Origin of the sequence: uncultured Cyclobacterium sp. (assembly GCF_963977555.1) — a bacterium.
GTDB lineage: Bacteria > Bacteroidota > Bacteroidia > Cytophagales > Cyclobacteriaceae > Cyclobacterium.
Genome location: NZ_CAXBPD010000022.1, coordinates 1 through 57,671 on the forward strand (window position 1 = coordinate 1; position 57,671 = coordinate 57,671).

Below are 57,671 nucleotides of genomic sequence, written 5' to 3' on the forward strand. Positions count from 1 at the left end.
TTTTTTAACAAAGAAAATCATTTCAGCCCAATCCCCCAACTTTTAGGACTGATCCATGTTTCTTGGATAGTTTACCTGTAGCCAATTTTTTCTTAAGTCTCTCCATTCCTTTTGCTCTGTTGTGGGCATCTTTTGATGCTCTAGATGACGAAAATTGAACAATTAAACGAAGCCCATCTGGTCTTTTTAATTCAGAATATTTCTTGTCTTCAAGCTTTAGACTTAAGATTTTCTTTTTGAGGGTATCCGTTTCATTTTTGATCCTTCCTCCTAATATAAACTCACAGTTCTTTGCTCTTATAAGTTTTATGTTACTGTTCGACATTAGACCTGCATCAGCGATTACAGTTAGCTTTTCGAGCTTATATTTGGCTTTAAATCGTTCGATTACAGGTAACATGGTATGACCTTCAAAACTATTCCCTTGAAAGGCTTCATAATCCAGCGGATAGCCATTTTGGGATACCAAAAGCCCTAATACAATCTGGGGATTACTATGCTTGCCATCCTTGCTAAATCCAGATATCCTGAAGTCATCTTCATCCGCAGCTTCAAAGTACAACGTGGTTACATCATAAAATATCATTCCGAATTGACCGCCAAGTACACCAACTGTATGTGTATAGCTGATCTTCTTTGCATCTTCCATATGTGATTTATGGAACCTGTCCATGAAACGATAAATCTCATTAACAGAGATAGTAATACCCTTGTATTTTTGAAGATAATCTATCGTTTTAAGCTTGCTGACGGGATAAATTAGTCTAGAAATTACCAAATGCCTGAAAAGCTCTTCGGGTATAACATTAAACCCAATTTGGTCAAAAATTCTCCCTAAAACCAGCTCAGGTCCAAGCATCTGAACTTTCTGAATGCTATTGTAAACCGACTGATAAAAAGTATCATCATCTTGATGACCAAAAGCAAGCGTTTGTTGCCCATGAAAACTCATAATAAATTCATCGGCCAATTTTTTGAGTTTTTCGACCTCAAACTCATCAGAAGAACTTCCAATAGTTTTTACAACCTTATAAACTCCTGAACTTTTATCTATAACCTGAACTGACACACTACCAGATCGATTTTTTTTAGCCCTCACAAACATGAAATAAAGCTACAAATAAAAGAACGGGACACCCAAGACACCAAGAAAAAATAGCCTCAGACGTTGGAATCAGATATTATTAATTTAATAGTTAAAAATTGATGAAGTCAGGGGGAGAGTAGGTCGCCGCCTTCATTATTACAGACCCGTAGATCACTCTACGGGTCTTTTTTTTGACCTGTTTTGTAAATGAAACTGCTCAATACCCTTCACTTTTTTAAGAACGCCGCTCTAACCTAAAGGGAATAGATTTGTTGAATAATTTGTGAGCAAAAACAGTTGTTCTTTATAATTTGAGGGCGAATATTTGAGTCATGTTGACTATACAATTCTTGAAAAAGACTTGTAGAAATATTAACCGATTCCGCTGTTCCTGTTGGCTGTGTAAGTTTAAAAAATACAAAAGGAGAAAATACTTTAATAAAAGTCTCCTATCTTCAATTGATCATTAAACGCCCGCTTTATTAATCACCGCCATGGTTTTTCTTAAACCTGTATTGGCAACTTCTTGTAGATCTTGCTTCCAATATTCTGGGTTGTATAGTTCCAAAGACACACATCCTTTATAGCCTGTCGATTTTAAGGTTTTTAATATTTCCGGTAAAGGCAAAATTCCGTCACCGGGATATACGCGGTGCTTATCCCCCAAAGCCCCTATCTCAGGACTAGCTGGGGCATCTGCAAATTGGAAAATGGCAATAAGGTCTCCATTTAAAAATTTAAGCCCTTCAAATCCACCTTCACTGATATGCATGTGAAAAGTATCGGGGATAATCATCGCTTTTGGGTGATTGGCATCTAAGGCTATCCCTGTTGCCTGTCCCAAGGTTTTTAAGGGAAAAAACTTCACGAAAACCAATGCCGGATTAATACCAAACTCATTTAGTCCTATTTCAATAAGTTCTCGGTATTTCTGAGATACGTACTTTTGATCGTAATTTTCTCCCACTGTATTGGGAATGGTTTGGATATGCTGCGATTGGATATCAGCTGCCATCCGCATCCTGTTTCGAGTGTCTTTTAATGATTCTTCAAATGCTACTTGGGTGGGAGGAAATGCATTCCACAAACCTATAACACTTGGTACAAACAAGCCAAGGTCTTTAATTTCCTTGCCCAATTCCTTCAAGTTGCCTCCTTCTTTTTCAAATTCAGCAAGCTCTCTATCCCAAGGCTCTATGGCATCATATCCTGCTGTAGCTGCAATTTGAACCTTCTCTCTTAGAGAAGCAGGCCTAATCGTAACCGTATCCAGGCAAATGGGCCAAGGACTTTGACCCTTTTGGTATCGTGTTTCATTTTGAGGGGTGTGTAAAGGGATTCTTGCAGCTAAAGATGGTGCTGTCCCTGCTGCAACACCGGCCAATGTGCCTAAACCTATAAATTTTCTACGTTTCATTTTCCTGTTTAATAAGATAAACTATGCTCATCAAGGTTTCTAGATGGGCATAGTATTTACAAGAGATAATAATGTGAATACAATTGACTAATTGTTCAAAACCAAAAGACAAGAAGTTTTGGGGCTTACTTGTCTTTTGGTTTATGTCAACTACTTATATAGCAGGTGTCACCTCAAATTTTCTAAACTCTACGGCACCATGGTCTCCTTGGATCATAAATGCACCTGGCTCACCTTCATTGCTGTCAATGGCTCCACCTGTAATGCCTGGAATAATTTGATCGGTAATAATGGCTTTCCCGTTGGCTACAATGCTAACCCTTCTACCAATCAAGGTGATCTCAAATGTTTGCCATTCTCCTGCAGACTTTACAGCCATTTCATTTGGTGTTAGGAAACCATAGACGCCACCAAAAAATATAGAAGAAGGTGCTGTGCCTGGATTGTCTTCGATTTGAACTTCATACCGCCCACGAAGGTAAATGCCACTGTTGCTTCCTTTAGGGTAACGGATTTCGGCAGTTAATTTGAAATCTTCAAATTTTTGGTCTGAAATAAGGTTTGATCCTGCGGCATCAGATGTCAATATTCCATCAATAACTTTCCATTGGTTTTTGGCACCATCAACATGCCAACCATCTACATTTTTACCATTGAATAGTTCAATCGTTTTTCCCCATTTAGGTGCTTTTTCCCTTACCAATGAGGGTGCTCTTACACCAGTAAAGGAGTGTTTTTCACCAGTGCTTTGGGTAATTGTTCCGGATAGTTTTTCGCCCATTAACTTCCCATTAAATACCATGTCTTTATCTGAATTGTCCCATTGAGGAGGGATCGCAAAGCTTACATTTCCATTTTCATAGTTCACCTTTGAAATAGGCCTGGCACTTCCATTGTGTGCTACATAATAACCAACCAAGGTCTTTGTACCAGAAAGTTTCACTTCTAACCAGGATGGTGCTTGTTTGCCGTCCATGTCTACAGTGAGGTCCCAACGCCCGGTCAACTTTTTTTCATCCTGCGCACAGGCCATATTTCCGGTGCTTAGGAAACTGAAAACCAACAATCCGCACAATAATAATTTAGATTTTATCATGTTATTTTTTTTGAAGTTTATTCCACTTAAAATTACTTGATTTTCATCTCCTTTTAAAGCTGTTCATCAATTTATTAGGCAATTCAAACAGTTAACGTGCTCAAAATCTTATGTTATTTTTGAATTGGGAGAAATAGCTTCATAAGGTACCTTAATGTTAAAAGAATTAATGGCCTAAATTTCATTCTAATGTTCATTTGACTATTAAAATTTAATTTAAAATTCATATTATCCTGTGATGGTCCAAAGTAGGGCTCGAAAAGGATATTTTGGATCGAATTCGCTTGTTTGGAAAAGCATAAAAGCACAAAGGATTAATAGACCAAAATTACGCTATCAGCTAGGGATTTCTGCATTATTTGAGAAGTTCACTTCGAGTAGTGAAATTTCTGGTGCTGCTCGTTGCTGTATTCGTACATAAAGGTTCGGTTAGTAATTTATTCTACATATTTATTATGATAGGTAATTTGAGTTTATTTTTTATAACAGGTATTATATAATATAAGTTGGAATTGGACCTTTTATATAATCAGGGATTCACCTAATTATGTTTGCAATTTATTTGTAAAGCACGCTATGTGAAAAATGAGCCTTTAAAATTAAATATTATAGGAAAGTATAGAATTTTATCTATTTGTTTAATTTTGAAATTATAATTTATTCAGTTCAGTATATTTTTATTAATAGGATCTGATTCAAAATAAAAAATAAATTATATTGAATTTCAATTAATCATTTTTATGAAAATGAATTGAATAAAAATTATTTTGATAAGTTAATTTTCATATCTTTGAAAACGTATTTCGAACCCCTAAAAACGGAATACACCAACTGTCAATCGGGTTTCCTTGAAACCATAAAGATTCGTCAAGCCCTATATTAATAGGACGGATTTTATATACGGTTGAGTTACTACCAATTAAGCCTGTGAAAATAGATTATGGCGTAATTTAGCAATAGTATTGCGCTTAATGATCTTATAGGGAATTTCGTGACCAAATTAATTCCTTTTAAACTATTTAATGATACCTGCATGAATAAACTACCAATCTTTATTTTATTGTTATTACTATGTGTTGCATGTTCCCCCAACTACCCAGTACTTGTGCCAGAAGCAAAAGTCTTAAAAAAAATGGGAAATGAAGTAATGTTCGTCTTTAATGAACATGAAGGAAAACGCACAGGCTATCAGTGGTTCAGAGTTGATAATCCGGATGAATATAAATTGGATTCCACCTATTACCTCAGTCCTAAAGTTATAAAAGAAGCTTCGGAATAATTATATATAAGATTTTATTCTTAGATAAACTCACTGAAAATGAATAACTTAAAAGTATAATTGGTTTTGGTTCTCCAGGCTTTAAGATGTTAATAATTGCTCTTGTTAAATGATCAGATTCTTCAGATGGTTTAGAAAAGGCAATAGCACACGGCATGCCATCTTTCAACTTAAATTCCGTAGGTCGCCACATAACGTATTGATACTTAAATAATAGTTTATTTCTGTTGTAGGTGCTTCGCTAATCTTTTTATCAGTGTTGATGGGAAATGCTGTCATTGTTCAGCCCTTATCCTTGGATTAAAATAGAAATGTTGGAGGACGTTAACATTGAGAAAACTGAACAATCCAATGTATTGGCCAGAGGAGGAGTAAAAAGGGACGAATTTGAATAGAGAATTAATCCATCTTAAATACAGGTTTAATCTACATCAAGGAGATCAACTGGAAGCAGCTATCGCTGGTAAATTTGATGCCTACAGTAAAATTTATATCGGTTATAAAAAATATAAAATTTCTAATCCGCAAATACTTCCCAGTAAAAATCCCCAGAACAACTCAACTGGCAAATGTCTTCCAAGGTACCACCTTGACCATCCAATAAGTGGACTGCTGCCCCAGATGATTATTGCAAATGTTTGGTTGATTTCCCAAAGGGCAAAACCAGTGTAAATGGCTATGGCAATGTGAAGAGATACCTTTGTTTTAAAGTTTAATATGAAGGCAAATAGCAACAATTGAATCAATATTAAACATCCTATTAGTACGGATGCAGGTTGATCACTCATCCATAATACCAACAAAACCAAGCCTGACAGAATTAAGATGAATAGGTACATGGAAGAACGTTGGCTTCTAATAGAAACATCAAAATTTGAATATAAACCTTTCCGGGTGCGGTATAGATTCCAGCCTATAAGAGGCAAAATCCCTAAGGATACGATTGTGGTCAGGGTCCAGAAGGCTTTTGCCGGATCTTGAATACTGAAAAAGAAATAGATCAAAAAAGTCAGTAGCAAACAAATAGGATGGCCTATCCTGGAAATAATTCTGGCGAAGTTGTGTTTCAAAGCTTAAAGTGAATCAATTAATCTTCTGGTAATTTAAGGCTAAATTTAAGTGATTTAGCTGAAATGGGGTTTTATTATTGATTAGATACCAATTTAAATATTTTTTTCAGCTTCCTTCCCTTTGGCTCTACTTAACAATTTATAATTAAATTTTTAAAGCTGTACCAACCTTGGACAAGGTCAAAATTTCATAGTAGGAGGCTATTTTGGGACTGGTTTTGGTAGCTATTTGACTAGCTAATGGATATTTCAATGCGAAATCTTCCACCCTACCATGAAAAGCTTTAAATTAGCGGTTGCTTAGAATGAAAATGATTAACGCGGCCAAGGCCGATACCAATGGATGTAGCAGTAATAAAGTACAATGCAGGCAATGTCAAATCTGTATTGTATGCCATGGAGCGTTTAGGTGTCAATGCGACCTTAACGGATGACTGGGAAACGATAAAAAAAGCAGATAAGGTAATATTTCCAGGTCAGGGAGAAGCCAGTACTGCAATGAAGTATTTAAAAGAAAGGAAACTTGATCAGTTGATAAAAGAGTTAACCCAACCTTTTTTTGGAATTTGTCTTGGACTACAGTTGCTATGTAAATACACTGAGGAGTACGAAACAGACTGCCTGGGTATTTTCCCGATCAATGTAAAGAAATTCCCCCCTTTAGAGAAGGTGCCCCACATTGGCTGGAACAATCTTGAGAACTTGAAGACGCCACTTTTGGAGGGTTTGGATGCATCTGCCTATGTCTATTATGTACACAGCTATTATGCTGAATTAGACCCAAAATATACAATAGCTACTACGCATTATATTAATGACTTCTCTGCCGTGTTGCATAAAGATAATTTTTATGCCATGCAGGGACATCCTGAAAAAAGCAGTGTGGTAGGTGAAACAATTCTTAACAATTTTCTGAAATTATAATGGAAATCATTCCAGCAATAGATATCATAGGAGGTAATTGTGTACGCCTTACCCAAGGAGATTACAGCCAAAAAAAGGAATACGCGTCTGATCCTACCGAGGTAGCGAAGAGGTTTGAAGACGCAGGCATTAAAAGGCTACATTTAGTAGACTTGGATGGAGCCAAAGCCAAAAAGATTATTAATACGGAGGTGTTAGAGAGAATTTGCCAAGCCACCAGTCTAAAAGTAGATTTCGGAGGAGGAGTGCAATCGGATGAAGACATAGCCTTGGCTTTTAGTTTAGGCGCGAAGCAGGTGACAGGAGGCAGCATAGCCGTGAAGAACCCTGACATGTTTACCGGATGGCTCAAATCTTTCGGTGGAGAGAAACTGATTTTAGGTGCAGATGCCAAAGATAGAAAAATTGCTATTTCGGGTTGGGAAGAAACGACCGAAATGGACTTGATAGATTTCATTAAAGATTACCATGCCAAAGGCGTACAATACGTAATATGTACCGACGTAGCGAAAGATGGATTGCTACAAGGACCATCATTGGAACTTTACAAGGAAATAATGAAGGAGATTCCTGGAGTTAAGCTGATCGCAAGTGGGGGAGTAGCTTCCGTAAAGGATTTGGAAGAACTAGAAGCATCTGGGGTCTATGGTACTATTGTAGGAAAAGCTTATTATGAAGGCAGAATAAGCCTGGAAGAGTTAAGTAGCTTTACACGTAATTAATATGTTGACAAAAAGAATAATACCTTGTCTGGACATAAAGGATGGGCGAACGGTTAAGGGAGTTAATTTTGTAGAGCTGAGGGATGCTGGTGATCCGGTAGAGTTGGGCAAAATATATGCTGATGAAGGGGCTGACGAATTGGTGTTTTTGGACATCACTGCTACAGTAGAGAAACGGAAGACTTTGGTTGAATTGGTTACCAAGGTGGCAAAAACTGTAAACATACCTTTTACTGTAGGTGGTGGGATTTCTACGATTGACGACGTAAAGGCTCTACTGAATGCTGGAGCAGATAAGATAAGTATTAATTCTGCTGCAGTAAGAAATCCTTCCGCAATAAACGAACTCGCAAGAGAGTTTGGGAGTCAATGTATAGTGGTTGCCATTGATACCAAAAATATTGATGGGATTGATTTTGTACATACCCATGGGGGAAGACGACCCACCTTGTTGAAAACTCAGGAATGGGCAGCAGAGGTTGCGGAAAGAGGAGCGGGAGAGATTTTACTTACTTCAATGGACCACGATGGCGTAAAAAATGGTTTCGCAAATGGGATTACCTCTGAACTGTCATCGATACTTCCTATTCCTGTAATCGCTTCAGGAGGGGCAGGAACCATGCAGCATTTTCAAGACGTATTTACTGCTGGAAAAGCAGATGCCGCTTTGGCCGCTAGTATTTTTCACTTCAAAGAAATTCCAATACCTGAGTTAAAAAAATACCTCGACACACAAGGAGTCAATATAAGAATGAAGTCATAAATCTTCATCAATTTTGATTTTACTATAATTACTTGAGCAATAAATTAGCATGGAAAATATAAAGATAGATTTTGAAAAAGTAAATGGTCTGGTGCCAGCCATTATTCAAGATGAGCTTACAAAAGAAGTATTGATGATGGGCTATATGAACCAAGAGGCCATCGATGAATCTGTGAAAAGTGGGAAGGTTACTTTTTTTAGCAGGACCAAAGGCAGGTTGTGGACGAAAGGAGAAACTTCAGGTAATTTTTTAATGATAAAAAATATTGAGGTTGACTGTGACCAGGATACGCTTTTGATCACAGTAAACCCAATAGGCCCAGTTTGTCACACAGGAAATGACACCTGCTTTGCACACGAAAATAAGGGCAAAACCCATTTCATTGATCAATTAAGAAAGGTGATAAAAGAAAGAAAAAACAATCCTTCCGACAAATCCTACACCACCTCTCTATTCAATGCGGGCATCAATAAAGTGGCACAGAAAGTAGGGGAGGAAGCAGTGGAAATTGTGATTGAAGCCAAGGATGATAACAAGGAATTGTTCATGGGCGAGGCAGCAGACTTATTGTATCATTATTTGGTTTTGCTAGAAGCAAAATCGTATGAATTAGATGAGGTAATGGAAGTGTTGATCAATCGCCATCAAAAGTAAATTTTACTAAGATTGTCGTATTTATTTGTTTACGGTACGTTAAGGAAGGGGTTTGGACATCCAATGGCTGAGTTATTGGAGCGCTCTGGCGAACTTTTTACGAGTGGTTCATGCAAGGGGCTTTTGTATGATTTAGGTCCCTATCCTGTATTTATCTATACGTCAGTATTAGAAGAAGAAGTTTTTGGGGATGTCTATTTGCTACACAATGAACAAGAAGTTCTGACGATCCTGGATGAATACGAAGGCGTAGGCGATAAGCTGGAAACAGGAGTAACTTACGAAAGGATAAAATTAGATATTGAATCCGAGGATGGGGTGATATTACCTGCCTGGGTTTACCTGCATTTGGGTACTTTGGATCACCTGACTCCTATTGAGGGAGGAGATTATTTGAATTATATTATAGAGGGTAAGGGGGATCAGTAATCTTGAACTGATTTCCCTTATTTGATATATACTTTTTTAATGTATACCTTTGTAAGGTTGAAGAAATCATTGTCCATATTGATTGCTGCATTTTTTCTTTTTTCCAGTATAGGCCTGGCAAAAAGCAGTCATATCTGTATGGGAGCCGAAATGATGAAAGGGTTTGGTTTATCTGCCAAGCATTTAGATTGTGGCATGGAAAGTCATGGGGAAATTCCATCCTCGGAAAATGATTCAAATGCAAACACAAATCAGTGCTGTCAAAATCAATTTGAACTGATTCAATTAGAGGTTGATCAAAGCCTTACTCATGTAAATGTTGATGCACCGCAAATGATTTTTATTGCGGCATTCACTCAGTCCTTTCTGCTTGCTCAGGTTTTGATACTGGCGCCCGTTAACACTTTCTCTTTTGACCCTCCTCCAATACATTCACAGGACTATACTGTCTTGTATCAAACTTTCCTTATTTAATCCGACTAGATAATTCGGTCAGCGACTGACCTGTTTTTCTGCTGTTTATATAAATGGCTGTCTATTATCTAGTTTTTTCTACATAGGATTAAATCATGCTTAATTCAATTATCAAGTTTTTCCTTGAAAACAGACTTGTTACTGTTCTTCTTATTCTGGTGATAGTAATTTGGGGGATTGTCACTGCACCATTTGGCTGGAAAGTAGGGGCCTTACCGTCTGATCCAGTTCCAGTGGATGCCATTCCAGATATTGGAGAAAACCAACAAATCGTGTTTACGCAATGGCCGGGAAGATCACCACAGGACATAGAAGATCAGATCTCCTATCCTTTGACCACCTATTTATTGGGTATTCCCGGGGTGAAATCAATTAGGAGCTCCTCCATTTTCGGGTTTTCTAGTATCTACATCATTTTCAATGAAGACACAGAGTTTTATTGGTCACGCTCTCGAATTCTGGAAAAACTCAATTCACTTCCAGCCGATCTGCTTCCAAATGAAGTCCAACCTGGTTTAGGGCCTGATGCTACGGCACTTGGTCAAGTATATTGGTATACCATTGAAGGTCGCGACCAAAAAGGGAATCCCACAGGAGGTTGGGACCTTCATGAAATCAGGACAGTCCAGGATTTCTACGTCAAATATGGATTGAATGCTGTGGAAGGGGTTTCCGAAGTCGCTTCCATAGGTGGATTTGTTCAGGAGTATCAAGTAGACGTAAATCCAGATGCATTAAAAGCTTATAATATACCCCTGACCAAAGTAATGCTGGCGGTGAAGCAATCGAACAGAGATGTAGGTGCCAAAACCATTGAAATTAATCAAGCCGAATACTTGGTTCGAGGACTTGGTTATATAAAATCCATAGCCGATATCGAACTTGCGGTAGTCGCAGTGCAAGACAATGTTCCAATTCGCATTAAAGACATCGCGGTGGTTCAATTGGGGCCGGCGACGAGAAGAGGGCTTCTGGATAAAGGAGGAGCAGAAGTAGTAGGTGGCGTGGTAGTGGCCAGGTATGGGTCAAACCCATTGCAAGTCATCAATCAGGTAAAAGATAAAATTAACGAAATAGCTTCTGGATTACCTCGGAAGACTTTGGCAGATGGAAGGGTCAGTCAACTGACCATTGTTCCTTTTTATGATAGGTCTACCTTGATTCAAGAAACTTTGGGCACCCTTGAAGAGGCACTTTCTTTAGAAATTTTAATTACCATTCTTGTCGTTATAGTAATGGTGTACAACTTGAGGGCATCGGTTTTGATTGCCAGTTTGTTGCCAATTTCCATTTTGATGGTTTTTATAGCCATGCGCTATTTTGGTGTCGATGCCAACATCGTGGCACTCTCAGGGATAGCCATTGCCGTAGGAACGATGGTGGATTTAGGGATTATTCTTTCTGAGAACATCATCAAGCATGCAGACGAAGCGCCACCGGGTCAGAAATTAATAACAACTATTTATAATGGGTCCACAGAAGTGGCCGGCGCCATTCTTACCGCTGTTTCAACGACCATCGTCAGTTTTATTCCTGTATTTACCATGCAGGCTGCTGAAGGAAAGCTTTTTGGGCCTTTGGCTTACACCAAGACTTTTGCTTTGATCGCTGCGTTAATCGTTTCATTGCTGATCCTTCCCAGCATTGCGCATACATTTTTTGGCTTTAAAATAAGTAAGCCAAAATACAGAAGAGTTGGCAATGTATTACTCGTTTTGGCAGGTGTAGTTGCTCTTTTTATGGGTTTTATTTGGGCGGGTAGCCTACTCATTTTGCTTGCAGGAATTGGGCTTCTGAGAGAATATGTAACGCAAAGAAAACTCATTATTTCTGAGAGACTCAAACCTATCTATGCTAATCTGGAAATTATTGTAGTTATCGCTGGGGTGTTATGGCTTCTGGCAGGTTACTGGCTGCCTTTGGGTGCTACTGAATCACGCTTAATCAACTATGTTTTTGTTGCCTTATTGGTCAGTCTAATTCTAGGTGCTTTCATTATCTTGGAGTACAATTACAAGAAAGTACTAACCTGGTGCCTTGACCACAAAGCAGCATTCTTAACTGTTCCAGCCTTAATTATCCTATTTGGAACAATGATTTGGATAGGCTTCAGTAACACCCTCAGCCCTATTCGAAAAGTCAGCAATGGGCTGGGGTGGAATATTCAAGATTCCAATGTTTGGTCAGGACTAGCGCATACTTTTCCTGGAATGCAGAAGGAATTTATGCCTTCACTAAACGAAGGAAGCTTTTTGCTGATGCCAACCGCCATGCCACATTCTGGAATCGCATTTAACCGCAAAGTGCTAGGACAATTAGACATGCGCATTAGCAGTATTCCAGAAGTTGACCTTAGTGTAGGAAAGCTTGGAAGGGTTGAATCGGCACTTGATCCAGCTCCAATCTCTATGTATGAGAATGTGATCAATTATAAACCTGAATACCTATTAAATCAAAAAGGGCATCGACAGCGATTCCAAGTTGACAGTGACAACAAGTTTATTTTATCCTCCGGCGATACGCTATCAAATACAGATGCGCTTGCTCAGGAGATTTCAGCTTCTCAGCTTATTGTGGATGAGAATGGAATGTATTTCAGAAATTGGCGGGAGCACATCAATTCTCCGGATGATATCTGGAATGAAATAGTAGCCGTAACTAAAATTCCTGGGATTACTTCTGCGCCAAAATTGCAACCTATAGAAACCCGGCTAGTGATGTTGCAGACGGGTATGCGGGCCCCAATGGGAATAAAGGTGTATGGTCCCGATTTGCAGACCATTGAGGATTTTGGTGTCCAGGTAGAAAAAATACTCAAGCAGGTACCGTCCGTGAAAACCGAAGCAGTATTTGCTGATCGAATTGTAGGCAAACCCTACCTGCACCTTAACATCAACCGAGAGCAAATAGCAAGACATGGGCTGAGTGTTGAGGATGTTCAAACCATCATTGAAACAGCCATTGGTGGGATGAAAATCACGACCACCGTAGAAGGAAGAGAACGCTTCCCCGTTCGTGTTCGCTACCCCAGAGAGCTTCGTGATGATCCAGAGTCATTGGGTAAGCTGTTAATTCCTACTCCTACGGGAGCTCAAATCCAGCTTAGCCAAATCGTAGATTTTGAATATTTAAGAGGGCCCCAGGCAATTAAAAGTGAAGAAACATTTTTGGTAGGTTATGTGCTTTTTGATAAAAGGGAGGGTTTCTCAGAGGTTACTGTCGTAGAGGATGCCCGCAATTTGATTCAAAATAAAATCGATTCCGGTGAACTCGAAGTGCCCGCGGGGATTTCATTCAAATTTTCCGGAAGTTATGAAAATCAAGTGCGTGCAGAAAAAAGGCTGGCGGTCATCGTTCCATTAGTGCTATTGATCATCTTTCTGATTCTCTATTTCCAATTCAGGTCTATTACTACTTCCCTAATGGTCTTTACAGGAATAGCCATGGCATTTAGCGGAGGTTTTATCGCTTTATGGTTCTATGGCCAGATTTGGTTTGGCGATTTTAGTCTTTTTGGGACAAATTTCCGGGACCTTTTTCAAATACATACCATTAATTTAAGTGTTGCCGTCTGGGTGGGTTTCATCGCTTTGTTTGGCATAGCAACGGATGATGGGGTGCTTATGGCAACTTATTTAGATCAGAGTTTTGCAAGAAATAAAACGGACAATCTCTACGGGATTAGGAAGGCAGTCGTGGAAGCAGGACAACGGCGGATTAAGCCAGCAATCATGACTTCGGCAACCACTATTATCGCTTTGCTGCCGATTCTGACCTCTTCAGGAAGAGGATCAGACATTATGATCCCCATGGCGATCCCTGCCTTTGGAGGCATGATAGTAGCAGCCATTACTTATTTTATTGTACCCGTGTTGTATTCCATTCGAGAGGAACGAAAACTTAAAAAAGCTATAAAATGAAATCCTTAGCATTATCTATTACGCTCGTGTTGGTTCTGGCTTTTTCTGCTATAGGACAGACTTTAGAGGACTATTATTTAATTGCTGCCCAAAATAACCCCAGGCTTAAAGCAAAATACAAAGCATTTGAGGCTGCAATGCAAAAAATCCCGCAAGTCAACTCACTTGCTGACCCTAACCTTTCTTTTGGTTATTTTATTTCGCCAGTAGAAACTAGACTTGGCCCCCAACGTATGCGGTTTTCATTGACCCAGATGTTTCCCTGGTTCGGGACCTTGCGCCTCCAGGGAGATGTGGCTACCGTTCTGGCTGAAGTAAAATACCAGGAATTTCTGGATGCCCGAAATAAGCTTTACAGTGAGGTTTCAGCCGTGTATTATCCATTATTAGAAACGAAAGAGCTGATTGAAATTGAGGAAGAAAACCTTCAAATTCTTACAACTTACAAATCCATAGCTACTTCGAAATTTGAAAATGGTAGCGGATCGCTGACTGATGCACTAAGGGTAGACATTATGAGCAGCAGTGCCAAGACCAATCTTGAGGTGCTCAATAAAGAGATTCAATCGGCTAATGCTTGGCTAAATGCATTGCTTGGAAGAGACAATGGTGCACCAATCGAAATTAAAGAAAGGCTGACTATTCCGAGTTTCCCAGTTGAGGTATTAATTGATTCTTTACAGAACAATCCATTATTGGAAAGAATGGAACTGAAAATTAAAGCGAGTGAGCTAAACCATGAACTGGCTATTAAACAAGGCTTGCCAAAACTAGGAGCGGGAGTAGATTTTGTGATAGTAGACAAAAGAAATGACATGGCGATAACAGACAATGGTAAAAATGTCTTAATGCCCATGGTTACCATGAGCATCCCGATTTTTCGGAAAAAATACGAAGGCGGAAAAAAAGAGGCCTTATTACTAACAGAATCCTATCAAGCAGAAAAGAAAGATGTTTCCAATCAGCTTTATGGCTCCTTTTATAGGTTTAAGATAGCAATGGAAATCCAGCTTGATCTTATTTCATCCTATGACCATCAGGTACAAACCATCGAACAAACACTTGAATTAGTGTACGCTTCCTACGCCAATTCAGGACAAGATTTTGAAGAAGTTTTACGCCTTCAGCAACAATTGCTGGAGTACCGAAAAATGAAGATAAAAGCCTCTGTGGCCTACTATGCTGCCGAGGCGGAACTTAATTATTTAACCGCTAAATCTTACTAACATGAAAAGCAAAAATTATCTAAAGTTCTCCGCAATGATGGCTGTTTCATTTGTCATCATGTATGCCGTAATGTTTTTAAATGCAGATGTCTTTGACCATGTAATGTTAAGTACTACCAGGACCTACATGACAATATTGATGGTAGCGCCAATGGCAGTGTCCATGCTCCTCTTTATGTGGGGAATGTATGAGAACAAGAAGGTCAATTTTATGATTCTCGGTACGGCTGTCATTTTATTTATAGCGACCCTTACCATACTCAGAAACCAAACTTTGATCGCTGATGTACAGTGGATGAAAGCAATGATCCCTCATCACTCTTCTGCCATAATGGTTAGTCAAAAGGCTCATCTGAAAGATCCTGAAGCGCAACAATTGGCTAAGGATATCATTGAAGCCCAAAAGAAAGAAATTGCTCAGATGAAGGCAATGATCAAGCGACTAGAGGAGTCAGAGTAAAACCTTATTGAAATTTAATTTTATGGGGATTGCCTAATACATGTAGGAGCAAAGACATACCTAATTAATTATGAAAAATTCAAATAACAATCAATACTTGCTGATTCTTTTCACGCTAATAGCGGGTGTGTTAATAGGCTGGCTGATTAAGCCATCAGAAAGTTCTATTGAGGAACCATCAACCCATGAGCATGAGGCATCCCTTGCTGGGGTTTCTTCCATTTATACCTGTTCTATGCATCCCCAGATTCGTCAAAATCGAGCAGGGGACTGTCCCATTTGTGGGATGGACTTGATTCCATTGGAAAATGAAGGGGTAGAAGCGAACCCAATGTCCATCAAAATGTCTCCCACTGCACTCCAGCTTGCCGGTGTGCAGACGATGACGGTAAGTACTGGCAAAGCAGATAAAAGCATAAGATTGAATGGGAAAATTCAAGTTGATGAACGTTTATTGTTTACACAAGCAAGCCATATTCCAGGGAGAATTGAGCAATTGATGGTGAATTTTACAGGGGAGTATATCGCCAAGGGCCAAACCATCGCCTTGGTATATTCGCCACAACTTGTCACTAGTCAGGAGGAACTTCTTCAGGCCAGTAAATTGAAACATGAACAGCCGGCTCTTTTTGAGGCCGCTGTGACAAAACTCAGAAACTGGAAGGTTTCAGAAGCGCAGATTGAACATATTTTAAGTTCTCAAGAAGTGATTAAGGATTTCCCTATTAAAGCGAATGTTTCTGGTTTTGTGTCTCAAAAATTTGCGAATCTTGGTGATCACCTCCTTAATGGCCAGGCCATTTATGAGGTTTCAAACCTGACCAATGTTTGGGTATTGTTTGATGTCTATGAATCTGAAATTCCTTGGATAAAAACTGGTGATGAAGTAAGCTATACGGTACAATCTATCCCTGGAAAAACATTTACAGGGAAAATAGATTATTTGGATCCTATCATTGATCCGGCCACCAGAGTTGCTTCTGCCAGGATAAGTGTTGCCAATCCAAATTTAAAATTCAAACCTGAAATGTTTGTTTCAGGAATTGTTAAAAGTTCTTTTGTTGGGGCAGAAGAAGCTATTGTAGTGCCAAAGACTGCTGTCCTGTGGACAGGAACTCGGTCGGTAGTATATGTGAAAATAGCTACTGAACAAAATGTATTCTTTCAATTACGTGAGGTGACGCTTGGCCTAGCTTTGGGAGCTGAATACGTTATCGAAACTGGTCTTGAGCCAGGAGAGGAAATCGCAATATATGGAACCTTTAGCATCGATGCGGCAGCACAATTGGCAGGAAAAGCAAGTATGATGAGCCCTGATGGTGGGGTAGCAGTGCCGCGACCTAACCACGGAGAAATGGAACAGAAGACCATAAGTCAAACAGATGGCGCAACAAATCATGGGGTCAGTCAAAGCATTAAGGACGAGCTGATTCCTGTTTTTGAGCATTATTTGAAATTAAAAAATGCACTAACCCAGGACGATTTAAAGCGTTCAATATCACAGTCTAAAGAAATGCTTACCTATCTGTCTAATGTAAATAGGAAAGTCTTTGAAGGGGTCGCCCATATGGAGTGGATGAAATACCAGAAAAGCCTGACAGCTTCCCTTGAAAATATAGCAGGACAAAAATCATTAGAAGAGGTACGCAAATCTTTCCTTTCAATTTCCGATGAAATGATTGGTATGGCTGAGAAATTTCACCCCTTTCCCAAAGCACTATTTGTGCAACATTGTCCAATGGCAGATACCAACAGGGGGGCAGATTGGTTGAGTTTGGAGGAAAAAGTCGTCAATCCCTATTTTGGGAAATCGATGGAAACCTGTGGAGAAGTAACCAAAACGATTGAATAATTAAATATATAATATAGCATGATGAAAATTCAAAAATCAATTTTATTAACAGCCCTAAATGCTGGCCTATCCTTATGGTTTATCGCTTGTAGCGAAAACAATCAGAACGAAAAATCAACGGTGGAGACATTAGAAAATCAAGACAATCAAAGCAAAGCTTTAATAGAAGTGCCAACAAAAACAGATTTGATTGATGGCTACTTAGAAATAAAAAGCGCCTTGACTAATGATGATTCAGCTGGTGCAGTTAATGCTGCAGCTCATCTCGAAAAAATAGTACAGACAATTACATTTAAAAGTTTGACTCAAGATCAACTGAATGAAGTAAATGCAGATTTAGAAATCATTAAGGAGCATAGTGAGCAAATCAAGAAGAATGAAATTGATCTCCAAATAATGCATTTTGAAGGAATGGGGGAAAATCTTCAGAATCTCTTGTCAATAGTAGGTTCAGATAGGATATTGTATCAGCAAAAATGCCCCATGTTTAATAAAAATGAAGGAGGTATGTGGTTAAGTGAGAATCAACAAATAAGCAATCCCTTGTTTAAAGGGAAAATGAGCTCATGCGGTTCTGTAAAAGAAGTCATTGAAGCTGGGTGAAAAGTATTTTAGCGAGTAAAGAATACTGTCAATTTATTTTGATGAAAGCATCAAATTTATTAAATTAATTTATTAAAAACTCGAATTCCAATATTTATTCTGCCCTTCTCCTAACTGACTCAATTATGAAGATTCTTAAAATAGTACTTATCACCCTTTTAATTCTGGTGTCAATCCCTTTCATTGCAGGGATATTCATTGATCAAGAGTATTCAGTAGCCAGGGAAGTGACTATTGATCAACCCAAAGAAGAGGTTTTCGAATATGTCAAACTTCTCAAAAACCAGGATAACTTCTCGAGTTGGGCCCTGAAGGATCCTAAGATGACAAAAAGTTTTAAGGGGGTGGATGGAGAAGTAGGGTTTGTTTCAGGATGGAAAAGTGAAGATCCGAATGTGGGGATAGGGGAACAAGAAATATTAGCAATCGATGATGGCAAAAGAATTGACTATGCGCTAAGGTTTAAAGAACCCTTTGAGGCCTCTGATAAGGCCTATATGGCTTTTGAAACAATCAATGAAACCCAAACCAAAGTCATCTGGGGATTTGAAGGTAAAATGGATTACCCGATGAATACCATGTTGCTAATGATGGATATGGAAGAAATGATTGGGAATGATTTTCAAGAGGGACTACAGAAATTAAAATTAATTCTTGAAAATCAGTGATTTGGAGGGTCTGTTATAATTGCCTTCTTAAATAAGCGATAATAAAAATATTAAGCTGTTAAAATCTGAAAAATTATTTACCCTTTGATCTCTGAAAAAACTGAGTTCAAATGTGTGTGGAGGCAATTATTGTCATTATAGTATTGATTTAATTAACTATTTTAATATTTTTTATTAAACATTTTGACTTTATCATGGTTCAGTATCCAAAACTAACTAAAATTATTTAACCATGAAAAAATCAATAAGCTTCTGTTTAATGGCGTTAATGCTTGTATTTTCAGCCACAGCAAATGATGGCACAATAAAAATTGATGAGCCCAAAGCTGATAAGGATATTGTAGATTTGGCTGCTGGTACTGAGTCCTTGTCGACGCTAGTAGCTGCAGTTAAAGCAGCGGGACTGGTAGATGTATTAAAAGGCGATGGCCCTTTTACTGTTTTTGCTCCTACAAATGATGCTTTCGCAAAATTACCTGAGGGTACACTAGAAAGTCTTTTGAAACCAGAGAACAAGGACAAGCTAATTGCTATTCTCACTTACCATGTAGTTGCTGGTAACGTCAAATCAACTGATTTGGAAGATGGGATGGAAGTTGAAACCGTGCAGGGTCAAAAAGTAAAAATCATGCTAAAAGATGGTGCTGCCATGGTAAACAATGCCAAAGTTGTATCCGCTGATATAGCTGCAAGCAATGGAATGGTACATGTGATAGACACCATCATCATGCCTGAAATGTAAACTTCAAAACAATAAAATGTGATCTCATTGATTGATTCAGTGGGATCACCTTTTTTTATTCGTTGTTTTTATTTTTTAGTCCCTCTTCAGATAAATAAACCACCGAATCGTATTGGTTAAGTTCAAGGCAAAAATCTATGTCTTTTTCCAAATCGTGATTTTGTAATCTCTTTGCATGAGAAGCTTTTTGTAGGTATTCTCTTAAACCACCCTTTACTTGTTCATAAATTGATTCCATTGCCAAGGTAGCATCACATTCATGTTTCCAGCCCAATGACCATGACAGTGCTCCGGCATACAAGGAATCTTCCAGGTTAAATTTACCTTTCCACCCGGCGCATAGCACCAAAACATCATTTGTAGAATTTTGCAAATAATCTACGGTGGCCTGAAGGTTTAGAAAGGAGCCAATAAGCACCTCAGCAGCATGCTCCCTAGCCAAAGAAATAGCCCTGGTACCATTCGTAGTTGTCATGGCTACATTTTGACCAGAAAGGGCGCCGTTTAAATAAGCAAGTGGGCTGTTCCCTAAATCAAACCCTTCGGCTTGTTTGCCATTGCGTTCTCCAGCGATTAGCCATCCTCTTTTTTTGTAAGCTTTACATTCGTCCAGGTCTTTTACAGGTACAATTACATTCACCCCATTGGAAAGGGCTGTAACCATGGTAGAACTAGCTCTGAAAATATCAACAACGATTACTGTTTTGTTCGCTAACTCGTGCAGCTCCAATAAGTCAGGACTGATACAGGTTTCTATGGTTTTCATTTTTTAAGCAGGGGTAGTTTTTCAATTATGGCAGAGATTCTTTTTTTTCTTATTTCTATACCAATTTCATTTCCTGGTTTGGCATATGCTATGTCAACATACCCTAAACCTATACCAACTCCCATGCTCGGTGATTGACTTCCTGAGGTAACTTCTCCGATAACTTTCCCCTCTGCATTTACAATTGGGTATTTCGCCCTGGGAATTCCTCTTTCCTGAAGCTTAAAGCCTACTAACTTTCTTTTGAGCCCCGCTTCTTTTTGCTTTTTCAAATTCTCATGGTTGATAAAGTCCTTTGTGAATTTGGTAATCCATCCTAAGCCTGCTTCCAATGGTGAGGTTTCATCAGTAAGCTCATGGCCATAAAGGCAATATCCCATTTCCAAGCGAAGTGTGTCTCTGGCACCAAGACCTATAGGTTTGATATTCAATTCACTTCCTGCTTCAAAAATAGCTTCCCAGACTTTTTTGGCCGCTTCATTTTTCATGTACAATTCAAAACCTAGCTCACCTGTATAGCCGGTAGCAGAGACAATTACACCTTCTACTCCCGCAAATGTTCCTGTTACAAAATGGTAAAAAGGAATGTCTTTTAGAGAAATGGAGGTTAAGGATTGGATGGCTTTTATCGCATTTGGTCCTTGAATGGCAAATAGACAGGTTTGGTCAGAAATATTTTCCAGCTTTGCATTTTGCGTATTGTGTTGCTGTATCCATTTCCAGTCTTTGTCGATGTTGGAGGCATTTACTACTAGCATGTAGCGTTCTTCATCCAATTTATAAGTCAAAAAATCATCCACTACACCCCCTTGAAGGTTAGGGAAACAAGTATATTGCGCTTGGCCGATTTTAAGTGTAGCAGCATCGTTGGAGGAAACTTTTTGAATAAGGTCAAGGGCATTAGGTCCCTCTACTATAAATTCACCCATATGAGATACATCAAAAACGCCAACATTTTCGCGAACGGTTTTGTGTTCCTCTATGTCGGAGCTGTACCTTACAGGCATGTCATACCCTGCAAACGGTATCATCTTAGCGCCTAAAGCATGATGTATGTCATTAAGAGTTACTTTTTTTACATTCTCCATTAATATGCGACGTTATTTTAAAAGCTAAAGGTAAGAAATGTGCTTAATTTAATAGAAAAGGTTTTAGAAAAAGATCGCTTTAATGGAGGAGCAATTTAGGCTTGGCTAATTAAAAAAGTCTAAATTCTAGTACCCAGGGTTTTGAATCAACTTTATATTAGCGGACAGCTCCCTAAGGGGAATAGGGAAAATCAATTTAGGGTTATCGAACGAATAACTCAGTTCAGGGTTATTATTATCCACTATTGCCACTTTGGTTCGTTTCAGGTCATGCAAAATATGCCCTTCATGTGCCAGTTCTAATTTTCTCTCTTTTAGTATGTCCTCAAGATTGATATTGCTTTTCTCAAGCAAAGAAACCCTTTTTCTAATTCTATTAATGTCATCCAAGGGTGTTGCCCCTATACTTGTTCCTTCACGAAAGTTCGCTTCAGCACGCGTCAGGTATAATTCAGCCAGTCTTATGATTTTGACATTGGTGTACTGATCTCTCCATTTATTTGTTCGTATCCCAGCAGCTCTTTCTTGGTATTGTTCCAAACGATCATCTTCAGCCTCATAAAGATCTAGGTGATTCTGTAATATACTTACATCCCCATCTCTGCCTCCAAATTCAGGTGTGGAATAGAAAAGATGCATTGCATTTTCAGGATCTTGCGAATTAACTTGTATGGCGAATATATCTTCAGGACCATCGGATTCATTGTTAAAGACATCCATATAGTTGGCCATAAGTTTTTTATCGTTAGCAATGGCGAGGTTTATACTTCTATTGGCCGCATCCCTTGCTGAGGCGAAATCCCCGACCTGTAAGTAAACTCTCGAAAGAATAGCAGAAGCGGCGTAACTTGAGGCAAAAATATCATTAGTTTCTGGTAATAATTGTTCGGCATTGGTCAGATCCGCAATTATTTGTTGATAAACTTTCTCTACTGAATGACGTTCAACAACGCCTCCGTTTTTGCCCCCCCTGGAAGGGGTTAGTATCAATGGAATGGCCAGGTTAGTATCAGTGTTTCCAGCTATATAAGGCAAACCATATAACTTTGCCAGCTCGAAATATACCACTCCCCGAATAAAAAGTGCTTCACCCTTGACCTTGTCTTGATCTTCCTCCTTGACTATCGTTATGGCGTTAAGGATGTTATTGGTTATGTTTATGGTGTTGTAGGCTGAGAGCCAAGTGTCGGTGACAAATGTGTTGTTGGTTAAAATGCTCTTATTCAGCATTTCTCGGGGTTGAGTGAAAGTTCCTTCCCAACGTATCTCATTATTGGCAGCAAGCATTTCGCTGTAAAGAAGAATTCTTCCTCCCCATAAATCAGATTTTCTGAGATTAGCATAAGCGCCTATAAGAACACGTTTAATGTTGGCGTCACTTTCTAGGGCTGTGAATTCATCTATTTCCTGTGCGGGTTTCAAGTCCAGCTGCTCGTTACACGATAAGGTGAAAAAGCCCAGGCAAAGTATTATCGGTACAAAAAAGACTTTTGATGGCATATTTAACATTTTTAAAATCCTAAATTCAATCCGATAGAGTAAGTTTTAGCCTGTGGGGCCGAATAAAGATCAACTCCTTGGAATAAATTGGCATTGGCAAAACTATTGGACAAGGCTTCTGTACCTACTTCAGGATCCCATCCATTGTACTTGGTAAAAGTCAGCATGTTTTGCGCAATAATATAGATTTTGGCATTATTAATTTTCAATTTTTCATTCCATTTCTTAGGAAAATTGTAGGCCAGAGATATGGTTTTTAACCTGAGATAGCTTCCGTCAGAAAGGTACCTGCTTGAAGCACTACATCCATTGCAAAAACCCAATCGGGCTTGCGGTACATCTGTTAGGTCTCCGGGTTCTTGCCATCTTTCCATCTGCGCTACCGTGTTATTGTCAAACCAGTTAGCATTATTGGCATAATAGCCACCTGCTGCTTCGTAAATTTTATTGCCATAAACTCCCTGCAAAAGAAAAACCAGATCGAGATTTTTATAAGAGAGCTCATTCGTAAGTCCACCAATAAAATCAGGGTTTGGACTTCCTAGAAATAAACGGGCCGCAGTATTGTAATCATTAGTCGTTTCAGTTTGTGCCTCGTCCTTGAAATAGAGTGCATCACCATTTGCAGCGTCCACTCCTGCATATTTTGGCCCAAAAAACACGGCCATAGGTTGGTCGACATAAATGCCATTTAGATAACTTGAATAAGGTGGAGGAATAGCAGATTGGTCTTTAGAAAGGGCCCGTACCCTGTTGATATTTCTAGCAAAATTGAAAGAAGATTTCCAGACAAAATTGGTATTGCTATAGTTGATAGAGTGAAGCAATACCTCGATGCCATAATTCTGCATTTTCCCAATATTTTGCCTTTGCGTTTCAAAACCGGTAGTAGATGGAACAGGAACAAGCAATAAAAGGTCTCGGGTAACTTTATTGTAAAAATCAATTTCCCCAGTAAAACGATCCTCTAAAAGTCCAAACTCCAAACCGAAATCAAATTGCTGCGTTGTTTCCCAAGTAAGGTTGGGGTTGGCTATCTGAGTAGGGGATAAACCAGGGGTGAGTCCATATGGCAAAGGCTCATACAGTCCCATGTGATCAAAATCACCAATCAGAGCATTGCCGGTAATACCAAATGAAGTGCGGACTTTAAAGAAACTAAGATAGGGATTGCCTTTCAGGAAATCCTCTTCACTGACTATCCACCCTAAAGATCCTGCAGGGAAAAAACCGTATTTTTCACTTTTACCAAACCTGGAGGAACCATCATACCTTGCACTTAGGGCAAGCAAGTACTTGCCGTCCAATTTATAATTTACCCGTGTAAAGTAGGAAAGGAAGGAGGTTTTTGTAAGTGTAGATAAACCATCCACAATCTCGGCAGCAGATTTAAGCGTAGTAAGGCCGTCTAATGGGAATTCCTGACCGTCAACGCTAGTGAATCTATTTTCGCTTTTCTGAAAAGACATGCCTAAAGTTGCTTCCAATTTATGAGGCCCTTGAAGAAAAGGTTGGTAAGTAAAGAAATTATTGGTGTTGTAAGTAGCAATTTTTAACCATCGAGACGAGCCGTAACCGTTTGAACTTTGCCCTGTGGCGGTACGCGATCCGAAAAAACGGTCATCGTTCTGTACAAGGTTGTCTAGGCCAAATTCGGATCTAAAAGTAAGGTTTTTAGCGACATTCAACTCTCCATAAACACTGTTGATGTTTCTTAAACTAGTGGTAGACCAAGAGGAGTTTTCAGAATCTATTAGATTATTATAATAGGTAGTAGTAGGACGATCAGTTAATTCCCCATCTAAGTCCCTGATTGGAGAGATAGGGGCCAAAGCTACCAGTTGCATGGGGCTGTTAAATTGATTGTCACTGGGCAATGAATTGGTGACGGTCCTTGTCAAACTAAAATTAGCACCAAACCTGAACCTTTCTGAAACGTTATGGTCAAAATTAAGTCTGCCGGAGATACGTTCAAAATCATTACGGATCAATATTCCATCTTGTTTGTCATAAGCGCTGGATAAATAAAACCTTGTTTTTTCATCCCCACCTGAAGCTGAAAAATTTACATTGGTGACACCAGCATCTCCATTGAAAGCCTGGTCCTGCCAATTGGTGTTGATAGTACCCTCTCTCCAATCTGAATGGCCAGCATACTGGTCCAATCGGTTTTCTACATATTGAAGGTCTGAGCCAGGGTAATCTTGGGGGTTGTTCAATGGGTCTTTGTTAGCGGCGAGATCATTGTTGTAACCTGCTTCGCGAAACAATTCAACGTATTGGCTTGCATTTAAAAAATCCATTTTGCGTGTAGGGCTACTGATGCCTCTCTGAATGCCTACATTGAATTTAGTATTACCTGAAATCCCTTTTTTCGTTGTGATAACCACAACACCATTTGATCCTCTGGCCCCATAAATCGAAGCTGCAGCAGCATCTTTCAATACATTGATTGAGGCGATGTCCCCCATATTAATCATTGACATGGGATTGCTGTTGTCTATACTGCCTGCCGTAGTTACGGGGATTCCATCTATAATGTACAGTGGATCGTTGCCTGCAGAAATCGAGGTAGTGCCCCTTATTCTTATTTTTACACCGTCACCTAGTTTTCCGCTAGAAGAGGCTACAAAAACACCTGCAAGCCTTCCTTGTAAAGCATCTTGAAAGTTTGGTACAGGAATATTGGCAATTTCATCCCCTTCAATTTTGGAGACATTTCCGGTAAGGTCAGGTTTATTTACACTTCCATACCCTACCACTACGATTTCATCAAGTGAATTTAAGTTAGGTACAAGCCGGATGTTTATTTCCGTTTTATTTTTAACCAGAATTTCTTGCGGAATAAATCCTAAATAAGAACAAATGATGGTTTCTTTGCTGTCGAGGCTTAATTCGTATCGACCTGAAATATCTGTGACTGTAGACTTTCCAGATTCTTTGATGCCGATACTCACTCCTGGAATTCCCATTCCATTATCATCTGAAATAACTGTTCCGCTAATTGTTACGTTTTGGGCCAAACCTAATAGTGGTGATACCAATAACACAACCAACACAATAAAAATATTGCTTCTCATAAATTAAACTGGTGGGTAAGAAAGGGCAATTTGGTGATAAGAAAATCTTAGGACATCATATTCTGTCTTAAAGATAGATTGTTGGGATAAACAGAGACTAATGTAGTGAAAAATTTATTTTTTGCCATAATCTTTCCTAAATAATATTGCATTTGAAAATGAGACGGAGTTACATTTGAGCCAATTATGGAACGGCATTCTTTATTTGCCCTATTTTCTAGTAGTACCAAAGCTATTATTTAGGTTGGTAAATAATGGGTTTAACTTAAAAAATTCAAGTCAATTGAAATTGCTAAGAAGATGGTGATGTTATAAATGCTGTAAAAATCAAAATTTATATTTAGCACTTACCATTACAAATCTCGATTCTCTTTTAGCGTAAAAAGACTGGCTAAAGGTGTTGGTAAGACTATTTCCTGCATAGCGCCTAGTGTCAAATATATCACGCAAGCTTATAGATAATGCAGCTTTTTTCTTTATTAAACTTTTCTGCATGCTGGCATCCAAATAATATTGGGACAAATCTCTACCTTGTGCCTCAATTTCAGCGGATTCATAGTTTCCTGCCAATTGGAAACTAAACCCAAGCGGGAATGTAAAACTGCTCATCAATTTGGAATTCCAGGCAAATCCTTTGTTCTTAAATTCTTCGCCTATATTGGATCCGTCTATATTTATGCCGAAAGCTGTAATGCTTCCATTAAGATTCCACCAAGGCGCAATATCAATAAGTCCAATGATTTCAGCACCATACGATACAGCAGTATTCAAGTTAGCTGGTTGAGAATAGGAAATCCCATCTTCAATTAACGTTACAAAATCAAGTTGTCCATCTACATGTCTGTAGAATAAATTGGACGATAGGCTCGCGTTTTCAAAATTCCCTAAATATCCGAATTCGATGGAGTGAATCATTTCCGGTTGTAAGTTTGGGTTACCCCTTCTAACACTTAATGAGTCAGTAATATCAGGAAATGGATTTAATCTCCAAGCCGTAGGCCGATCAATTCTTCTACTATAAGTAAACTTGAGTGCATTTTCTGCATCAATTTTGTATTGCGTTTGAAGGCTGGGGAATAAGTTAAAATAACTTTGTTGGTTTGACTCAGCAGTATTTGCTAAAAAGGTATCTACAAATGTATATTCTCCCCTCAAGCCCAGGGTATAATCAAATTTACTTGATTTTCCAGCATAGATGAAATACCCTGCATGGATTTGGTCTTTGTAAATAAAACGGTTACTAATGTTTGGATCAGCTATATATGCCTGAGAATTTTCTTGATATCTCTGGTAAATATAATCATTGTCAAACTTTCTCAAATTTGATTTTAACCCAGCTTCTATTTTGCTAGAGGGAGATAGAGGCGAGGTAAAATCTGCCTGGAAAACGGAGACATAACGCTTTTCATCCGTAAATGCCCTTTCCATTCCATTGAGGTTTTCATTGAGCAGTTCTGACGTATTTCTATAAATGGAAATGTTTTGCGTCTTAAATTGATTTCTGTAAGAGTTACTTGCAATGATTTTTAATGACTTATCCGGACTTTCAAATGTTCGTTCATAAATTAAAGCATTATCGATTCCGTCATCAGCCTCTGATTCGACGTTTTTTCTAACATATTCCAAGACAAGATCATCTGAGACCTTATCCCTTAAGTCAGAATACAAGGTGTTAACTTCATTGTCGTCCCCAGACTGGAAAAAACCTTCGTAGCTTATGATATTATTTCCAAAATAATAATCCGCTCCAAAATTTAAGTTGTGCCCCATGTTATCGTCTGTTAAAAAAGTATTCTGTTTGAGGAGTTCAGCATCTTCAAATATTTCTCTTTCTCTTCTCCTTTCACCAACAGATTTCCACCTTCTAAAATTATATCCTGCAAAAATATTATAATTTAATGTGCGGTGATTAATATTTGCTCCGGTATTCATCCTTCCTCTGTTTCCATAAGTGAACTCCCCATTGCCATGCGTTCCTAGGTTTTCGCCTTTTTTTAATACGATGTCGATCACTCCACCCTCAGCTTCCGCATCATACCTTGCATTCGGATTGTTAATTATTTTGATATACTCAATTGAACTGGCAGGTATTTGGTCTAGGTTTTGCGTAAGGGAGGAATTCCTTCCATTTATCAAAACATTGGTTCCAGAACTCCCCCTAAGTGACACTGTCCCTTCCTCTGTTACGCTTACAGATGGAGTGTTTCTCAAAATATCTAAAAGAGTACCACCTAAGTTGGATAAGTTTCTGTCTGGATTTATCGTTATTCCTTCAACATCAGATCGGATCGGAAATTTGGTAGATTCCACCACTACCTCTTCTAGATTTTGGTTTTCCGACTTTAATTCAACTTCACCCAGTTTTTTGTTGGTAGTAAGGTTTATTGTTAGTTCTTTCTTTTCAAATCCAATGAGGTAAAACCGCAATAAATAATCCCCTTTTGCAGCAGTTAGGGAAAATTGACCCTCATCTCCCGAGTTGGAAAAAGCTACGGGACTAGCCTCATTGGGAGCAAAAAGGGCTACTTGCACAAAAGGTAATGCTTCAGCATTGGCGTTATCCTGCAAAAAGCCTTCTATAGAATAAGTCTTTTCTTGAGCATTGCTTATAAAGGTTGTAGATAAGCACAACAAAAATCCAAGGGCTGATGGTAATAGCGATTTCATACTTTATGGAATTAACTTGCAAATTTAAATTTCGGAAAGAATTGATTTAAATGGTTCTATGGCATTTTAATGCTTAAACTCATAGAATGACCTGACTTCCTCTAAGGGTGTGAAACAATGATAAAGTTGTCTCAGGGATGCGCTAGATTTAAAAACGGTCGACTGATTTTGAAAATAATTCGATATCTAAAGAAGTATCCTAGGTAAATGCTACTTTAGTATAACTGCTACTCCTTTTTATAACCATAAACCCTATCATTTGTTTATTCCTAATTGGTTTATAATCAAGGGGCTTGATCTAACAATTGGTGCAGAATGCTTTGGACAAGCAGTTTTGGGTTGAGTTCATTTATTATTTATGCAAAATATTGATATTCAATATTTTATACGTGTTTTTCACACTGTATTTTTAGTATTATCCCTAAAATTTTATGAGGAAAAGCGATTAGACCTGGACAGATTTTACATCGCTAACATTTCCTAGTCGTTTTACTAGTGGTTAAAATTCCCGATGAATGGTTTCGTTATTTGGCTTTGGGAAGTCAACTTTTTATTTTAAAAAAGCCGCCCATTACCGCAATAATTATATCTGGATTAATTAAAAGCGTTCAGGTCTGTTTTGATCCTTAACAAGGATTTTTTGCCTAAAAAAATGATTTCTATTTTTTCGAAAAAATTAAGGCAAGGTCAAAAATAGGGATAGGTTTGAATACTAATTAATTCCTAATGCTGACGGATAGTAAAAAATAATGGTGTTCGCTTATAAAAACCTTGATGGATACAAACAAAAAAAATCTCAAAACGGAAACCATAGCTCCAATTTTGAGATTTTATAATATTTTTGGTTGATTAGATTGAAAAGCTTTCCCCACAGCCACATGTTCTAGATGCGTTAGGGTTGACAAATTGAAATCCTTTGCCGTTTAATCCGTCAGTAAACTCCAAAGTAGTTCCTGCAAGGTATAGCAGGCTTTTTCTATCCACGATTATTTTAACGCCTTTGTCTTCAAAAACATGGTCTGAATCTGAAGTAGTATTGTCAAATCCAAGGTCATACATTAATCCAGAACAACCTCCTCCTTTGACAGACACTCTTATATTTTCTTCTTCATTCCTGTTTTCTTCCTGTCTGAGTTCAAGGATACGATCCTTGGCTTTTTCTGAAATGATGATCATATCTTTTAAAGTTTATTTTCCCTATTCATTAACGACAATTAACCAGTAATGTTGGAAATAAATTCCATTATTCCTATCGAATTTCACCCCAAAGTTAACAAATCAAAATGGAATATAGGCTATAGCTCAAAGATAGATTTATTTGGCATTTAGCAGAAATACAATTTTATGTATTAGAATAAAGTCCTACTGAGGGACTATAGCATTTCTTGCCAGCCGGTTATTCGAGAAACTTTTGGCTTTATTTCGAAGGCATATTTTTTAGAATTAATTACAAGGCCTTATAGAATAAATAATCTTATGGTAATTCAATTATCATTTTGAATTTCGTTCCTAAGAATGACATTGATGAAATGGCAGAGCTCACAAATTAATCGTACTTTTGTGCTGGAAATTTATTGCTCTTGATAAAAGGGCTTATTACCAGAAATAAAATGCTATGAACGAGGAAAAAAGGACTGAAATTTCGACACTTGGAGAGTTTGGACTTATTGATATCATCAGTGAGAATATAAAACACAATCATCCCAGTTCCATTAAGGGCATAGGAGATGATGCAGCAGTGATTGGAGAGGGTGAGATGCTTCGCGTTGTAACTACAGATATGCTTTTAGAAGGAGTTCATTTTGATCTTTCTTTTACCCCTTTAAAACATCTTGGTTTTAAAGCAGTAGCTGTTAATATTAGTGATGTGGCAGCAATGAATGCCATCCCCACCCAAATAACAGTAGGGATAGGACTTTCAAGCCGGTTTTCTGTAGAAGCCGTTGAGGAGTTGTACGAAGGGATCAAACTCGCGGCATCCCATTACAATGTGGATATTGTAGGAGGAGACACTACTTCCTCTAGGGCAGGTTTGGTTATTAGCATTACTGCTATTGGAGAAGTAAAAAAAGAGGCAATAAGTTACAGGTCTGGGGCTAAAGTAAATGATATAATTTGTGCTACAGGAGATCTGGGTGGTGCATTTGTTGGTTTACAGGTTTTGGAACGCGAAAAGCAGGTTTTCTTATCCAATCCGAGCATGCAGCCTGACCTTGAAAAATATCCTTATATCACTGCAAGGCAGTTAAAACCTGATGCAAGGATGGATATTATTCATGAATTTAAAGAATTGGGACTTGTACCTACAAGTATGATTGATATTTCAGATGGCTTAGCCTCCGAATTGTTTCATATCTGCAAGGCTTCGGATGTAGGAGTGGCCATCTATGAGGACAAACTACCTATCGATAAGCAAACGTATGATACCGCTTTTGAATTAAATATAGATCCTACAACTTGTGTCTTAAATGGTGGTGAGGATTATGAGCTTTTGTTCACTATTAGTCAAGATGATTTTAAGAAGTTGGAAAAGCATCCTGACATCCATTTTATTGGGCATGTGACGGAAAAAGAAAATGGCAAATACCTCATCAGTAAAAGTGGTGCTGCTGTGCCTTTAAAAGCTCAAGGCTGGTCTCATTTTTAAGCCATGCCTTGAGTGGATTTTTGTGCATTCCTTATTCATCGGGATAAGGAATGTACAAAAATTTGGTGAATTCTTCATCGACCACAAATAGACAACAGAACTCATCAGGATCTTTGTAAGAAGCCTTAAATTGTTCTACTCCTTCCTCTTTGATTAGTTTTCGTTGGATAAATTCATCCAAGTAGGTGATGTAATAGTTCCAGTCTATGGACTTTTCTTTTCTACTAAGAAACAATTGCCCTATAGGTTGTTCTTCCTTGCTAATTGGGAAAATAGGATATTCTGAAAACTTCCTTTGTCGCACTTGATAGGCAGCCTCTTTAAGCGTATCGCTTATTTTAACAAAATCACTGCTAATGGTCCCCAAGTATTTCCCATTCAATTCCGGGTCATTTTCGTTGTTGATCATCCTTTGTTTTTTAATTTTAGTAAAACTACATTTTCAACATGATAGGTTTGTGGAAACATGTCTACAGGCTGAATTTTCAAAACTTCGTATTTCTCGGATAGCAAGGCAACATCTCTAGCCTGGGTTGCAGGGTTGCAACTTACATATACGATCTTCTCTGCCTCAAGGCGCAAAAGCATGTTTATTACATCCTCATGCATGCCAGCTCTAGGGGGGTCAGTTATGATAACATCCGGTTTTTCGTGATTGGTGACAAATTCATCATCCAATACATCTTTCATGTCTCCTGCGTAAAACAGGGTGTTGTCAATGCCATTTCGGAGTGAATTTCCTTTGGCATCAACTATAGCAGGTTCAACATATTCAATGCCAATAACCTGCTTTGCATTCTCAGCAACAAAATTCGCAATGGTACCTGTACCAGTATACAAATCATAAACGATTTCATCACCACTCAGGGCTGCAAATTCCCTTGCCACTTTATATAGCTCGTAAGCTTGTGATGAATTGGTTTGGTAAAAGGATTTAGGGCCTATTTTAAACTTTAGCCCTTCCATGGTTTCTTCTATATAGTCTCTTCCAGCGTAGGTTTGAACTTCTAAATCCTGGAAAGTCTCATTTTTCTTAAGGTTGACTATGTACATCAATGCGGTGATGTCAGGGAAACGCTGGTGAAGAAATTCCATTGCTTTAGCAATTCCTTCCGGATCATCTTCGCCAAACTGTACGATAACCATCGATTGTCCATCAAGCGTGGTTCTAATAATAAGATTACGTAAAAGGCCTGTTTGGTTGATTATGTCATAAAAGGATAGACCTTCTTTAAGGGCAAAATCGCTAAGTTCATTTCTGACATCGTTGGAGACATTGTCTTGTAAATAACAATGGTCAATGTCAATTATCTTATCAAACCTTTTAGGAACGTGAAAACCCAGGGCATTCCGTTCAAATTCTTCACCTGAATCAATTTCTTCACGGGTGAGCCATCTGTTATTGGAAAAGGTGAAATCTAATTTATTCCGGTAGTATTGGGTTTTTGCAGAACCGATAATAGGCATTACTTCGGGCAATGGCACCTTCGCAATTCTCTCAAACTGATCAATCACTTGCTGCCTTTTGTATGTCATCTGGAGCTCGTAAGAGATATGTTGCCACTTACAACCACCACAAACACCAAAGTGGGCACAGAAAGGAGTGACCCTGTCTGGAGAGTATTCGTGAATTTTAATTGCCTCAGCCTCTAAGAAGCTGCTACGGCCTTTTGTAACCCTGACATCTACAACATCACCAGGAGCTACATTACTAACAAAGACAACCTTCCCTTCGTGGTGTCCGACACATTTACCTTCTGCAGCTATTCTTTCGATTTTTAACTGCTCGAGGACCTTATTCTTCATTTTTCTTGACATAGGTCACAAAATTAATCATTTTCGGTCAAAGGGTTGAATATTGTTGATCTTGGTTTCAGAGTTTTATATAACTTGTTAAAAAAAACATGGAAATAAAAAATAAAGTAGTGGTGATAACAGGAGCTACTTCAGGAATTGGGCAAGCTTGTGCGCTTATTTTTGGGAAAGCAGGTGCTAAAATTTGGATTACCGGTAGGAGCAGGGTTAAATTAGATGAAACTTTGGTCTTGCTTCAAAAGGAAGGGATAGATTGTGCAGGAGGGGTTTGTGATGCTGCTGTAGCCGAACAAAACCAACAGATGGCTGATGAAGCAATCAAGCATTTTGGAAAAATTGATGTATTGATCAACAATGCAGGGATTAGCATGCGGGCATTGTTTCGCGAATTAGATCTAAAAGTCTTTCATCAGGTAATGGATATTAATTTTTGGGGCACTGTCTATGCAACAAAGTTTTGCATGGATGAAATCATTAAAAATAAAGGAGCAATAATCGGGGTTTCTTCCATAAATGGTTTTAGGGGAACACCTGCCAGAACAGCCTATACGGCCAGTAAATTTGCCATGAATGGTTTCTTTGAGTCTTTGAGGACAGAAGTGATGAAGCTAGGCGTGCATGTGATGGTTGTTTGCCCTGGTTTTACGGCATCCAATATCAGGAACAATGCGCTGCTGGGGGATGGTAGCAGCCAAAGTGAGTCACCTAGAGAAGAGGAGAAAATGATGACGGCAGAAGAAGTGGCAGAAGCCATGCTTACTGCATTAAAGAAAAAGAAAAGAGACCTAGTACTTACAAATCAAGGGAAAATGGCTGTATTTCTCAATAAATGGATTCCTGGGATAATGGATAAAATAGTGTACAATCATATGGCAAAGGAAAAAGATTCACCCTTTAAATAATGTCCAAACTAAAAGATGTACTTCGGGTTTATTTGAATAGGTTAGTAGATCTCTCCTCTAATAATCGATCCATATTCCTTCCTAAAATCATTGCCAGCCAGATGATTGATTTGAAGGATTTTCATTTTTTAAATAACCATGCCTCTTTTTTTTACATCACAGAATTATTAGGTAGAAAAAGAAATATTCCACTGATCCAGGTTTTGGATAGCCGGGATCAGAATGTCAATCAGCTATCTGTTCGCTTAAAACGCTTGAAACAGCAGGTTAGCTTTACAATTGAGGAAACTGGAGAAAAAAGTTTATTTGTAGGTTGGCCATTTGTAGAAGGTAAACTTTTAAACGGCCAACTCACACGCTGCCCATTGGTCTTTTTTCCTGTAGAGCTTATTCTGGAAGACAAAACCTGGTACCTGAGGAAAAGTGTGGGTGAATTACCCTTTTTAAACCCCTCCTTTTTACTGGCCTATAGCCAAGCCGTGGGGAAGCCTTTTGACGCCGAATGGTTAGAAGCATCTTTGGAGGATTTCAACAAAGACCCTATGGGGTTTCGTACGGACCTTTATCAATTGCTCAAAAATCAGATTGAGTTAAATTTTAGTAGGGAAATTTATAAGGATCAACTTGAATTTTTTCCTGACAATACCAGGGACTTTTTTGAAGAAAATTTTGATGTAGGTTTGCTTAAATTAAAGCCCTACGCCATTTTAGGCCAATTTTCACAAAAAAGTTCTTTTTTGATGGACGACTATGAGCAATTGATAAAGGAGTCTGATCATGAAAATTTGGAAGAATTATTTTCTGATTACTTTGTGAATAAGTCTGAAAATCCCCAGCCTACAACAGAAAGCAATTTATACAATACTTTTCCTATAGATTCAAGCCAGGAAGCTGTTATCCATCATACGAAGTCTGGAAATTCCTGTGTAGTACAGGGCCCTCCGGGGACGGGGAAGTCACAACTGATTTGTAATATGGTGGCAGATTTTGCCTCCAGGGGCAAAAAGGTTTTAGTAGTTTCACAGAAAAGGGCGGCACTTGATGTAGTTTATCAGCGGGTAGCTTCTCAGGGAATGGCTAATTTCACCGCCTTAGTGCATGATTATAGGGGAGATAGGAAAGAACTATATAAAAAAATAAATCACCAAATCAGTTCGCTTGAAAATTATCAGGCCCTGAATAGGTCTATTGACGCGATACAGCTAGAGCGAAATTTTAGCCAGATGTGCCGAAACATAGAAAGGTACTCTGATTTTTTTGATGCCTATAAAGATGCTTTGTATGACACCAGTGATTGTGGGGCCCCTGTCAAAGAACTTTACCTAACCACAGATTACAGAAGTGTAGGAATTGACATGACTCAGTTTTATAGGTGTTTTCGACTAGATGAGTTAGATGGTTTTTTGAATGACTTCGAGCAATACCAGTATTATTACAAGAAATTTCAAATATCGGCTTCATTTTGGTTGCACAGAGTTGATTTCTCCACCATGGGCCCGGAAGCTATCCAAGGTGCTTCAGCTACTTTTCAAGAGCTTTTTTCAGTGAAAATCACTGCGAAGAATGATTTGAATACCATGCTGGCAGATGATTTTGAATACGGGCTTATCTATCAGTCCTTTCAGCAGAAAGAGAAAATAGATGCCTTGCGCTTATCTATGATTGATCAGGAAATTTACGAAAAGTTCAAAGCTCTCATGATGCATGATGCAGGTACACTGGACTTGCTGTGGTTGGAGAATAAGGTGGACATGATCTCAAAATTGTTGATGGATGAAGGCGTGGAATGGGGCATAAGCAACCAAGAAGTGGAGGAAACTTTGCAAAATGCCGTTCATTATTCAAAGCAGTTGGAATCATTGTACGGTAAAATTTCCATGAAAGTAAACCCAAAGAAATTTGAGGTAATCAAGTCCTTGCTTGAGATTAATGGGTTGAAAAACAATAAAGAAGACATTTCAGTTTTGGTTCAGAGACTGGAAAATCGCATGAACCTCAACCATCAATATGCACTTCTGGAACAGAAAAATTGGATAAAATTACCAGAGAAGCCTTTCACGATTGAACAATTTGAGAAAGTAGCTGCTTTGCACCTCAAAGCTTTAAAGGCGAGGTTTATTATGAGTGAGCTAGGTGTTTTAGCCTCTTATTTTTACAAACCACAATTCTCATTCGATCACTTTCAAAATCTACTGGAAGGCGTAAGTGTTATCAATGATTGGGTGGAGGATCATTTTTCTAATTGGAGAGCATACCTTACAGAAATACAAATAAAACACTTGCTAAGTGGAGAAGATGAAGGAAAGCTGAAAGAAATACAAGGAAACCTTCCGAAGGATATAGATGAATTAACGCGTTTCGATAAGTTAAGGCATAGTATGCTGGAGGAGGAAAAGAAAGTAATAGAGAAATTAATCGATGAGTTTCCAGATAGCGATTATGAGGGGTTAAAGGCCATTTTCTTGTCGAGCCTGAAAATCAGTTGGATCAGTCATTTGGAAGCCAAATACCCGGTATTGAAGGAAATATATGGCCCTCAAATCAAAAGCAATATATCGGATTTTGAGAATTCTGTTGAAGAAAAACTCAAAATTGCCCGCTTTATTATAGAGATAAGACTTAGAGAGGAGGTCTGCTCTAAGCTGGAGTACAATAGGCTCAATAACCTTATTTCTTATAGGGAATTGGCGCATCAGGTGGGGAAAAAGCGCCAGATATGGTCAGTTAAGAAATTAATAGATCATTATAAAGCTGAAATATTCAGGTTAATTCCTTGCTGGCTTGCCTCACCAGAAACAGCTTCAGCTTTATTTCCTCTTGAGCAATATTTTGATTTGGTGATTTTTGACGAGGCCAGTCAGTGTTATTTCGAGAGAGGTTTGCCACTAATGCTTAGAGGCAAACAGGTGGTGGTAGCAGGGGACCAACAACAACTTCAACCCTATGATCTTTACCAAACCAGAATTCAAACTGAGGAAGAGGATACAATGGAGGTGGAAATTGATGCCTTGCTGGACATGGTAGCACAATATTTCCCAACATTTCATCTTCAAACCCATTATCGAAGTGAAACTTTGCCCTTAATAGATTTTTCTAACAGGCATTTTTATGAAGGAAAGCTGTACATGCTTCCGGATAGGAAAGTGCTTAATAGTGGTGAGCAGGGATTAAAATTAATCAGCGTGGATGGTATTTGGGAAAACCAGACCAACCAGCTAGAAGCTGAAGAGGTGATCCTTCAGTTGCAAAGTTTGAGAATTAAATTTCCTTTGGACAGCATTGGAATAATTACTTTTAATTATTATCAAATGATGCTGATCGCAAGTCTTATAGAATTGGATGAAACATTGTCCCTGGACGATAACATTCGCGTCAAAAACATCGAAAATGTTCAGGGAGATGAATTTGATCATGTGGTGTTTTCAGTGGGCTATTCAAGAAATCCCGAAGGAAAATTCACAGCCAATTTTGGTTTACTGTCTAGAAAGGGTGGAGAGAATAGACTTAATGTGGCTATAACCAGGGCTAGAAAACAGAACATTCTAATTTCTAGTTTAAAGGCGAGTGATTTTAAGGAAAGGCACATGAAAAATGCTGGGATTAGGCTACTCAAAGCATATTTGGTATTTGTAGATGAGGTACAGCAAGGAAAGGCAGCCTTGGAACTAAGGCCTGATGCGCCAGGATATGACCGGAATTGGTCTTTTAGAGACCGTCTAATTGGGAACTATGGTAATCATGAAGTGGTAGAAAACCCCTATTCTGCAGTGATGGATCTTGAAGTGAAAGAAAAAGAAAAAGCTGTGGCAGCTATTCTCACTGATGACCAACGATTTTTTGCCTCTAGCACAGCAAAAGAAGCTTTTGTCTACCATCCACGTTTATTGACTTCCAGAAATTGGAATATTGTATTTTTATTTAGCAGACAATATTGGTTGGATAAGGAGGATTTGTTGCAGACAAAGATAGCCCAAGTTAAAACACAATCTGGAGAGTAAACCTAGATTTTTCGGATGAGGACGATAAATTATGGAGCTATCAATGCGGAAATAGCTCCATAATAACCTAGGTGTTATTGCCTATCGTTTATTTTAAGTCCTATTGATTCTATACCAGTAAGGGTATCTTTTCTCATGTATTGAACAAACTGAAAGGTGGAATTGGGCTGGATGACATCCCCTGGAAGGGGGTCATACCTTATTCGCCTGTTTCCAAATCCTTGGCCAAGAGGTTTACCAGTTTTGGCATCAAAAAGAGGAATGTTTAACAATGAATCTATCAAAATCTTGTTGACACTGTCCCTAAGATAATAACGAACATAGAGATTGTTGTACTCGTATTTGTCGTCATACCTTATACTTAAGATAGATGTGAAACCTGAAATTTCCTCTAAGGAGTCAACTTTAAAAGAAATGGTATCAGAAACTACCCATTTTAATGCTTCCAATTCTTGGAAAGACTCATAAACACGACCATTATTACAAGCTATCATTACCCAAAATAGGTTCAAGATAAGGGCTAAAGCCAATAAATTTTTATTTTTCATCAGGTTTAGATTTGTTATCACCACCTTTAGGCCCTTTGTTTCTATTGGGTTTTCTTCTCTTGTTTCTATTGTTCCCTTGTGCTTTTGGCGCGTTAGGGCCTGTTTCCTTAGTTGGAGTCGCAGGTTTGGCCGCTGCATTTTCGGGCTTGTTGTTCCTCCTGGGTGGCCTTTTATTCTTTGGTTGCCGAGGTTTTACTTCCCCATTATTTTGAACTCTCTTAGGTGCTTCTGATGTGTTGTTTTGCGGGTTTGGTTTGCGAGATTTGGGTTTCCTTTTCTTTTTATTCCTTGAGTTGGAGAACTTTTTGTCTAATAATTCCAGGTCCTCGTTTGTCTTAGAATTGTTGTATTCCCCTTCAAAGGCCTTGTCCTGTTGCAAATTAAAAGGGGTAATTCCTTTTTCATTTTGTTCAATAATTGAATTTACCCTGTCGCAATCAATTGAATGCCAGTTGTTGTCGTCATTGTAATTGAACCACATCAATCGGCGAAATATATCCGTTTTTTGAAGCTTGGCTCTACCCGCTTCAGTCAGTAAAGGTTTCTCAACATTAGGAATGTCCTTTAAGGCACTCAAATAACTCTCCAACTCAAAGTTTAGACAACATTTTAGCCTACCACATTGTCCTGAAAGTTTGCTGGGGTTGAGCGATAGGTTTTGGTATCGAGCAGCTGAAGTGGTCACACTTTTAAAATCGTGGATCCATGTAGAACAACACAATTCCCTTCCGCAAACTCCTACACCACCAAGCCTACCAGCTTCTTGCCTGAGACTGATCTGCCTCATCTCCACCCTAATTTTAAATTCAGAGGCTAGAAGTTTGATGAGCTCGCGAAAATCTACCCTGTCATCAGCTGAATAGAAAAAGGTTGCCTTAGAATTATCTGCTTGGTATTCCACATCAGACAATTTCATGGAAAGCTTTATTTCATCTATGATTTGCTTGCCTCTATAGATGGTCGGGGTTTCTCTGTTCTTTGCGCTCTGCCATTTTTCTAAATCCTTTGGAGTGGCTACTCTATAGATGCTTAGAATATTGTCGTCATTTTTTACCTTTCTTTTCTGCATTTGAAGCCTTACAAGCTCTCCTTGTAAAGAAACGTAACCAATGTGATGTCCATTGGGAACATCTACCACCACAGGATCACCAGTGGTCAATTGTAAATGACCAGAATTTCTAAAATATTCTTTTCTTCCTCCTTTAAATTTTACTTCAACAATATCAAATTTATCTATCTCGGGTATCCCCATATGGGACAACCAATCAAAGGCATTCATTTTATTACAATCGCTGGTACCACAACTGCCATTGTTTTGGCAGCCACCCTCAGAGTTGGAGTCGGTACTGCAGTTTGTGCATCCTGACATATATCATATATATTTAAGGGAGTTTCCTCCTCGTGAATATGGGCGTTATTTACCTAATTGGAGGATGTCTTGTCCTATATCTTTTCGGTAATTAGCTTTGTCCCATTTAATCTCGCTTACTCTTAAGTAAGCATTTTCTATCGCCTTTTCTACAGTATCACCTAATCCGGTAATACCCAAAACCCGACCGCCATTAGTGACTATTTGGTCATCAGGGCTGCTTTTGGTGCCTGCATGAAAGGTGATGGCTTGTTGTGTGTTGGATTTCCCCAAACCTGAGATGACTTTTCCCTTTTCGTAGGCATCAGGGTATCCACCAGCCACCATTACTACAGTAGCGGTTTTAGTAGGAGCTATCTCTAGCTTGTAATCAATTAATGTTTTGTTCGCTGTGGCATTAAGGAGCTCTAGGAAATCACTGTCTATTCTTGGTAGCACTGCCTGAGTTTCTGGATCGCCCATTCTCACATTGTACTCGATAACACAAGGCTCTCCTTCCATATTCATTAAGCCTATAAATAGAAAACCTCTATAATCTATATTGTCTTTTTTAAGACCATTGATTGTAGGTTTTACAACCCTTTCTTCAACCTTGTCCATAAAGTCCTTGTCAGCAAAAGGAACAGGGCTAATGGCACCCATACCTCCTGTGTTAGGTCCCGTATCGCCTTCCCCAATTCTTTTATAGTCTTTGGCTTCAGGAAGAATCTTGTAACTTTCACCATCTGTGGCTACAAATACGGAAAGCTCAATACCGGTAAGGAAGGTTTCTATGACCACCCTTGTTGAGGCTTCTCCAAATTTTTGGCCTACCAACATGTCGGTAAGACTGTTGGTCGCTTCTTCGTAACTTGTACAGATCAGTACCCCTTTACCAGCCGCTAGGCCGTCTGCTTTTAATACAATTGGGAGATTTTGCTGTTTTAAAAAATCAATACCCTCCTGTAACGTGGCAGAGGTGAAAGTGGCATAGGAGGCAGTAGGAATGCCGTGAGCCATCATGAATTTTTTCGAAAAATCCTTGCTTCCTTCTAGTTTGGCACCTGATTCTCCTGGACCTACTATAGGGATTCCTGATGTCTCAGGGCTTTGGGCCATAAAATCCCTTAACCCTTTTACTAGAGGTTCTTCAGGGCCTACTACTAATAGATCGATTTTGTTTTGAAGGCAAAAGCTTTTTATGCCTTCAAAATCATTAACACCAATGGATACGTTCTGACCGAAAGCCGAAGAACCGGCATTTCCTGGAGCTATCCATAAATTCTCACATTTTTTACTTTGTTTTATTTTCCAGGCAAAGGCATTTTCTCTGCCACCGCTTCCTATAAGCAATATATTCATTTGATAAAATCTTTTTTAGTTGGCGTGATCTGATATGAATTTAATCCGGTAAACCCGCACTTCTTCTTCTGCAAAGTCATCGTCTTCAAGTTCTGCCATAGCATCTCTGATATGGTCTGATTCAGCCGTCATAAAATAATCCTGGAGGATGTCTTCTCTTTCATCGTCCATGATATTTTCTATATAATAATTGATGTTTAATTTGGTACCGCTGTAGATTATTTGCTCAATCTCATGCAATAACTCATTCATGCTAATGTTCAGGTTATTGGCAATTTCATCGAGGTCGATTTTTCTGTCAATTTGCTGAATAATAGTGATTTTTACTTTTGAGCGGATGCCAGAAGTTTTGACTACAACATCTGAAGCAGTGGTGATTTCATTTTCTTCTACATAGTTCTCAATTAATCGAAGAAAGGACTTGCCAAATTTGCTTACTTTCCCCATGCCCACACCATTTATTTGAGCCAATTCCTCAGCGGTAGTAGGATAGATTGTGGCCATTTCCTCTAAGGAAGGGTCCTGAAAGATAACATAGGGTGGTAAATTCTTTGCTTTGGCAACTTTTTTCCGCTCTAGCTTTAATAACTCATAGAGTTTTTCATCGTAAGCCTTGCCAATATTACTCATTTCATCTGAAGACACATTCTCTGCCATTTTAGCGAAATCATGATTTTTACTTAGTATAACAGAATGTGGTTTTTTAATAAAACCCTCACTTTTGTCAGAAAGCAAAATAATGCCGTAATTCTCAATGTCCTTTTCAAGCAAACAAAAAATCATTGCCTGTCTTAAAACAGTTTTCCAATAGATTTCATCCTTGTCTTTGCCAGCACCAAAGGAAGATAGCTTGTCATGGTCGTAACTCATGATATAATCATTCTTTTCACCCCTCAAAAGGCTGACGATATGATCCATGCTAAATCTTTGGTTGGTCTCTTTGACGGCTTTAATTGCCTTCACAATGTCATCTTTGCCCTCGAAAGTCTCTTTGGTTTTCTTACAGTTGTCGCAAAAACCACAATCCTTGGATAGGGTTTCACCAAAGTAGTGTAAGAGAAATCTCCTACGACACACAGAACTTTCTGAATACGCTGCCATTTCTTGAAGAAGCACTCTGGCATTCTCCCGTTCATTAACAGGCTTGTCCTTATTGAATTTCTCAAGTTTGACTATGTCCTCATACCGGTAAAACATCAAGCAATGGCCTTCAAGTCCATCTCTTCCTGAGCGGCCAGTTTCTTGGTAGTATCCTTCAAGTGATTTTGGAACATCGTAGTGGATGACATACCTGACATCAGGTTTATCTATTCCCATACCAAAAGCAATCGTTGCTACTATTACATCCACTTCTTCATTCAAGAAGTCATCTTGGTTTTTAACCCTTACGTGGCCATCAAGGCCTGCATGATAGGGAGCAGCATTGATCCCATTTACCTTCAATAACTCCGCAATTTCAGTAACTTTCTTTCGGCTGAGACAATAGATAATCCCAGACTTGCCTTTCTGAGACTTGATGTATTTAATGATCTCTTTCTTGGTTTCATTCTTCACCTTCGGCCTGACCTCGTAATAGAGATTTGTTCTATTAAAGGAAGACTTAAATAGATCGGCTTCCTCCATCTGAAGGTTACGCTGAATGTCCTGTTGAACTTTAGGCGTTGCGGTAGCTGTCAAAGCAATTACAGGAAGATTGTCACCAATTTGAGAGATGATTGATTTTATCTTTCTATATTCCGGTCTGAAATCGTGTCCCCATTCGGAGATACAGTGGGCTTCATCTATGGCCACAAAGCTAATGTCTGCATTTTTTAGGAATTTGACATTCTCTTCCTTGGTCAAAGACTCAGGAGCTACGTAAAGCAATTTCGTGAGGCCGGCGCTGACTTCTCCCTTTACCCGATTGGATTCTGTTTTGCTAAGGGTTGAGTTTAGAAAATGAGCATTTATGCCATAACTGTTCAATTGATCTACCTGATTTTTCATCAAAGCGATCAATGGAGAAATTACTATAGCTGTTCCGCTTTTAGAAACAGCGGGCAATTGATAACAAAGCGACTTCCCTGCACCAGTTGGCATTATTACGAAGGTGTTGTTCCCCTTCAGAATATTGTTCACTATCAACTCTTGGTTTCCTCTGAATTGATTGAAACCAAATATTTTTTTTAGATTATCTTTTACCTCTTTGTCCACTACATTAATAGTTTAATGAGTTACTCCCTGTCAATTATTAATGTTTAAGGTAAAACTTTCCTACCTTTATACAAAACTAACAATTAACAGCAGTAAAATTGAATTTACTAAAAAATATTAAAAACACGGCAATAAATGTGTTTCAAAACGAGGCCAAAGCGTTATTAAATTTGATACCTCATATCGGTGTTGATTTTGAAGCTTGTGTAAGGGATATTTTGGAAAGTAAGGGTAGGGTAGTGGTTACCGGAATAGGCAAGAGCGCAATCGTTTCAAATAAAATTGTGGCAACTCTGAATTCTACAGGTACTCCTTCTTTATTTATGCATGCTGCCGATGCAATTCATGGGGATTTGGGTATGATTAAGAAAGAAGATTTTGTAATTTGTGTTTCCAAAAGTGGAAATACACCTGAAATTAAGCTTTTGGTCCCTATGCTGAAAGCCTTGGGGAGCAAGCTAATCGGCATTGTTGGGAATGCCAATAGTTATTTAGCGAAGCAGTCCGATTACGTGTTGTTTACAGGGATTGAAGAAGAAGCCTGTCCAAACAACCTGGCCCCAACGACCAGTACCACGGTTCAGATGGCCATGGGAGATGCCTTGGCTGTTTGTTTACTTACGGCTCGCGGATTTACTGCTGAATCATTTGCCCGATTCCACCCCGGTGGCACTTTGGGCAAACAACTTTATTTGAAGGTTGAAGATGTAATTGACCAAAAGTTGGTGCCCATGGTAAACCAGGATGCATCTCTTAAAGATGTCATTTTAGAAATCAGTAGTAAAAGGTTAGGTGCTACTGCTGTAGTGGATGCTAATAAAAAGCTTCAGGGAATTATCACAGATGGTGATTTAAGGAGAATGCTTGAAAATAATTTTGAGTTATCAGGCATCAAAGCCAAAGACATTATGACCAAAGACCCTAAAGTGATTTTCGCTGATGACTATGCAGTGGAAGCGGCAGGGTTAATGAAAACTTTTAATATTACCCAACTAGTAGTGAAGGATGGCACTTCCTTGGTAGGGTTTATCCATATTCATGATTTGATGAAAGAAGGTATCGTATAGACAGACATGAAGCAAAACGACAGGTACATTGTTATATTAGCAGGAGGTATTGGTATTAAATTTTGGCCTTCAAGCAGGCGCCAAAGACCAAAACAATTTTTAGATCTATTGGGTACTGGACGGACATTGTTACAAATGACCTATGACCGGTATGAGAGTCATTTTGATAATTACCAATTCATTATAGTCACGAGTAAGCGGTATCTCTCCCTTGTTAAAGAGCAGTTACCCAACATTCCAGAGGAACAAATATTGGTGGAGCCTATGCGGCGCAATACTGCTGCCTCAATCGCATTGGCAAGTTATAAAATCCAAAAACTTAACCCCAATGCCAAGGTTTTAGTAAGCCCTTCCGATCAACTGATTTTAAACGAAAATTTATTTTTTGAAGCCATTGATGAGGCCATGGAAGGGGCCTCGGTTGTAGACAATCTAATAACCATTGGGATCAAACCTTACCGACCTGATACAAATTATGGCTACATACAATTTTTCCCTGAAAAGGGACAACCGGTCAAAAAGGTTAAAACCTTTTCCGAAAAACCTGACATGGAACTAGCCACTGCTTTTATTGAAAGTGGGGATTTTGTATGGAATACGGGCACATTTGTTTGGAAAAACGAAAGTATAATTAAAGCTTTTGAGAAATATCTTCCAGAAATGGCGGAAGTATTTGAGGAAGGTGCGGTTTATTTTTGTACGGAGAAAGAAGCTGAATTCCTTGTGAAAGCATATAGTTTTATCAAAAACGTCTCTATTGACCATGGCATTTTAGAGAAATCCAATGAAGTGTTTGTGGTGCTGGGAGCTTTTGGCTGGTCGGACCTTGGATCTTGGCAAAACCTCTATGACATCAGTGAAAAGGATAATAACAACAATTCAGTTAAAGGCAAAGCAATGCTATATGAGACAAGCGATTGCTTTATCAATATGCCTCCCAATAAGCTAGTCGTAGTACAAGGGCTTAAAGACTACCTGATTAGTGATAGCGGAGATGTACTACTGATCTGCAAATTAGACGCCAATAGCAAGTACAAGGAATATGTGACTGATGCCAAAAAGATTGGCGAGAATTTTATTTAATGCGAAGCGTTTTTCTCAAAAGCAGAAACAGCATTTCTTACCGAGCCATATTGGTTAAGCATTTTTAAAGCTTCTTTTTCCTCAAGTCCAGTGGCTTCCATGATCATTAGAGTGCCTCGGTGAACCAATTTATTGTTGGAAAGTTTCATATCCACCATTTTGTTGCCTTTCACCTTGCCCAATTTAATCATGACGCTGGTAGAAATCATGTTAAGCCCAAGTTTTTGAGCAGTTCCTGATTTCATACGGGTACTCCCAGTAACAAATTCAGGTCCTACGACTATTTCCACAGGCATGGCCACTTCATTTGCCAATGGACTTCCTTGATTGCAAGTGACGCAACCCGTGAGCAGTCCCTCTTTCATGGCAGCTTTTACACCGCCGATTACGTAGGGCGTAGTGCCGGAAGCTGCTATTCCAATGACCGTGTCTTGTGGGTTAAATCCAAAATTTTGAATGTCAATCCAGGCTTGGTCAGCGTTGTCTTCTGCATTTTCCACCGCTGTTCTAATGGCCGTGTCACCACCGGCAATTATCCCAATAACCATTTCGTGGGGAACACCATAAGTAGGAGGGCACTCAGAAGCATCAAGTATACCTAACCGGCCACTGGTGCCTGCCCCGATATAAATAAGGCGTCCACCTTTCTCCATTCTTGGCACAATAGCTTCGACCAATTTTTCAATTTGGGGAATGGCTCTATTTACTGCTTGTGGTACCGTCTGATCTTCTTTGTTCATATTGGTCAATAACTCATTGACCGTCATCTTTTCAAGATCGTTGTAATAGGAGGCGCTTTCTGTAGTACTCATATTTTTTGTTGGTGGTATAGGGTTAAACCTGCTATTGGGGTTTCTATGATCGTATTTATTTGGATGCCAAGGTCATTTCCAATTTGCCTTAAAATGTCATTGTTGTAATAAGCAATGGATCCAACAAAATTCACGGGTTTGTTTTGGTAGTCCTTGTATCGCATTACATGGCGTGAGAAAAAATCTTTGAAACCATTGTAAAATAGCCCATAACAATAGGGATCTGATTTATGTTTGGCTATAAATTCACAGAAACTTGCCATGAATCGATTGGGAAATGGCCTTTTATAGACATTGTCTTGAATATCAATTATGGATAGGTGATAGGTTTCGATAAAGGCTTCACGAATAGGTAAAGGCATGTCCTCATAGATAAAATCCTGAAGAAAATGCTTGCCGATATAGGTTCCCCCTCCCTCATCTCCTAATAAGTACCCTGGAGAAGGCCTGCTGTCAACTATTTGGTTACCGTCATAGTCTCCACTGTTAGAGCCAGTCCCAAGGATGCAGGCAATTCCTGGTTCGTGACCACAGGTAGCCCTTGCTGAAGCCATTAGGTCATGGTCAACAAATACCTTGGCATCCTTATAAATACTGTTCATGGCACTCTTAACCGTTTCCTTATTGGTAGGTGAAGTGCATCCTGCACCATAAAAGTAAACTTCACGGATAATATCTTTCCATTTCAGAAGATCTGGTGTTTGTAAGCCCAAAATCATGTCCTCTTTGGTTTGATAATAAGGATTAAAGCCCACTGTTCGTGTTTGATGAACTTTATTGTCCTCTGTAATTACCCTCCAGTCTGTTTTGCTAGAGCCACTGTCTGCGATCAGAATCATTTATATTAAATAGCCAATAGGTTCAAATTTATCAAAAACATGCTCGTTATGTGGGGCATCACTAAGCTCATCTGTCAAGTCTTGGCCTGCCCAATGTTCGTAATGTTTGCCATTTTTCCACAGCCTGGAATTACCGACATCATATATCTTGCCCTTGTAAGCAATCCAAATTTCAGGCTTGTCCTGTCCGTTTCTCAGGGCCAGTTGGTTTTTTGAAATCGAAATCATATTTTCTCTCTCATGCAAATATAGGACTACCTAGGATTTTTGCATCGATTATTAGTAAAGTTTTAATTGGGCATTTACCCATCTCTCAGGTATTTCCCCTTTCTGGGCGGTCTGATAATCCTGATAGCTACAAGGAATAATGGTGTCTCGGTTGTATTTTTCGCCTTTATTTTTAGGTATTTCCAACCACCACTTCCCACTAAGCTTGCTTTTGTAAAAATGCAAAATGGAAGGCTTGGAATCTAAAGAGACCGTGTACTTTGTGTAATCACTGCTTTTAAACGAAAGGCTGTCCTTTCTTTGGTAAAAACCTTCGATGAAATACCAAATCATTGTAGCGATTACGGAGGCGGTTTTCATCCTTGAATCGTCCACACTTGCGTGATACCCATATATCCCCACCGAGCTGAGTTTCTCATTGGTCCCTGCAAACCAGCTAATTTGACAAGCTTCTTCGGCACTTAATCCAAAAGGTTGTGCGCCGATAGCTCCAGGCGCATCTGAGGAATTAATGGCGCAGATGTCAAAGCTTAGTAAATCAGCATTTCTAATGAGTGGTTCCGTTTCTTTGAAATTGTCTCTGAGTTGCCCAAGCCGAATGTGGTCAAAATAAAGCTTTTCCAGCGTGGTGACTAGTTCAGGGTCTGTCAGAAAGCTTTGGTAAGCCAGGTGAGAATAATTGAACATGTAGTTGGGCTCGTGGAGCACAATTTCTTGCGAATGCACATCCTGTGGATTTCCGGCATCTTCCATGTCCATTTTAGCATCGACAGTGAGTAAGCTTACCAATTTTTTCATGTGTTGGTAGGCTTTAAATTGGCCGACATCCAAGTCGTGACTTCCACCGATAAACATAGGTAAAACCTGTGTTTTCAGCATCAACTCGCCAATAGAGCTGACAAGTGAGCGGGTCTCTGCTAAATTCTCACCGATCTTGATGTTTCCCAAGTCCGCCAAATTGTAATTGCTTTGCCCTTTCTTGAGATGATAAAGCCTTTGGCGGATGGCAGAGGTACTTTCACTGGAGTTTTTGATAGACTCATCTCCTGTCCCTCTGTATTCTTCAATGCCAATTATTGCAATATGTACGCCCTGGAGGTCAGGAAAGGTTTCCCCATGGGTATGAATATGATAAAAAAATGCATTGTGCCCATATTCTCCTGTTAGAATTTCGGAAGGGATTGGTTCGAAAAATGCCTGTAAATCCATGAGAGGTTGTTAGAAATTGAATGCCAAAATTATAGAAAAAGAAGGCATAAAAAAAGTCCCGTTAAAGTTTAACGGGACCCTTTGATTATTTTTTATCCTCCGAAATCATCGAATCTGATATTCTCTTTTGGAACGCCTAAATCATCAAGCATCTTAAGTACTGCTGAATTCATCAATGGAGGACCACATAAGTAGTATTCGATCTCATCCGGCTCATCTATATTTTTAAGGTAATTGTCATAAAGAACCTGGTGAATGAAACCGACATAACCATCAGCTTCTTTGTCATCCAAGGATTTTTTAACCTTCCAATTGTCTTCTGGTAATGGTTCAGACAAGCCAATATTAAAGTTAAAATTAGGGAATTCTTTTTCTATGCCTCTAAAGTGGGGTGTATAGAACAATTCCTTCTTAGATCTACCTCCATACCAGTATGAAACTTTTCTATTGGTTTTTTCTGTATGAAAGAGGTGGAATAAATGAGATCTCAATGGGGCCATACCTGCTCCACCACCGATATAAATCATTTCCCTTTGCGTAGGGTTGATGTGGAATTCACCATATGGTCCTGAAATAGTAACCTTGTCTCCTGGTACTCTTGAGAAAACATAAGAGGAACAAACCCCTGGATTAACATCCATCCATTTGTTATTAGCTCTATCCCAAGGTGGAGTAGCAATACGAATGGTCAACATTACAATGTTTCCTTCAGCTGGATGGTTTGCCATGGAATAGGCCCTAAAGAGCGGCTCATCATTTTTCATGGAAAGATCCCAAAGGCCAAATTTATCCCAATCGCTTTGATAAACGTCACTAGGGTGTTCTAATTCAGGATGAGGAGTGATGTCCATGCCTTTGAAAGAAACCGTGATTGCTGGAACGTCAATTTGTATATACCCTCCTGGCTCAAAATCCAAAGTTTCACCTTCTGGAAGTTTCACTTTAAATTCTTTAATGAACGTAGAAACGTTGTAATTGGAGATTACTTCGCATTCCCATTTTTTGATACCAAAAATCTCTTCTGGAATACGGATTTTCATGTCATTCTTTACCTTCACCTGGCAAGAAAGCCTAACATGCGTTTGTTTTTCTGCTCTGCTAAGGTGCCCTTCTTCAGTTGGAAGTACTTCCCCTCCTCCTTCTTCAATGGTACACTTGCACATGGCACAAGTACCACCTCCTCCACAAGCGGAAGGAAGGAAGATTTTTTTACTGCTTAGGGTATTGAGCAAGGTGGAACCTGCAGAAGCAATTAAAGGGTTTTTTTCGTCCCCATTGATGATGATTTTAACATCTCCTGACGACACCAACTTTGACTGCGCAAAAAGAAGAACAAACACCAGTAGCAGAATAATAATGGTAAATGCTACTATCGAAGTAATGATTACTGAACTCATTTAATAAATTTTTATCTTTATCAGTATGTTTAACTGGTTTTGAATACTACAAATATATTTATAATTCCCCAAAACCATCACAATCTTAAGATATTTTAATCCTAGGATTTAATATAATAACATTCTATTGTCGAAGAAGGTTTAGCAAGGTGTACAATCTGTTTTTCAACTGCCTTCTATCAATTATAAAGTCTAGAAATCCATGTTCCAAAACAAACTCCGAACTTTGGAATCCTTTTGGCAAATCCTTACCAATTGTCTCCCGAATCACCCTAGGCCCTGCAAATCCTATCAACGCTCCAGGTTCTGCAATGTTGAAATCTCCCAACATGGCAAAGGAAGCAGTGACCCCTCCAGTAGTTGGGTCGGTCATCAGAGAGATGTAGGGAATGCCCGCTTCGTCCAGAAGGCTAAGCTTGGCTGAGGTTTTAGCCATTTGCATAAGACTAAATCCAGCCTCCATCATCCGAGCCCCACCTGATTTTGAAATCATCAGAAAGGGAACCTTGTGTTTCAATGCATAATCAATTGCCCTGGCAATTTTCTCTCCAACTACTGATCCCATTGAACCTCCAATGAAACTAAAGTCCATACAGGTAATAACAAGGTCCAAACCATTTAACTTGCCTACACCAGTTCTGGCAGCGTCGTTTAAGTTGGTTTTCGCTATGGTGTCCTTGATTCGAACAGGATAGGGTTTGCTATCTACGAAATTTAAAGGGTCACCAGATATCATGTCCTTATCCAATTCTGTGAAAATGTTATCATCAAATAAAATCTCAAAGTATTCTTTTGATCCTATTTTTACGTGATAGTCATCATCCGGGCACACATAGGAGTTGTTTTTCAACTCTCGGGTATGGATGATATTCCCTTTAGGGGTTTTATACCATAATCCGTCCGGAGTATCCTTCTTCTCTTCTGTTGAGGTTTTGATGCCGGCATCTTTTCTTTTAAACCAAGCCATATAGTTTTGTTTAAATTATCCCAAACCAAATTGGGAAGCCAAATTTATAGGTAATATCTGTTAAATAAAACCAAAATCTATTTTCTCGAAAAGTTTGCAGTAATTATTGTTCCTGTTTGTCTGTAGATTTCTCCATTAATACCCTTGATTTGGGGAGTGCGTCCGGCTGAGTGTTTTGCAGGTGAGTTAGTAATTTTTCCCTTACAAGACACCTGAGGTCAAATGCAGTTGGACTATCCTTAGCACTCATCAAGCACCTTAACTCAATGGTTTTTTCAGTCCAATCTGTCACTTGGAGCACTTGAACTTTTTTATCCCATAATGGAGTGGCCTCTAATATTTCTTTCAATTTGGTTTTTAATTGACCCACTTCCACAGTAGGATCTACATATATAAACACCGTTCCCCATATAGCGGCAGTGGTACGTGTCCAATTTTCAAACGGTTTTTCAATGAAATAATTGATAGGCAATACAAGTCTTCTTTGATCCCAGATCTGCACCACCACATAAGTGAGGTTAATCTCTTCAATTTTGCCCCACTCACCCTCTACGACCACCACGTCGTCTATTCGGATAGGTTGTGTGAATGCAATCTGAAACCCTGCCAATAAGTTGGCGATGGATTTCTGAGCGGCAAGTCCAACAATTATTCCTAGAATTCCTGCTGAAGTTAAGAGCCCTGCACCTATTTTCCTTGCCGATTCGAAATTCATCAAGATGGCTGCGAATGCGATAATAACCAAGGCAATGATAAATAATTTTCTGATAAAGGCTACCTGAGTTACTACACGCCTCTCTCTCAGGTTATCCTCCTTGTCATAAGTGAATTTTTCAAGAAAAACGTACCGCAATACATTGGAAAATTCTATAATAATCCAGGTGAGTGTAATAATGGATAATACGATAAAAACCTTATGTCTCCCAATATAGAGCAGGTCAGGAGGAGAGAAATAGGGTTCAATAATAGGGAAAATAGCGAAAAACAAACCCCACTTTAAAGCCTTAGAAAACTTCCGCATGGACCTTTTTACCCTATTAGGAGTAGGCTTATAGAATAGTTTCACTAGCAGGGGGAATGCAAATCCCAGAAATACATGACTAAAGATTAAAAGCCCTATGCTGGTACCAATGAAGAGAAGTGTTTCTTTTTCGATCATCTTATTGAAGAAAATAAATGGAGGGCTTTATGTTAAAAGTGAAATGTTAGTCGCTTTTTCCGTCTACCATTTATACTAAATATTTTCATAAATTTAAGTTTATTTTCATTGTAGTCAATTTTCTAATTAACTTTAAACCCTTAATAATTCATCCAAAATATGCAACTTTCCTATCTTTTTCTGTTTTCCGCAATCATTTTGACAGGAGCTTATTTCACCTATGGGAAATTCGTCTTTAAAAAGTTTAAAATTAACAATAAAAATATTGCACCCTCTCACAGGCTTAAAGATGGAATAGATTACGTCCCTAGTAAACCGATAGTGGTACTTGGTCATCATTTTGCATCAATAGCTGGTGCAGGACCTATAGTAGGGCCAATTATTGCCGTTACTTTTGGCTGGATACCAGCAGTGATATGGATTCTGGTCGGAGGTATCTTCTTTGGCGCAGTACATGACCTTGGAAGCATGGTGGCATCACTTCGAAATGATGGCAAATCTATTGGCGTTATTATTCAAAATACCATTGGTAAAAAAGGTAAAAGATTATTTATTCTTTTTAGTTTTTCTACCTTGATATTAATCATTGCCGTATTTGCAGATATCATTGCCAAGACCTTTATAAGTAACCCAGGTGTGGCCTCTGCCTCTATATTGTTTATTATGCTGGCCGTGGTTTTTGGATTTGTAACGAAGTTAACCGAAAATAAAAAGTCTGCCTTCCTAGTCTCCACTATTGTAGGAGTAGTGGTGATGTATTATTTCGTCTATTTGGGGATGCAAATCCCATTTGAGCTTAATTATCAGACTTGGGTTTATGTGTTGCTATTGTATGCTTTTGTTGCATCTGTAACCCCGGTATCCATGCTGTTGCAACCTAGAGATTATCTCAATAGCTTTTTGTTGTATGGATTAATCCTTGCAGCTATAGTTGGGGTAATGATTGCAAATCCGACCATAGTAATGGACAACGAAGTACATGTTACCAACGAGAATCTTGGTTATTTATTCCCCGTTTTATTTGTTACCATTGCATGTGGCGCCATTAGTGGCTTTCACTCTTTGGTCGCCTCAGGCACTACTTCAAAGCAGTTGGACAAAGAAACAGATGCTAAGGTAGTCGGATTTGGGGGGATGCTGATAGAGTCTTTTTTAGCGATTATTTCTGTTGGAGCTGTAGTGGTTTTGACCCGTTCAGATTATTTGTCCAGGTTAGGTGAAGAAGGACCGGTGCCATTGTTTGCGGATGGCCTTGGTTCTATTATATCCTCTATGGGGATTTCCGAGTCTTTTGCGATTGGTTTTGTTGCACTCACCGTTTCAGCATTTGCATTGACTACTTTAGACACCTGTACCAGACTAGCTCGCTTTACACTTCAGGAATACTTCGAAGATGTGGAACAACCAATTGGTAAGAAATTATCCCAAAACAGGTACCTGTCCACGAGTTTGGTAGTGGTATTATCAGTGCTTTTATTGGGAAGTGGTGGATTTACCACGCTTTGGCCAATTTTCGGATCTGCCAACCAGCTTTTAGCTGCACTGGCCTTATTGACTATTTCAGTTTGGTTGATTAAAAAAGACATTAACCCAACTTTCGTGACCATCCCTATGTTTTTCATGTTTACTGTGACATTGACTTCATTGGGCCTATTTGCCTATCAAAATTTTCAAAAGGATTCCTATGTGCTCGCTTTTATTGCGGCCATTCTATTTGTTTTGTCCTTCGCTTTAATTTTCCTAGCACGGAAAAGTTTGATTAAAGAGGTCAAGTCCAAGGAACTTGTTAATTAAAAAAAAACTACTTCAACAGATGACCTTATCTGTTGAAGTAGTTTTTATATGTTACAGCTTTTTCAGGGATTGCTTTTTCTATTGTAGATTTCTGCTGAGTGTAATCTCTCCGCTTGATTGTCAATCCTGAAATTCTCATTTGATTTTAAAAACATTGCTAGTGCTCTCTAAACTGCTACCAAAAATTGGTATTTAGAATAGGTTGAACCCTAAAGAAAGCATAACCATATTTTGTCTTTGATCTGTAGGTATTTCTCCATATTTATTTACCGAGTTGGTCAAGGCACCTTCATATTTCAAATCCAAAAACAAATTGCCAATATCTAGCCCAATGCCTGCCTGGTACCCAAATGTGAAGTCTTCTGTAGGTGGTATAATCTGCTGAACAGCATTTCCATCATTGACTTTTATATCCCCATTTAAAAGGTAACTGGCTACTGGCCCCGCTTGTATACGGAAGGTGTTACCCAGCTTTAATCCCAACATTAAAGGGACGTCTAATCTATCAAAATCAGCATCGTAACTGAAGGTATTGTTCTTAAAAGAACCTCCAGTATTGGTGTATAAAAATTCCGGCTGTAAATAGACGGCAGATAAATTAACGCGAGCAAATATACCCACATGGTAGCCCATTTGTGAATCGTCTCCGTTGTATCCGTCTGAAACCTTAACATCTCCTTGCGAAATACCGATTTTTGGTCCTACTGAGAGAATTTGAGCATTCAATTGCGATATGCCTATTCCCGAAAAGAATAAAATAATTAATACTTTTTTCATTTGTTTGGCTTTAAGTTAAATAATAGTGCTTTCTTTCAATTCTTTAATAACTAATACTATGCCGATTTAGTGTAGGGAAATGGAATAATGTTAAACTTTTTTAAATTTTTAAATAGTAGAATAAGTTTTCTCAAAAAGATGTATTAATTGAGTTGATTTTAGCGTTACTTATCTTAAGTCTATTTTTTAATGTGTTGAATAATAATGAATTGTGTGTTTTTGAATTTACTTTATGAGGAATTTTACCAATAAAATGTTGCTTCTTCTTTGCCTGTCTTCTGGGTTTTATTCTTGTGTGGAAAATTCAGATGAGTACAGGGAGGCTTTGTACACTGGCGTGGCTGCCGCAAGATGGGATGTGGGGAAGTCTGCCAATTTTTTATTGTCTTCTGACATTTTTACAGCAATGGAATTGGAGTTGGTTTATATGGAAGGCTTTAAACCTTCAGACCAGATGATCGAATTGATGGTGGCATTTTTAGAGAAATGCACCTTGAAACCTGATGGAATTACTGTGGTATTAAAAGAAATACCTTCCATGAACTTGGGAGAATATACTACGGAAGACATTGCTAAAATTGAAGAGGATTACCGAGAGCGGTACAATGAAGGAACTACCGTATCCGTTTTTTTATTGGTGGTAGATGGAGATTATAAGAAAAGTGAGGACAATTCATTTACAATTGGAGCGGCTTATAGAAATACTAGTTTAGTGCTTTTTGGCAACCGAATAGCAGAGAATTCAGGTGGCGTCATAAAACCCCGTAAAGCCATACTAGAGACTACTGTAGCCCTGCACGAGATGGGGCACCTTATGGGCTTGGTAAATCTAGACAATGACATGGTCATCCCGCATGAAGATGAGGAGCACGAAAGCCATTGTGATAACAAGGATTGCCTCATGTATTGGGCAATAGAAACCAGTGGTATATTTAATTACATGCAACAATCCGTTCCAAAACTGGACGATAACTGTGAATTGGACCTTAAGGAAAATGGAGGAAGGTAATTAGGTTTTGATTAGAACAAATCACCATAAATCCGGAAGCAGCATTACAAAAACAGCTTAAAGCGCTGGGGATTTTTGTTAAAAAATTCTTACAGCAGTTTTAAGAAACAGCTAATTGAAGGATTCTACTTATTTCCCAGCGAAGAGATTAGAAATGTGCTGGATTTTGGCCACTACAGTTTAGGGATTGGCAGTAGGGATTAAGAAGTTGATGGTGTCTTTTTATTTGTAAAAATTAGTCTTTTACTTCTTCATAGTCTATATAATCTCCTCCAGTGATGGTGCCTGAAGAGCCATTTTTCTTGTCTTTAGGTACAAAGTCGACATTTACATTGCCGTCTCTTGGTTGTGTTTTCCTTTTTGTTTCTTCCCGGTGCGCTTCCTTTACCTGGTCAGCGAACTTTTTGAGTTTACTATTTAAGAAAAACTTGAATAGGCTAGAAAAAACCCATCCCAATGCAATAAAGAAAATTATTATTTTTAAAATCATGACATACAATTTTGAAAATTCACTAACTCGGTTCAAGCAAAACAAACTGCCTTAACCAATAACGGAAAATTGCCTCTCAGCATTCAATATTAAGCGAAAAAAAACACAAAAACCAATTCAAAGCGCTCTAAAGCTGCATAAAATAAAAGTACCCGGCCTGAATATCAAGCCGGGTAAGGTGCTTATGTTGAGGTGCTCTACCTGCTTAGGTAAAGATTTCTTTCCGCATAAATTTTCAGAAAATAATCATCCATTAAGTCATCTATGAAATAAATGGCTTCACCAGTTGATTTCATTTCAGGTCCTAATTCTTTATTTACATTCGGGAATTTGTGAAATGAGAAAACAGGTTCCTTTATGGCGTATCCTTTTTTCACAGGTTTGAAATCAAAGTCAGTAACTTTTTTATCTCCCAGCATCACCTTGGTAGCATAATTCACGTAAGGTTCCTGATAAGCTTTGCAGATGAAAGGTACGGTACGGGAAGCTCTAGGGTTGGCCTCAATAACAAAAACCTTGTCATTTTTGATCGCAAACTGAATGTTTATTAATCCCTTTGTTTCCAAAGCCAAGGCTATTTTCTCTGTAATGGTTTCAATTTGGCGGATGACAAGGTCTCCAAGATTGTATGGAGGCAAGACAGCATAGGAATCTCCTGAATGAATTCCAGCAGGTTCTATGTGTTGCATGATTCCAATAATGTAAACATTTTCACCATCACAAATGGCATCGGCTTCTGCTTCAATGGCACCTTCAAGGAAGTGATCAAGCAAGATTTCATTGTTAGGTATATCCTTAAGAACGGTTACTACATGCTCTTCAAGCTCCTTTTCGTTGATAACAATTTTCATTCCCTGTCCTCCAAGAACATAAGAAGGCCTTACCAATAAAGGGAAACCAATTGTCTTGCATAGTTCCAGGGCTTCATCCGTCCCATGAATGGTTCCAAATTCAGGGTAGGGTACGTCATTTGCTTTTAAAAGCTCAGAGAACCTTCCTCTGTCTTCAGCAAGATCTAGGGCTCTAAAGCTAGTGCCGAGAATTGGAATATTGTATTTATCTAGCTTCTCAGCCAGTTTAAGGGCTGTTTGTCCACCCAATTGCACAATTACCCCTTCAGGCTTTTCATGTAGGATGATTTCATAAATGTGTTCCCAGAAAACTGGTTCGAAGTATAATTTATCTGCGATATCAAAATCAGTAGAAACCGTTTCAGGATTACAGTTGATCATGATGGTTTCGTATCCACACTCTTTAGCAGCGAGTATACCATGTACACAAGAATAATCAAATTCAATTCCCTGACCAACTCTGTTTGGACCGGAACCTAGTACAACTATCTTTTTTCGATCACTGGCTTTTGATTCATTCTCTTCTCCAAAAGAAGAATAAAAGTAGGGAGTTTGTGCTTCAAATTCAGCGGCACAGGTGTCAACGAGTTTAAATACACGTTTGATGTTCATTTCATCCCTTCTTTTATTGAAAACCTCACTTTCCAAACAACCCAATAGGTGGGCAATTTGCCTGTCGGCATAGCCT

At 38.8% G+C, this 57,671-nt stretch carries 48 protein-coding genes (1 of these 48 running past the window's edge); 23 read left to right on the forward strand and 25 right to left on the reverse strand.

Annotated features, from left to right (window positions below):
* Window positions 1–22 precede the first annotated feature (22 nt).
* The 3 genes from AAC073_RS21155 to AAC073_RS21165 form a co-directional block, all read right to left on the reverse strand.
* Window positions 23–1,069, reverse strand: coding sequence for an IS1634 family transposase (locus AAC073_RS21155; RefSeq protein ID WP_339925812.1), 1,047 nt, complete (start codon window positions 1,067–1,069; stop codon window positions 23–25).
* Between the two features lie 484 nt (window positions 1,070–1,553).
* On the reverse strand, window positions 1,554–2,504 hold the full coding sequence (locus tag AAC073_RS21160) for a sugar phosphate isomerase/epimerase (protein ID WP_339925813.1): 951 nt from the start codon (window positions 2,502–2,504) through the stop codon (window positions 1,554–1,556).
* Between the two features lie 154 nt (window positions 2,505–2,658).
* Window positions 2,659–3,600: a DUF1080 domain-containing protein gene (locus AAC073_RS21165; protein WP_339925814.1), complete on the reverse strand. Its 942-nt coding sequence runs from the start codon at window positions 3,598–3,600 to the stop codon at window positions 2,659–2,661.
* Window positions 3,601–4,633: 1,033 nt separating this feature from the next.
* Between AAC073_RS21165 and AAC073_RS21170 the strand changes: the two genes are divergently transcribed.
* The 16 genes from AAC073_RS21170 to AAC073_RS21245 all read left to right on the forward strand — a co-directional run bounded on the left by AAC073_RS21170 (window position 4,634) and on the right by AAC073_RS21245 (window position 19,387).
* Complete coding sequence (locus AAC073_RS21170) at window positions 4,634–4,879, forward strand: hypothetical protein (protein ID WP_339925815.1); 246 nt, start codon at window positions 4,634–4,636, stop codon at window positions 4,877–4,879.
* Between the two features lie 269 nt (window positions 4,880–5,148).
* Complete coding sequence (locus tag AAC073_RS21175; RefSeq protein WP_339925816.1) at window positions 5,149–5,274, forward strand: hypothetical protein; 126 nt, start codon at window positions 5,149–5,151, stop codon at window positions 5,272–5,274.
* On the forward strand, window positions 5,267–5,551 hold the full coding sequence (locus AAC073_RS21180) for a hypothetical protein (protein WP_339925817.1): 285 nt from the start codon (window positions 5,267–5,269) through the stop codon (window positions 5,549–5,551). The genes AAC073_RS21175 and AAC073_RS21180 overlap by 8 nt, the downstream gene beginning before the upstream one ends.
* A gap of 737 nt (window positions 5,552–6,288) precedes the next feature.
* Entirely contained in the window at window positions 6,289–6,873 is a 585-nt protein-coding gene (gene hisH, locus AAC073_RS21185; RefSeq protein WP_339925818.1) for an imidazole glycerol phosphate synthase subunit HisH, read from the forward strand.
* Window positions 6,873–7,595: a 1-(5-phosphoribosyl)-5-[(5-phosphoribosylamino)methylideneamino]imidazole-4-carboxamide isomerase gene (gene hisA, locus AAC073_RS21190; RefSeq protein WP_339925819.1), complete on the forward strand. Its 723-nt coding sequence runs from the start codon at window positions 6,873–6,875 to the stop codon at window positions 7,593–7,595. The genes hisH and hisA overlap by 1 nt, the downstream gene beginning before the upstream one ends.
* Before the next feature lies 1 nt (window position 7,596).
* Window positions 7,597–8,358, forward strand: coding sequence for an imidazole glycerol phosphate synthase subunit HisF (gene hisF / locus AAC073_RS21195; RefSeq protein WP_339925820.1), 762 nt, complete (start codon window positions 7,597–7,599; stop codon window positions 8,356–8,358).
* 49 nt (window positions 8,359–8,407) lie between these two features.
* Window positions 8,408–9,013, forward strand: coding sequence for a bifunctional phosphoribosyl-AMP cyclohydrolase/phosphoribosyl-ATP diphosphatase HisIE (gene hisIE, locus AAC073_RS21200; protein ID WP_339925821.1), 606 nt, complete (start codon window positions 8,408–8,410; stop codon window positions 9,011–9,013).
* Window positions 9,014–9,025: 12 nt separating this feature from the next.
* On the forward strand, window positions 9,026–9,442 hold the full coding sequence (locus AAC073_RS21205) for a gamma-glutamylcyclotransferase family protein (RefSeq protein ID WP_339925822.1): 417 nt from the start codon (window positions 9,026–9,028) through the stop codon (window positions 9,440–9,442).
* A 39-nt stretch (window positions 9,443–9,481) separates the two neighbouring features.
* Window positions 9,482–9,916, forward strand: coding sequence for a hypothetical protein (locus tag AAC073_RS21210; protein ID WP_339925823.1), 435 nt, complete (start codon window positions 9,482–9,484; stop codon window positions 9,914–9,916).
* Window positions 9,917–10,011: 95 nt separating this feature from the next.
* The gene (locus tag AAC073_RS21215; protein WP_339925824.1) at window positions 10,012–13,836 is read left to right on the forward strand and encodes an efflux RND transporter permease subunit; all 3,825 of its coding nucleotides are present in this window, start codon (window positions 10,012–10,014) and stop codon (window positions 13,834–13,836) included.
* Window positions 13,833–15,062: a TolC family protein gene (locus tag AAC073_RS21220; protein WP_339925825.1), complete on the forward strand. Its 1,230-nt coding sequence runs from the start codon at window positions 13,833–13,835 to the stop codon at window positions 15,060–15,062. The genes AAC073_RS21215 and AAC073_RS21220 overlap by 4 nt, the downstream gene beginning before the upstream one ends.
* Window position 15,063: 1 nt before the next feature.
* Window positions 15,064–15,522 (forward strand): DUF305 domain-containing protein, encoded by a 459-nt coding sequence (locus AAC073_RS21225; RefSeq protein WP_339925826.1) that lies wholly within the window; start codon window positions 15,064–15,066, stop codon window positions 15,520–15,522.
* A 70-nt stretch (window positions 15,523–15,592) separates the two neighbouring features.
* Window positions 15,593–17,374, forward strand: a complete 1,782-nt coding sequence (locus AAC073_RS21230) for an efflux RND transporter periplasmic adaptor subunit (RefSeq protein WP_339925827.1) — start codon at window positions 15,593–15,595, stop codon at window positions 17,372–17,374.
* Window positions 17,375–17,392: 18 nt separating this feature from the next.
* A complete protein-coding gene (locus AAC073_RS21235; RefSeq protein ID WP_339925828.1) occupies window positions 17,393–17,977 on the forward strand; it encodes a DUF3347 domain-containing protein in 585 nt (194 codons plus the stop codon).
* 125 nt (window positions 17,978–18,102) lie between these two features.
* Window positions 18,103–18,645: an SRPBCC family protein gene (locus AAC073_RS21240; protein WP_339925829.1), complete on the forward strand. Its 543-nt coding sequence runs from the start codon at window positions 18,103–18,105 to the stop codon at window positions 18,643–18,645.
* 232 nt (window positions 18,646–18,877) lie between these two features.
* Complete coding sequence (locus AAC073_RS21245) at window positions 18,878–19,387, forward strand: fasciclin domain-containing protein (protein ID WP_339925830.1); 510 nt, start codon at window positions 18,878–18,880, stop codon at window positions 19,385–19,387.
* A gap of 55 nt (window positions 19,388–19,442) precedes the next feature.
* Here the strand turns inward: AAC073_RS21245 and AAC073_RS21250 are convergent, their stop codons facing one another.
* The 6 genes from AAC073_RS21250 to AAC073_RS21275 all read right to left on the reverse strand — a co-directional run bounded on the left by AAC073_RS21250 (window position 19,443) and on the right by AAC073_RS21275 (window position 29,664).
* On the reverse strand, window positions 19,443–20,153 hold the full coding sequence (locus tag AAC073_RS21250) for a 2-phosphosulfolactate phosphatase (RefSeq protein ID WP_339925831.1): 711 nt from the start codon (window positions 20,151–20,153) through the stop codon (window positions 19,443–19,445).
* A complete protein-coding gene (gcvT, locus tag AAC073_RS21255) occupies window positions 20,150–21,241 on the reverse strand; it encodes a glycine cleavage system aminomethyltransferase GcvT (RefSeq protein WP_339925832.1) in 1,092 nt (363 codons plus the stop codon). Before gcvT ends, AAC073_RS21250 begins: the two co-directional genes overlap by 4 nt.
* A 126-nt stretch (window positions 21,242–21,367) precedes the next feature.
* The gene (locus AAC073_RS21260) at window positions 21,368–22,741 is read right to left on the reverse strand and encodes a RagB/SusD family nutrient uptake outer membrane protein (RefSeq protein WP_339925833.1); all 1,374 of its coding nucleotides are present in this window, start codon (window positions 22,739–22,741) and stop codon (window positions 21,368–21,370) included.
* An 11-nt stretch (window positions 22,742–22,752) separates the two neighbouring features.
* A complete protein-coding gene (locus tag AAC073_RS21265) occupies window positions 22,753–25,821 on the reverse strand; it encodes a TonB-dependent receptor (RefSeq protein ID WP_339925834.1) in 3,069 nt (1,022 codons plus the stop codon).
* Between the two features lie 327 nt (window positions 25,822–26,148).
* The gene (locus AAC073_RS21270) at window positions 26,149–28,488 is read right to left on the reverse strand and encodes a TonB-dependent receptor (RefSeq protein WP_339925835.1); all 2,340 of its coding nucleotides are present in this window, start codon (window positions 28,486–28,488) and stop codon (window positions 26,149–26,151) included.
* Between the two features lie 849 nt (window positions 28,489–29,337).
* Entirely contained in the window at window positions 29,338–29,664 is a 327-nt protein-coding gene (locus AAC073_RS21275) for an iron-sulfur cluster assembly accessory protein (RefSeq protein WP_339925836.1), read from the reverse strand.
* A 439-nt stretch (window positions 29,665–30,103) separates the two neighbouring features.
* Between AAC073_RS21275 and thiL the strand changes: the two genes are divergently transcribed.
* Window positions 30,104–31,135 (forward strand): thiamine-phosphate kinase, encoded by a 1,032-nt coding sequence (gene thiL, locus AAC073_RS21280; RefSeq protein WP_339925837.1) that lies wholly within the window; start codon window positions 30,104–30,106, stop codon window positions 31,133–31,135.
* A 31-nt stretch (window positions 31,136–31,166) separates the two neighbouring features.
* Here the strand turns inward: thiL and AAC073_RS21285 are convergent, their stop codons facing one another.
* Both AAC073_RS21285 and rlmD read right to left on the reverse strand, forming a co-directional pair.
* Entirely contained in the window at window positions 31,167–31,544 is a 378-nt protein-coding gene (locus AAC073_RS21285) for a hypothetical protein (RefSeq protein WP_339925838.1), read from the reverse strand.
* Window positions 31,541–32,953, reverse strand: a complete 1,413-nt coding sequence (gene rlmD, locus AAC073_RS21290; RefSeq protein WP_339925839.1) for a 23S rRNA (uracil(1939)-C(5))-methyltransferase RlmD — start codon at window positions 32,951–32,953, stop codon at window positions 31,541–31,543. Before rlmD ends, AAC073_RS21285 begins: the two co-directional genes overlap by 4 nt.
* 86 nt (window positions 32,954–33,039) lie before the next feature.
* Here rlmD and AAC073_RS21295 point away from each other — a divergent pair, with 86 nt between their 5' ends.
* Window positions 33,040–33,852 carry an SDR family oxidoreductase gene (locus AAC073_RS21295; RefSeq protein ID WP_339925840.1) on the forward strand — a complete coding sequence of 271 codons (813 nt, stop codon included), beginning with the start codon at window positions 33,040–33,042 and terminating at the stop codon, window positions 33,850–33,852.
* Entirely contained in the window at window positions 33,852–37,850 is a 3,999-nt protein-coding gene (locus AAC073_RS21300; protein WP_339925841.1) for an AAA domain-containing protein, read from the forward strand. Before AAC073_RS21295 ends, AAC073_RS21300 begins: the two co-directional genes overlap by 1 nt.
* Window positions 37,851–37,924: 74 nt before the next feature.
* On the opposite strand, the gene AAC073_RS21305 is transcribed toward AAC073_RS21300, so the two are convergent.
* Genes AAC073_RS21305 through recQ form a run of 4 tightly spaced genes read right to left on the reverse strand, consistent with a single transcriptional unit; the run spans window position 37,925 to window position 43,301 of the window.
* Entirely contained in the window at window positions 37,925–38,398 is a 474-nt protein-coding gene (locus tag AAC073_RS21305; RefSeq protein ID WP_339925842.1) for a gliding motility lipoprotein GldH, read from the reverse strand.
* Window positions 38,388–39,767 (reverse strand): regulatory iron-sulfur-containing complex subunit RicT, encoded by a 1,380-nt coding sequence (ricT, locus tag AAC073_RS21310; protein WP_339925843.1) that lies wholly within the window; start codon window positions 39,765–39,767, stop codon window positions 38,388–38,390. The genes AAC073_RS21305 and ricT overlap by 11 nt, the downstream gene beginning before the upstream one ends.
* Before the next feature lie 45 nt (window positions 39,768–39,812).
* Window positions 39,813–41,108: a phosphoribosylamine--glycine ligase gene (gene purD, locus AAC073_RS21315; RefSeq protein ID WP_339925844.1), complete on the reverse strand. Its 1,296-nt coding sequence runs from the start codon at window positions 41,106–41,108 to the stop codon at window positions 39,813–39,815.
* A 15-nt stretch (window positions 41,109–41,123) separates the two neighbouring features.
* On the reverse strand, window positions 41,124–43,301 hold the full coding sequence (gene recQ / locus AAC073_RS21320; protein ID WP_339925845.1) for a DNA helicase RecQ: 2,178 nt from the start codon (window positions 43,299–43,301) through the stop codon (window positions 41,124–41,126).
* Window positions 43,302–43,399: 98 nt separating this feature from the next.
* Here recQ and AAC073_RS21325 point away from each other — a divergent pair, with 98 nt between their 5' ends.
* Window positions 43,400–44,368 carry a KpsF/GutQ family sugar-phosphate isomerase gene (locus tag AAC073_RS21325; protein ID WP_339925846.1) on the forward strand — a complete coding sequence of 323 codons (969 nt, stop codon included), beginning with the start codon at window positions 43,400–43,402 and terminating at the stop codon, window positions 44,366–44,368.
* 6 nt (window positions 44,369–44,374) lie between these two features.
* Window positions 44,375–45,451, forward strand: coding sequence for a sugar phosphate nucleotidyltransferase (locus AAC073_RS21330; protein ID WP_339925847.1), 1,077 nt, complete (start codon window positions 44,375–44,377; stop codon window positions 45,449–45,451).
* Here AAC073_RS21330 and murQ read toward each other — a convergent pair.
* From murQ to AAC073_RS21365, 7 genes are all read right to left on the reverse strand, one after another.
* On the reverse strand, window positions 45,448–46,263 hold the full coding sequence (gene murQ / locus AAC073_RS21335; protein ID WP_339925848.1) for an N-acetylmuramic acid 6-phosphate etherase: 816 nt from the start codon (window positions 46,261–46,263) through the stop codon (window positions 45,448–45,450). The two genes, AAC073_RS21330 and murQ, sit on opposite strands and share 4 nt — an antisense overlap.
* A complete protein-coding gene (locus tag AAC073_RS21340; protein ID WP_339925849.1) occupies window positions 46,260–47,102 on the reverse strand; it encodes an N-acetylglucosamine kinase in 843 nt (280 codons plus the stop codon). The genes murQ and AAC073_RS21340 overlap by 4 nt, the downstream gene beginning before the upstream one ends.
* Window positions 47,103–47,330: a cytochrome b5 domain-containing protein gene (locus AAC073_RS21345; protein ID WP_339925850.1), complete on the reverse strand. Its 228-nt coding sequence runs from the start codon at window positions 47,328–47,330 to the stop codon at window positions 47,103–47,105.
* A 51-nt stretch (window positions 47,331–47,381) separates the two neighbouring features.
* On the reverse strand, window positions 47,382–48,539 hold the full coding sequence (locus AAC073_RS21350; protein ID WP_339925851.1) for a formimidoylglutamase: 1,158 nt from the start codon (window positions 48,537–48,539) through the stop codon (window positions 47,382–47,384).
* Window positions 48,540–48,631: 92 nt separating this feature from the next.
* Window positions 48,632–49,936 (reverse strand): NADH:ubiquinone reductase (Na(+)-transporting) subunit F, encoded by a 1,305-nt coding sequence (nqrF, locus tag AAC073_RS21355; protein ID WP_339925852.1) that lies wholly within the window; start codon window positions 49,934–49,936, stop codon window positions 48,632–48,634.
* A 124-nt stretch (window positions 49,937–50,060) separates the two neighbouring features.
* Entirely contained in the window at window positions 50,061–50,903 is an 843-nt protein-coding gene (gene accD, locus AAC073_RS21360) for an acetyl-CoA carboxylase, carboxyltransferase subunit beta (protein ID WP_339925853.1), read from the reverse strand.
* Window positions 50,904–51,006: 103 nt separating this feature from the next.
* Window positions 51,007–52,062 (reverse strand): mechanosensitive ion channel domain-containing protein, encoded by a 1,056-nt coding sequence (locus AAC073_RS21365; protein WP_339925854.1) that lies wholly within the window; start codon window positions 52,060–52,062, stop codon window positions 51,007–51,009.
* Between the two features lie 159 nt (window positions 52,063–52,221).
* On the opposite strand from AAC073_RS21365, the gene AAC073_RS21370 reads away from it, so the two are divergent.
* Complete coding sequence (locus tag AAC073_RS21370) at window positions 52,222–53,856, forward strand: carbon starvation protein A (RefSeq protein ID WP_339925855.1); 1,635 nt, start codon at window positions 52,222–52,224, stop codon at window positions 53,854–53,856.
* Window positions 53,857–54,048: 192 nt separating this feature from the next.
* On the opposite strand, the gene AAC073_RS21375 is transcribed toward AAC073_RS21370, so the two are convergent.
* The gene (locus tag AAC073_RS21375) at window positions 54,049–54,633 is read right to left on the reverse strand and encodes a porin family protein (protein WP_339925856.1); all 585 of its coding nucleotides are present in this window, start codon (window positions 54,631–54,633) and stop codon (window positions 54,049–54,051) included.
* Between the two features lie 232 nt (window positions 54,634–54,865).
* On the opposite strand from AAC073_RS21375, the gene AAC073_RS21380 reads away from it, so the two are divergent.
* Window positions 54,866–55,642 carry a hypothetical protein gene (locus tag AAC073_RS21380; protein WP_339925857.1) on the forward strand — a complete coding sequence of 259 codons (777 nt, stop codon included), beginning with the start codon at window positions 54,866–54,868 and terminating at the stop codon, window positions 55,640–55,642.
* 235 nt (window positions 55,643–55,877) lie between these two features.
* Here the strand turns inward: AAC073_RS21380 and AAC073_RS21385 are convergent, their stop codons facing one another.
* Together AAC073_RS21385 and carB are read right to left on the reverse strand one after the other, a co-directional pair.
* The gene (locus AAC073_RS21385) at window positions 55,878–56,132 is read right to left on the reverse strand and encodes a DUF4834 family protein (protein WP_339925858.1); all 255 of its coding nucleotides are present in this window, start codon (window positions 56,130–56,132) and stop codon (window positions 55,878–55,880) included.
* A gap of 197 nt (window positions 56,133–56,329) precedes the next feature.
* Window positions 56,330–57,671 carry the end of a carbamoyl-phosphate synthase large subunit gene (carB, locus tag AAC073_RS21390; RefSeq protein ID WP_339925859.1) on the reverse strand. Its footprint extends 1,478 nt past the window's final position, so 1,342 of the gene's 2,820 nt are visible here — the last part of the coding sequence; its start codon lies beyond the right edge, outside the window — the gene reads right to left on this strand; the stop codon is at window positions 56,330–56,332.

What these genes read in the sequence shown, in the direction of transcription:
- AAC073_RS21160 (WP_339925813.1), bottom strand. Translation starts at nt 2,504, where the DNA reads ATGAAACGTAGAAAATTTATAGGTTTAGGCACATTGGCCGGTGTTGCA.
- AAC073_RS21165 (WP_339925814.1), bottom strand. Translation starts at nt 3,600, where the DNA reads ATGATAAAATCTAAATTATTATTGTGCGGATTGTTGGTTTTCAGTTTC.
- AAC073_RS21170 (WP_339925815.1), top strand. Translation starts at nt 4,634, where the DNA reads ATGAATAAACTACCAATCTTTATTTTATTGTTATTACTATGTGTTGCA.
- AAC073_RS21175 (WP_339925816.1), top strand. Translation starts at nt 5,149, where the DNA reads ATGCTGTCATTGTTCAGCCCTTATCCTTGGATTAAAATAGAAATGTTG.
- hisH (WP_339925818.1), top strand. Translation starts at nt 6,289, where the DNA reads ATGGATGTAGCAGTAATAAAGTACAATGCAGGCAATGTCAAATCTGTA.
- hisA (WP_339925819.1), top strand. Translation starts at nt 6,873, where the DNA reads ATGGAAATCATTCCAGCAATAGATATCATAGGAGGTAATTGTGTACGC.
- hisF (WP_339925820.1), top strand. Translation starts at nt 7,597, where the DNA reads ATGTTGACAAAAAGAATAATACCTTGTCTGGACATAAAGGATGGGCGA.
- hisIE (WP_339925821.1), top strand. Translation starts at nt 8,408, where the DNA reads ATGGAAAATATAAAGATAGATTTTGAAAAAGTAAATGGTCTGGTGCCA.
- AAC073_RS21210 (WP_339925823.1), top strand. Translation starts at nt 9,482, where the DNA reads ATGTATACCTTTGTAAGGTTGAAGAAATCATTGTCCATATTGATTGCT.
- AAC073_RS21215 (WP_339925824.1), top strand. Translation starts at nt 10,012, where the DNA reads ATGCTTAATTCAATTATCAAGTTTTTCCTTGAAAACAGACTTGTTACT.
- AAC073_RS21220 (WP_339925825.1), top strand. Translation starts at nt 13,833, where the DNA reads ATGAAATCCTTAGCATTATCTATTACGCTCGTGTTGGTTCTGGCTTTT.
- AAC073_RS21225 (WP_339925826.1), top strand. Translation starts at nt 15,064, where the DNA reads ATGAAAAGCAAAAATTATCTAAAGTTCTCCGCAATGATGGCTGTTTCA.
- AAC073_RS21230 (WP_339925827.1), top strand. Translation starts at nt 15,593, where the DNA reads ATGAAAAATTCAAATAACAATCAATACTTGCTGATTCTTTTCACGCTA.
- AAC073_RS21235 (WP_339925828.1), top strand. Translation starts at nt 17,393, where the DNA reads ATGATGAAAATTCAAAAATCAATTTTATTAACAGCCCTAAATGCTGGC.
- AAC073_RS21240 (WP_339925829.1), top strand. Translation starts at nt 18,103, where the DNA reads ATGAAGATTCTTAAAATAGTACTTATCACCCTTTTAATTCTGGTGTCA.
- AAC073_RS21245 (WP_339925830.1), top strand. Translation starts at nt 18,878, where the DNA reads ATGAAAAAATCAATAAGCTTCTGTTTAATGGCGTTAATGCTTGTATTT.
- AAC073_RS21250 (WP_339925831.1), bottom strand. Translation starts at nt 20,153, where the DNA reads ATGAAAACCATAGAAACCTGTATCAGTCCTGACTTATTGGAGCTGCAC.
- gcvT (WP_339925832.1), bottom strand. Translation starts at nt 21,241, where the DNA reads ATGGAGAATGTAAAAAAAGTAACTCTTAATGACATACATCATGCTTTA.
- AAC073_RS21260 (WP_339925833.1), bottom strand. Translation starts at nt 22,741, where the DNA reads ATGCCATCAAAAGTCTTTTTTGTACCGATAATACTTTGCCTGGGCTTT.
- AAC073_RS21265 (WP_339925834.1), bottom strand. Translation starts at nt 25,821, where the DNA reads ATGAGAAGCAATATTTTTATTGTGTTGGTTGTGTTATTGGTATCACCA.
- AAC073_RS21270 (WP_339925835.1), bottom strand. Translation starts at nt 28,488, where the DNA reads ATGAAATCGCTATTACCATCAGCCCTTGGATTTTTGTTGTGCTTATCT.
- AAC073_RS21275 (WP_339925836.1), bottom strand. Translation starts at nt 29,664, where the DNA reads ATGATCATCATTTCAGAAAAAGCCAAGGATCGTATCCTTGAACTCAGA.
- thiL (WP_339925837.1), top strand. Translation starts at nt 30,104, where the DNA reads ATGAACGAGGAAAAAAGGACTGAAATTTCGACACTTGGAGAGTTTGGA.
- AAC073_RS21285 (WP_339925838.1), bottom strand. Translation starts at nt 31,544, where the DNA reads ATGATCAACAACGAAAATGACCCGGAATTGAATGGGAAATACTTGGGG.
- rlmD (WP_339925839.1), bottom strand. Translation starts at nt 32,953, where the DNA reads ATGTCAAGAAAAATGAAGAATAAGGTCCTCGAGCAGTTAAAAATCGAA.
- AAC073_RS21295 (WP_339925840.1), top strand. Translation starts at nt 33,040, where the DNA reads ATGGAAATAAAAAATAAAGTAGTGGTGATAACAGGAGCTACTTCAGGA.
- AAC073_RS21300 (WP_339925841.1), top strand. Translation starts at nt 33,852, where the DNA reads ATGTCCAAACTAAAAGATGTACTTCGGGTTTATTTGAATAGGTTAGTA.
- AAC073_RS21305 (WP_339925842.1), bottom strand. Translation starts at nt 38,398, where the DNA reads ATGAAAAATAAAAATTTATTGGCTTTAGCCCTTATCTTGAACCTATTT.
- ricT (WP_339925843.1), bottom strand. Translation starts at nt 39,767, where the DNA reads ATGTCAGGATGCACAAACTGCAGTACCGACTCCAACTCTGAGGGTGGC.
- purD (WP_339925844.1), bottom strand. Translation starts at nt 41,108, where the DNA reads ATGAATATATTGCTTATAGGAAGCGGTGGCAGAGAAAATGCCTTTGCC.
- AAC073_RS21330 (WP_339925847.1), top strand. Translation starts at nt 44,375, where the DNA reads ATGAAGCAAAACGACAGGTACATTGTTATATTAGCAGGAGGTATTGGT.
- murQ (WP_339925848.1), bottom strand. Translation starts at nt 46,263, where the DNA reads ATGAGTACTACAGAAAGCGCCTCCTATTACAACGATCTTGAAAAGATG.
- AAC073_RS21340 (WP_339925849.1), bottom strand. Translation starts at nt 47,102, where the DNA reads ATGATTCTGATCGCAGACAGTGGCTCTAGCAAAACAGACTGGAGGGTA.
- AAC073_RS21345 (WP_339925850.1), bottom strand. Translation starts at nt 47,330, where the DNA reads ATGATTTCGATTTCAAAAAACCAACTGGCCCTGAGAAACGGACAGGAC.
- AAC073_RS21350 (WP_339925851.1), bottom strand. Translation starts at nt 48,539, where the DNA reads ATGGATTTACAGGCATTTTTCGAACCAATCCCTTCCGAAATTCTAACA.
- nqrF (WP_339925852.1), bottom strand. Translation starts at nt 49,936, where the DNA reads ATGAGTTCAGTAATCATTACTTCGATAGTAGCATTTACCATTATTATT.
- accD (WP_339925853.1), bottom strand. Translation starts at nt 50,903, where the DNA reads ATGGCTTGGTTTAAAAGAAAAGATGCCGGCATCAAAACCTCAACAGAA.
- AAC073_RS21365 (WP_339925854.1), bottom strand. Translation starts at nt 52,062, where the DNA reads ATGATCGAAAAAGAAACACTTCTCTTCATTGGTACCAGCATAGGGCTT.
- AAC073_RS21370 (WP_339925855.1), top strand. Translation starts at nt 52,222, where the DNA reads ATGCAACTTTCCTATCTTTTTCTGTTTTCCGCAATCATTTTGACAGGA.
- AAC073_RS21375 (WP_339925856.1), bottom strand. Translation starts at nt 54,633, where the DNA reads ATGAAAAAAGTATTAATTATTTTATTCTTTTCGGGAATAGGCATATCG.
- AAC073_RS21380 (WP_339925857.1), top strand. Translation starts at nt 54,866, where the DNA reads ATGAGGAATTTTACCAATAAAATGTTGCTTCTTCTTTGCCTGTCTTCT.
- AAC073_RS21385 (WP_339925858.1), bottom strand. Translation starts at nt 56,132, where the DNA reads ATGATTTTAAAAATAATAATTTTCTTTATTGCATTGGGATGGGTTTTT.